At 58.0% G+C, this 57671-nt stretch carries 49 protein-coding genes and 4 pseudogenes (1 of these 53 running past the window's edge); 17 read left to right on the top strand and 36 right to left on the bottom strand.

The window, feature by feature from the left end; translation table 11 throughout:
- Window positions 1–549 precede the first annotated feature (549 nt).
- The 5 genes from ASD00_RS23120 to ASD00_RS23145 all read right to left on the bottom strand — a co-directional run bounded on the left by ASD00_RS23120 (window position 550) and on the right by ASD00_RS23145 (window position 4000).
- Entirely contained in the window at window positions 550–1014 is a 465-nt protein-coding gene (locus ASD00_RS23120; RefSeq protein WP_057209074.1) for an SRPBCC domain-containing protein, read from the bottom strand.
- The gene (locus ASD00_RS23125; protein WP_057209084.1) at window positions 1014–1358 is read right to left on the bottom strand and encodes a metalloregulator ArsR/SmtB family transcription factor; all 345 of its coding nucleotides are present in this window, start codon (window positions 1356–1358) and stop codon (window positions 1014–1016) included. The genes ASD00_RS23120 and ASD00_RS23125 overlap by 1 nt, the downstream gene beginning before the upstream one ends.
- Window positions 1359–1411: 53 nt before the next feature.
- Window positions 1412–2038, bottom strand: coding sequence for a glutathione S-transferase family protein (locus tag ASD00_RS23130; RefSeq protein ID WP_057209087.1), 627 nt, complete (start codon window positions 2036–2038; stop codon window positions 1412–1414).
- A 449-nt stretch (window positions 2039–2487) separates the two neighbouring features.
- Window positions 2488–2877 carry a response regulator gene (locus tag ASD00_RS23140; RefSeq protein WP_057209094.1) on the bottom strand — a complete coding sequence of 130 codons (390 nt, stop codon included), beginning with the start codon at window positions 2875–2877 and terminating at the stop codon, window positions 2488–2490.
- 202 nt (window positions 2878–3079) lie between these two features.
- The gene (locus tag ASD00_RS23145; RefSeq protein ID WP_244496106.1) at window positions 3080–4000 is read right to left on the bottom strand and encodes an AraC family transcriptional regulator; all 921 of its coding nucleotides are present in this window, start codon (window positions 3998–4000) and stop codon (window positions 3080–3082) included.
- Window positions 4001–4081: 81 nt separating this feature from the next.
- Here ASD00_RS23145 and ASD00_RS23150 point away from each other — a divergent pair, with 81 nt between their 5' ends.
- Together ASD00_RS23150 and ASD00_RS23155 are read left to right on the top strand one after the other, a co-directional pair.
- Window positions 4082–5047, top strand: a complete 966-nt coding sequence (locus ASD00_RS23150; protein ID WP_057209098.1) for an SDR family NAD(P)-dependent oxidoreductase — start codon at window positions 4082–4084, stop codon at window positions 5045–5047.
- Window positions 5048–5217: 170 nt separating this feature from the next.
- A complete protein-coding gene (locus ASD00_RS23155) occupies window positions 5218–6834 on the top strand; it encodes an ATP-binding protein (protein ID WP_244494733.1) in 1617 nt (538 codons plus the stop codon).
- Window positions 6835–6868: 34 nt separating this feature from the next.
- Here ASD00_RS23155 and ASD00_RS41870 read toward each other — a convergent pair whose 3' ends face one another.
- Entirely contained in the window at window positions 6869–7057 is a 189-nt protein-coding gene (locus tag ASD00_RS41870; protein ID WP_082523689.1) for a hypothetical protein, read from the bottom strand.
- Window positions 7058–7327: 270 nt separating this feature from the next.
- Window positions 7328–8794 (bottom strand): mechanosensitive ion channel family protein, encoded by a 1467-nt coding sequence (locus ASD00_RS23160; RefSeq protein WP_057209102.1) that lies wholly within the window; start codon window positions 8792–8794, stop codon window positions 7328–7330.
- Window positions 8795–9103: 309 nt separating this feature from the next.
- On the opposite strand from ASD00_RS23160, the gene ASD00_RS23165 reads away from it, so the two are divergent.
- Window positions 9104–9739 carry a response regulator gene (locus ASD00_RS23165; RefSeq protein ID WP_057209105.1) on the top strand — a complete coding sequence of 212 codons (636 nt, stop codon included), beginning with the start codon at window positions 9104–9106 and terminating at the stop codon, window positions 9737–9739.
- Between the two features lie 503 nt (window positions 9740–10242).
- Here ASD00_RS23165 and ASD00_RS23170 read toward each other — a convergent pair.
- Both ASD00_RS23170 and ASD00_RS23175 read right to left on the bottom strand, forming a co-directional pair.
- Window positions 10243–10722 carry a carboxymuconolactone decarboxylase family protein gene (locus ASD00_RS23170; RefSeq protein ID WP_057209107.1) on the bottom strand — a complete coding sequence of 160 codons (480 nt, stop codon included), beginning with the start codon at window positions 10720–10722 and terminating at the stop codon, window positions 10243–10245.
- Between the two features lie 236 nt (window positions 10723–10958).
- Window positions 10959–11927, bottom strand: coding sequence for an alpha/beta hydrolase (locus ASD00_RS23175; RefSeq protein WP_057209110.1), 969 nt, complete (start codon window positions 11925–11927; stop codon window positions 10959–10961).
- Window positions 11928–12317: 390 nt separating this feature from the next.
- On the opposite strand from ASD00_RS23175, the gene ASD00_RS23180 reads away from it, so the two are divergent.
- Window positions 12318–13214: a LysR family transcriptional regulator gene (locus ASD00_RS23180; RefSeq protein ID WP_057209113.1), complete on the top strand. Its 897-nt coding sequence runs from the start codon at window positions 12318–12320 to the stop codon at window positions 13212–13214.
- A gap of 94 nt (window positions 13215–13308) precedes the next feature.
- On the opposite strand, the gene ASD00_RS23185 is transcribed toward ASD00_RS23180, so the two are convergent.
- The 3 genes from ASD00_RS23185 to ASD00_RS23195 form a co-directional block, all read right to left on the bottom strand.
- Window positions 13309–14070: an SDR family oxidoreductase gene (locus ASD00_RS23185; protein WP_057209115.1), complete on the bottom strand. Its 762-nt coding sequence runs from the start codon at window positions 14068–14070 to the stop codon at window positions 13309–13311.
- 67 nt (window positions 14071–14137) lie between these two features.
- Window positions 14138–14617: a carboxymuconolactone decarboxylase family protein gene (locus ASD00_RS23190; RefSeq protein WP_057209118.1), complete on the bottom strand. Its 480-nt coding sequence runs from the start codon at window positions 14615–14617 to the stop codon at window positions 14138–14140.
- Between the two features lie 126 nt (window positions 14618–14743).
- Window positions 14744–15382, bottom strand: a complete 639-nt coding sequence (locus ASD00_RS23195; protein ID WP_057209121.1) for a response regulator — start codon at window positions 15380–15382, stop codon at window positions 14744–14746.
- Window positions 15383–15731: 349 nt separating this feature from the next.
- On the opposite strand from ASD00_RS23195, the gene ASD00_RS23200 reads away from it, so the two are divergent.
- Window positions 15732–16496 carry an NAD(P)H-binding protein gene (locus ASD00_RS23200; RefSeq protein WP_244494734.1) on the top strand — a complete coding sequence of 255 codons (765 nt, stop codon included), beginning with the start codon at window positions 15732–15734 and terminating at the stop codon, window positions 16494–16496.
- Window positions 16497–16580: 84 nt separating this feature from the next.
- On the opposite strand, the gene ASD00_RS23205 is transcribed toward ASD00_RS23200, so the two are convergent.
- From ASD00_RS23205 to ASD00_RS23225, 5 genes are all read right to left on the bottom strand, one after another.
- Complete coding sequence (locus ASD00_RS23205) at window positions 16581–16946, bottom strand: hypothetical protein (protein ID WP_244494735.1); 366 nt, start codon at window positions 16944–16946, stop codon at window positions 16581–16583.
- A 300-nt stretch (window positions 16947–17246) separates the two neighbouring features.
- Complete coding sequence (locus ASD00_RS23210) at window positions 17247–17975, bottom strand: alpha/beta hydrolase (RefSeq protein ID WP_244494742.1); 729 nt, start codon at window positions 17973–17975, stop codon at window positions 17247–17249.
- 523 nt (window positions 17976–18498) lie between these two features.
- Window positions 18499–19245 carry an SDR family oxidoreductase gene (locus ASD00_RS23215; RefSeq protein WP_057209130.1) on the bottom strand — a complete coding sequence of 249 codons (747 nt, stop codon included), beginning with the start codon at window positions 19243–19245 and terminating at the stop codon, window positions 18499–18501.
- Window positions 19246–19921: 676 nt separating this feature from the next.
- Window positions 19922–20839, bottom strand: a complete 918-nt coding sequence (locus tag ASD00_RS23220) for an MBL fold metallo-hydrolase (RefSeq protein WP_057209133.1) — start codon at window positions 20837–20839, stop codon at window positions 19922–19924.
- Between the two features lie 353 nt (window positions 20840–21192).
- Window positions 21193–21642, bottom strand: a complete 450-nt coding sequence (locus ASD00_RS23225) for an Rrf2 family transcriptional regulator (protein ID WP_057209136.1) — start codon at window positions 21640–21642, stop codon at window positions 21193–21195.
- 71 nt (window positions 21643–21713) lie between these two features.
- Between ASD00_RS23225 and ASD00_RS40785 the strand changes: the two genes are divergently transcribed.
- Window positions 21714–22412, top strand: coding sequence for a DUF1971 domain-containing protein (locus ASD00_RS40785; RefSeq protein WP_057218634.1), 699 nt, complete (start codon window positions 21714–21716; stop codon window positions 22410–22412).
- Between the two features lie 24 nt (window positions 22413–22436).
- The gene (hmpA, locus tag ASD00_RS23235) at window positions 22437–23651 is read left to right on the top strand and encodes an NO-inducible flavohemoprotein (RefSeq protein WP_057209141.1); all 1215 of its coding nucleotides are present in this window, start codon (window positions 22437–22439) and stop codon (window positions 23649–23651) included.
- A gap of 31 nt (window positions 23652–23682) precedes the next feature.
- On the opposite strand, the gene ASD00_RS23240 is transcribed toward hmpA, so the two are convergent.
- Window positions 23683–26580: an MASE1 domain-containing protein gene (locus ASD00_RS23240; RefSeq protein WP_082523690.1), complete on the bottom strand. Its 2898-nt coding sequence runs from the start codon at window positions 26578–26580 to the stop codon at window positions 23683–23685.
- A 327-nt stretch (window positions 26581–26907) separates the two neighbouring features.
- Here ASD00_RS23240 and ASD00_RS23245 point away from each other — a divergent pair, with 327 nt between their 5' ends.
- Window positions 26908–27135 (top strand): hypothetical protein, encoded by a 228-nt coding sequence (locus ASD00_RS23245; RefSeq protein WP_057209144.1) that lies wholly within the window; start codon window positions 26908–26910, stop codon window positions 27133–27135.
- Between the two features lie 603 nt (window positions 27136–27738).
- On the opposite strand, the gene ASD00_RS23250 is transcribed toward ASD00_RS23245, so the two are convergent.
- The 4 genes and pseudogenes from ASD00_RS23250 to ASD00_RS23260 form a co-directional block, all read right to left on the bottom strand.
- Entirely contained in the window at window positions 27739–28443 is a 705-nt protein-coding gene (locus ASD00_RS23250) for a response regulator transcription factor (RefSeq protein WP_057209147.1), read from the bottom strand.
- On the bottom strand, window positions 28433–28822 hold the full coding sequence (locus tag ASD00_RS41875; RefSeq protein WP_225906353.1) for a response regulator: 390 nt from the start codon (window positions 28820–28822) through the stop codon (window positions 28433–28435). Before ASD00_RS41875 ends, ASD00_RS23250 begins: the two co-directional genes overlap by 11 nt.
- A gap of 9 nt (window positions 28823–28831) precedes the next feature.
- Window positions 28832–29464, bottom strand: a pseudogene (locus ASD00_RS41880) (response regulator); the annotation flags it as partial.
- Complete coding sequence (locus tag ASD00_RS23260) at window positions 29461–32487, bottom strand: PAS domain-containing protein (RefSeq protein ID WP_057209151.1); 3027 nt, start codon at window positions 32485–32487, stop codon at window positions 29461–29463. The gene ASD00_RS23260 and the pseudogene ASD00_RS41880, both read right to left, overlap by 4 nt.
- Before the next feature lie 619 nt (window positions 32488–33106).
- On the opposite strand from ASD00_RS23260, the gene ASD00_RS23265 reads away from it, so the two are divergent.
- Complete coding sequence (locus ASD00_RS23265; RefSeq protein WP_057209154.1) at window positions 33107–36706, top strand: PAS domain-containing protein; 3600 nt, start codon at window positions 33107–33109, stop codon at window positions 36704–36706.
- A gap of 68 nt (window positions 36707–36774) precedes the next feature.
- Here ASD00_RS23265 and ASD00_RS23270 read toward each other — a convergent pair whose 3' ends face one another.
- The gene (locus tag ASD00_RS23270) at window positions 36775–37182 is read right to left on the bottom strand and encodes a cupin domain-containing protein (RefSeq protein ID WP_057209199.1); all 408 of its coding nucleotides are present in this window, start codon (window positions 37180–37182) and stop codon (window positions 36775–36777) included.
- Window positions 37183–37588: 406 nt separating this feature from the next.
- Between ASD00_RS23270 and ASD00_RS23275 the strand changes: the two genes are divergently transcribed.
- Window positions 37589–39889, top strand: a complete 2301-nt coding sequence (locus tag ASD00_RS23275; protein WP_057216279.1) for a mechanosensitive ion channel family protein — start codon at window positions 37589–37591, stop codon at window positions 39887–39889.
- A 90-nt stretch (window positions 39890–39979) separates the two neighbouring features.
- The gene (locus ASD00_RS23280) at window positions 39980–41365 is read left to right on the top strand and encodes an alpha/beta hydrolase (RefSeq protein ID WP_107027278.1); all 1386 of its coding nucleotides are present in this window, start codon (window positions 39980–39982) and stop codon (window positions 41363–41365) included.
- A 304-nt stretch (window positions 41366–41669) separates the two neighbouring features.
- Here the strand turns inward: ASD00_RS23280 and ASD00_RS23285 are convergent.
- From ASD00_RS23285 to ASD00_RS23300, 4 genes and pseudogenes are all read right to left on the bottom strand, one after another.
- Window positions 41670–41901: pseudogene (locus tag ASD00_RS23285) on the bottom strand (LysR family transcriptional regulator); the annotation flags it as partial.
- A 125-nt stretch (window positions 41902–42026) separates the two neighbouring features.
- Window positions 42027–42485 (bottom strand): hypothetical protein, encoded by a 459-nt coding sequence (locus tag ASD00_RS41220; RefSeq protein WP_063963334.1) that lies wholly within the window; start codon window positions 42483–42485, stop codon window positions 42027–42029.
- Window positions 42486–42629: 144 nt separating this feature from the next.
- Complete coding sequence (locus ASD00_RS23295) at window positions 42630–42917, bottom strand: hypothetical protein (protein ID WP_057223509.1); 288 nt, start codon at window positions 42915–42917, stop codon at window positions 42630–42632.
- 2 nt (window positions 42918–42919) lie between these two features.
- Window positions 42920–44665: a chloride channel protein gene (locus tag ASD00_RS23300; RefSeq protein ID WP_057209166.1), complete on the bottom strand. Its 1746-nt coding sequence runs from the start codon at window positions 44663–44665 to the stop codon at window positions 42920–42922.
- A 155-nt stretch (window positions 44666–44820) separates the two neighbouring features.
- Between ASD00_RS23300 and ASD00_RS23305 the strand changes: the two genes are divergently transcribed.
- Window positions 44821–45240 (top strand): helix-turn-helix domain-containing protein, encoded by a 420-nt coding sequence (locus ASD00_RS23305; RefSeq protein ID WP_244494682.1) that lies wholly within the window; start codon window positions 44821–44823, stop codon window positions 45238–45240.
- Window positions 45241–45473: 233 nt separating this feature from the next.
- Here ASD00_RS23305 and ASD00_RS23310 read toward each other — a convergent pair whose 3' ends face one another.
- The gene (locus ASD00_RS23310) at window positions 45474–46595 is read right to left on the bottom strand and encodes an HPP family protein (RefSeq protein WP_057209169.1); all 1122 of its coding nucleotides are present in this window, start codon (window positions 46593–46595) and stop codon (window positions 45474–45476) included.
- Window positions 46596–46657: 62 nt separating this feature from the next.
- On the bottom strand, window positions 46658–47539 hold the full coding sequence (locus tag ASD00_RS23315; protein WP_057209172.1) for a LysR family transcriptional regulator: 882 nt from the start codon (window positions 47537–47539) through the stop codon (window positions 46658–46660).
- Between the two features lie 48 nt (window positions 47540–47587).
- Here ASD00_RS23315 and ASD00_RS23320 point away from each other — a divergent pair, with 48 nt between their 5' ends.
- Window positions 47588–48328, top strand: a complete 741-nt coding sequence (locus ASD00_RS23320; RefSeq protein WP_347369215.1) for a 5-formyltetrahydrofolate cyclo-ligase — start codon at window positions 47588–47590, stop codon at window positions 48326–48328.
- A gap of 39 nt (window positions 48329–48367) precedes the next feature.
- Here the strand turns inward: ASD00_RS23320 and ASD00_RS23325 are convergent, their stop codons facing one another.
- The gene (locus tag ASD00_RS23325; RefSeq protein ID WP_146160879.1) at window positions 48368–48619 is read right to left on the bottom strand and encodes a hypothetical protein; all 252 of its coding nucleotides are present in this window, start codon (window positions 48617–48619) and stop codon (window positions 48368–48370) included.
- 763 nt (window positions 48620–49382) lie between these two features.
- Window positions 49383–50357, bottom strand: a complete 975-nt coding sequence (locus ASD00_RS23330; RefSeq protein ID WP_057209177.1) for an MBL fold metallo-hydrolase — start codon at window positions 50355–50357, stop codon at window positions 49383–49385.
- Window positions 50358–50458: 101 nt separating this feature from the next.
- Between ASD00_RS23330 and ASD00_RS23335 the strand changes: the two genes are divergently transcribed.
- Window positions 50459–51430: a LysR family transcriptional regulator gene (locus tag ASD00_RS23335; protein WP_057209208.1), complete on the top strand. Its 972-nt coding sequence runs from the start codon at window positions 50459–50461 to the stop codon at window positions 51428–51430.
- A gap of 125 nt (window positions 51431–51555) precedes the next feature.
- Here the strand turns inward: ASD00_RS23335 and ASD00_RS23340 are convergent, their stop codons facing one another.
- Together ASD00_RS23340 and ASD00_RS23345 are read right to left on the bottom strand one after the other, a co-directional pair.
- Entirely contained in the window at window positions 51556–51993 is a 438-nt protein-coding gene (locus ASD00_RS23340) for a VOC family protein (protein ID WP_057209180.1), read from the bottom strand.
- A gap of 451 nt (window positions 51994–52444) precedes the next feature.
- Window positions 52445–53314: a LysR family transcriptional regulator gene (locus tag ASD00_RS23345; RefSeq protein ID WP_057209210.1), complete on the bottom strand. Its 870-nt coding sequence runs from the start codon at window positions 53312–53314 to the stop codon at window positions 52445–52447.
- Between the two features lie 109 nt (window positions 53315–53423).
- On the opposite strand from ASD00_RS23345, the gene ASD00_RS23350 reads away from it, so the two are divergent.
- Window positions 53424–54413: a zinc-dependent alcohol dehydrogenase family protein gene (locus ASD00_RS23350; protein ID WP_199196999.1), complete on the top strand. Its 990-nt coding sequence runs from the start codon at window positions 53424–53426 to the stop codon at window positions 54411–54413.
- Between the two features lie 239 nt (window positions 54414–54652).
- On the opposite strand, the pseudogene ASD00_RS39155 reads toward ASD00_RS23350, so the two are convergent.
- From ASD00_RS39155 to ASD00_RS23360, 3 genes and pseudogenes are all read right to left on the bottom strand, one after another.
- Window positions 54653–55035: pseudogene (locus tag ASD00_RS39155) on the bottom strand (DUF983 domain-containing protein).
- A 48-nt stretch (window positions 55036–55083) separates the two neighbouring features.
- Window positions 55084–55392 (bottom strand): 4-oxalocrotonate tautomerase family protein, encoded by a 309-nt coding sequence (locus tag ASD00_RS23355; RefSeq protein ID WP_025431004.1) that lies wholly within the window; start codon window positions 55390–55392, stop codon window positions 55084–55086.
- A 54-nt stretch (window positions 55393–55446) separates the two neighbouring features.
- Window positions 55447–56436, bottom strand: coding sequence for a zinc-dependent alcohol dehydrogenase family protein (locus ASD00_RS23360; protein WP_057209184.1), 990 nt, complete (start codon window positions 56434–56436; stop codon window positions 55447–55449).
- Between the two features lie 249 nt (window positions 56437–56685).
- On the opposite strand from ASD00_RS23360, the gene ASD00_RS23365 reads away from it, so the two are divergent.
- Together ASD00_RS23365 and ASD00_RS42525 are read left to right on the top strand one after the other, a co-directional pair.
- A complete protein-coding gene (locus ASD00_RS23365) occupies window positions 56686–57402 on the top strand; it encodes a hypothetical protein (protein ID WP_057209216.1) in 717 nt (238 codons plus the stop codon).
- Window positions 57403–57484: 82 nt separating this feature from the next.
- Window positions 57485–57671: pseudogene (locus tag ASD00_RS42525) on the top strand (PLP-dependent transferase) (its annotated part continues 904 nt past the right edge of the window); the annotation flags it as partial.

The raw sequence follows: 57671 nt of genomic DNA on the forward strand, positions 1-57671 counted from the left end.
AACCGGCCGGCTTTTGATCGGAATCGTGGCCGGCTTCAAATCGGAATGGTGGCCGGTCTTTGATTGGAATGGCGGCCGGCTTCACGTCGGAATCCGCAATTTGGACGACAGCGGCCAAACCTCTACGAGTGCAGCAAGGCTGAATCAGCCGCGATCTATGTGACAAGAAAGTCACCGAAGGCAAAATCGAAAAACCGTTGGTGACCGTTTCGGCATCGACACCTTTGGCATCAGCGCGGACACGGTCAGCCCGTCGCACTTGAAGGATGTCCAGATCGAACTGGTGCCGCGCTCGAAGGAAAGTCACGCACGGGCAATATGGCTGGCGCGAGGTGCAACAGCGCCACCCGTAGCGAAGTCTAGGCGGCGTTGGACCATCAAGGCGCGTCACGTAGGTTCTGTTTGAGGCGCCCCCGCCAAGCTGATCCGAGCACGGTCAGAAATGCGCGCTTCGAGGAACGGAATCATGCCACTGCTATGATGCGTAAGTAAAAACAGAAATTGCACGACAAAAGCCCGTATTGCCCCAAAAGCGGGAGTTCAGGCCCATCACCCAACCGAGGCAGCTTCCATAGCCTGGTGCAGCCGATCAAATCCAACGCCTATGCCACTTTCTCTTCTCTCTGCGTGCTTGACATCTGCAAACATGGCTTGCTCGGTGAAGGTCATCTCGGTTCCTGTAGGCGTGCTTTCGAACTCCACGGTTACAAGAGATGAAGAAATGCTTCGGCCATCTGTCCGCATCGTATAGGCATAAACTATGCGTTGCCGCTCGGCGATTTCGAGGAAATGAGCGGTCATCTCCTGAACGATCCCCTGGGGCATGCGCCAGACCAAGCGTTCGCAACCATCGACTCGGAAGTCGAACCGATCTTCCAGCACATGCCAGTCGGGATGACAGGCATTCCATTGTCGCTTCAAGGCACGATCAGACCAAAAGCGAAATGCGTGAGCGGGGCTACCCGGCAGTGCGCGCTTGATGACGAACGTGCGGTGGTCGACATTGACTCCCATCAGTGATCCTTCTTTTCCGGTGTTTGCGCCATCAGAATAGCCAGTCGATCGAAGGCATCGTTCATCTCGCTCTGGCGCTCATCGATCCAGTTGCCCACTGCACGAAAGGCGTCTGGGCGCATCCGGTAGGTCCGCACTCGGCCGACCTTTTCGGAGATGACGATGCCGCCTTCCTCGAGGACACGAAGGTGCTTCAGGACCGCCGGAAGTTGCACGGCCGCTGGTGCAGCGAGTTCCTTCACCGCGGCCGGTCCCTTCGAAAGCTGCTCGATGAAGGCTCTTCGGTAAGGATCCGAGAGAGCATGAAACATCCGATCGAAATTCGTCTGCGGTGTGTTCTTCATTCAGTCTTCTCCCGGAAGCGCTCTGGCAGGGCCTCCTTATAAGGGAAAAACCGTTAGAAGGGACGTGCCTCGTCCAATACACGCGCCACCGACGGGCGTGACAGGAGCCGATCCAGATAGGAGGACAACGCGGGCCTCACGCCTCCAATCGGATGAACGACGGATGCGAAAAACAAAGCTGGGAAGGCGGCGCAATCCGCCAGCGTGAAGTCGTCACCCACCGCCCAGGCCTTTCCCGATAGCTGCGTCTCGATCATTGCATAGGCCGTCTCGAGCGCCTCATGCGCCTCGGCAACTCCGTACGGATCTCCGGCTCCGGCCGGCCTGATCCGGTCCCTGACGATCTTCTGCATGGGCACACTGACATGGAGATCATAGAAGCGATCCCAGAGCCGCGTGTCCAGCCGCAGCCGTGCGTCGTCAGGGAGGAAGCGGAATTGCTCGGGGTATCGCGTCTGCAGATACTCAATGATGATACTCGTCTCGGGCACGACGCGACCCGTTGCGCTATCATGCAACACAGGAATTTTCCCGACAGGCCAACGTTCAAAATGCGCTGCGGCCGATCCCGGATCGGAGAAATCCACCGTCCTTGCCTCAAAGACCAGCTCGCTTTCATAAAGGCTTATGAGAACCTTGTGGCAGAAGGAGGCAAGTGGGTGGATGTAGAGCGTCAGAATGGGGCACTCCTAAGTTTCCAACATTGGAAACTTATAGACCTGCCCTTCCATCGACGCAACAACAGTTTCCTTTCTTGGAAACCTTTTTGCGATTTCGAATGGCGATAGACTGCAGGGAGTAGCACCGGTCCGATCACCCGAAAACGGAAGGCGCGTCCGACAATGTTGCCCATGCCGTTCGGCTCACTTGCCGAATCTGCTGGTGGCGGCTGCCCTCTTGGCATCCAGCCAAGCCGTTGCCGGAGGACTGGAGGAAGCGCACCGGGCGATGCAGCGCCCGCGCACGCCCGGCGCGAACTTGCGCATCTCCAACCTCAAGGACTGGCTTGCGATCCATCGGCAGAAAGATCTTGAACGCTTCGGGTCTGCGCCACGCGCAGGCAAGAGAGATCTTGCCGAGTGGAAAGCGGCTCGCACATTGTCGCCGGCATCCCTTCGCTTTCATCTCGTCAAGCTAATGCGTCTTTGACCGCCGCAAGAAGAACTCGGGTGTCGAACGGTTTGCGGAAAATCCCCAAGTTCGATGTTTCGCTCCGTTTGCCTTCAATGTCGTGGCGGCCGGTCATCAAGAAAACCGGCATTTCCGGCCGAACAGAGTTCACGGCTTCGCAGAGTTCAAAGCCATCCATTCCTGGCATTCCAATATCGGTGATTATGACATCCAACCCGGAGAGACCGTTGGAAAGCAAAGACGCGGCAGACGGGAACCCGCGCGCAGAATAACCGGCCGATTCCAGCAAGTCTTCCAGCGCTTCGAGCACAACCGGATCGTCATCGACGACTGCAACGACGGGTCTCTGTTTACTTGCCTGCTGTTCCTGTTCCCCATCGATTGCCATGGATGAACGGTCCTCCTGGCCATGCACTGTCACTTGAACAGACTGCGGAATGCAGTCTTCTCCACCTGCACCAATGGCTAGCGAAAGCACAACGCATTGTCACGGCACTTCTCGTTAAAACAATCTTAAGGTGAACGAGGCATTTGGCGATTGGTTCCTTCTTCCAGGAGCCCTATCACTCCGGAGAACTATGTCACCTCGATCATGTGTGCAGATCGGCCTGCTTCCGGCGGTATTGTCGGGGAGACATGCCCGTCACCCGGCGAAACATGGCACTAAATCCACTGTCAGTCGCAAATCCAAGTTCCTGACCGATATGTGATATCGGCAAATTGCTTCCGCGGAGCTTGGCGGATGCCAATCTCACCCGCCACCGGGCGATGTAGTCGATTGGCGACAATCCCACATGAGCGCGAAATCTTGCCGCAAACCCAGACCGCGATTGCCCGGCGATGCGCGCCAGTTCGCTGACCGTCCAGGCACGAGTCGGATCTGCGTGAATGGCTCGCATCGCTGGGCCCAAGTTTCGATCAATCAGAGCGTGAAGCCATCCGACGCCCTCGTCGAGCTTCGCCAAATGCGCACGCAATACGTGAATGAAAGCAAGGCGCATGAGGTCGTTACTCGCCAGTCGAGCTCCAGGCCTGCCGCTGTCCCATTCGTGATCCAGATGCTCCAATAGCCACCCTACTGGTGCCATTTCATCCGCCCGTATTACGACAACGGAAGGTAACACGCCCGTTACGAACAGAACGTCGCCAGCGTCGAGTTGAAGCGTCCCACCGAGGACAGTGAAGTCCGTCACAGCGCCGATTTGTGCGGGTCCCGCTGGCGAAAACACCTCCTGTGCAGGAAGGGCCGGCGTATCCGGAGCGTTGGCAAGCTCATAGTGGACGCCGGCTACGATGATACAATCACCAGCGTTGATCCGCACTGGCTCGGCGCCACTGAGGCGTAGCCAGCATTCGCCGCGCCGAACAAAATCGAACTTGAGTACCCGCGGCAAGGGAAAATGGACGGCCCAACTCCCGCCAGCCTCCAATCGCATCGAGCAGAGGGTTCGGGCGCCAAGACATTCCAGAATGGATGAGAGTGCATCTTCGTTGTGCTTTTGGACGATCACGACAGTACTTTGGCGCCTTGATGATGGATCCTCCAGAGGTAGTGCCGATATATCCCTGGCACAAGCATCACGGAGCCATACATGCACAATCCGAATCTCATTAACTCGCGTTTTGGTGTTGCCAGCACAGCACAGCAGGTGGTCGAAGGGCTTGACCTAAATGGCACGACCGCCGTTGTCACTGGCGGCTATTCAGGTCTAGGTCTGGAGGCAACACGCGCGCTTGCCAGCGTCGGCGCTACCGTCATCGTTCCGGCGCGGGACTGCTCAAAGGCCCAACGAAATCTTGCACATCTGCGCAACGTAACGATCGCAGATCTGGACCTCTCGGTTCCCAGCGAGATTGCGGCATTCGGGGCAGAAGTCGTTTCCAGTGGGCGACCCATATCGATGCTGATCAATAGTGCCGGCGTCATGGCAACCCCACTGTGGCGCAACTCGGACGGCCACGAGGGGCAGTTTGCGATCAATCACCTCGGCCATTTCCAACTGACCGCGGCTCTATGGCCGGCGCTCACGCGCGCGAATGGCGCGCGTGTTGTCAGTGTTTCCTCACGCGCACATCAGGCGGGAGGTATCGATTTCGACGATATCCATTTCGTCCGCCGCGCCTATGACAGCGTGCTCGCCTATGGTCAGGCCAAAACAGCAAACGCACTGTTCGCGGTTGAGCTCGACAGGCGCGGACGCGAAGTCGGCGTGCGCGCCTTTTCCTTGCATCCGGGCCAAATCCTGACCGATATCGTCAGGCACCTGACGCCGGAATACTTGGCACGGTTCGACGCATACGATGCAGATGGAAACCTGCGCATCGATCCAGCGAACGGCCGCAAGACCCCGCAACAAGGCGCCGCTTCAATGGTCTGGGCAGGTGCCAGCCCCGAGCTTGATGGGTTTGGAGGCGAATATCTCGAAGACTTCGGCGTCGCCCAACCCTACAACGGCGAATTAGGCAGCAAGGGGGTTGCAAGTTGGGCAATCGATCCTGTTGCGGCACGGCGTCTCTGGGACGCATCGGTTTCGATGACTGGAGCCTTTGCTGGATGAAATATCGGTGAACACCGACCCGGCTGCAGGTGGGCCGACAAAATCACAGCTGCACCTATCCACGAGTATAGTCCTCACCGAAGCCGGCTGCTGATAGCGTCTATCCATCGACACTAGCCATTGATGACATACCGCTTTTGACGCCGCTCCCAGATCATGCCCGTATCGCCTTGGACAATTCCGCCTTTCGGCGTCGCTCGGCGAAAAACGGCAATCAACAGATCCGTAAAGACCCGGTGACCAAAGGTAGCGTTCGAAACGCTACGCCTTTTGATATCGCTAATACAGTTGCGGCCGCAGCTCTTGGTGCTGCGGTCTTCTACATCGATGCGTTTACGACAATCGAGAGCGCGATAGCGGTGCTCTATGTAGTCGTGATGCTACTCTCGGCGGGCTTGCTGAGCCGACAAGGGGTAATTTTCGTAGGCGTGACATGTAATATTCTGACTGTCGTCTCTTACACGATGGGTCACGGTTTCATTTTCGACATCTCCAGTCTGCTTCGCCTGACGGTTTCGCTTTCAGCCATTTCCGTTACCTGTGCACTCATCCTCAGGAACGCTGCAGCTCGCACCGAACTCATCGCATCGAACAAGGCGCTTCGCGACAGCGAGCGCCGTTATCGCTCGATCTTCGAACAAAGCCGGGTCGCCTTATGGGAGCGCGACTATTCTTCAGCAAGAACCTATCTTTTGTCACTCAAGCGTGAAGGCATCCCCGACTTTCGAGCATATGCCCTTGGTAATCCTGACGTCGTGGAAAAATGCGCCCGTTTGGTCAGGACGATTGCTGCAAACGATGCTGCCATCGAACTGCTTGGCCATGCAGCGACAAAAGGAACCGCCGTCGCGATGGCAGGTCACGTCCTGGCCGACCGTGAAACGACCATCAACCTCCTTGATGCGATTTTCAATGAACGAAAAAGCCTCGAGCAGACCGGAACTATCGTCAGGCACGACGCCGAGACCCGGCAGGTGATCATCAGTCTGCGCTTTCCGGAAGACACGGCTGCCTTTGACCGCGTCGTTGTCGGAATGGTCGACATCACACAACGAGAGATGACACAGAAGGCGCTGTTGGAGGCGCAGGCCGAGTTGGCCAAAGCAGCAAGAGCCGCAACCGTGGGCGCCCTATCTGCCTCGCTTGCCCACGAACTCAACCAACCGCTCGCCGCTCTGACTGTCAACACTCAAACCCTGTTGAAGTGGTTGTCCAGGGCCCCGCCCAACCTCGTCGCGGTGCGGCGATCAGCGGAACGACTGGTGCGGGACTGCAAGCGCGCAAGCGACATTATCGAGAATACTCGGCGCCTGCTAAGGCAAGAACGACGCATGCCAGAGGTCTTGGATCTGATGTCGCTGGTCGACGAAACCTGTGCATTGATGACGCCGGATCTGCTTCGCGCCAAGGTCGACATCCGCGTCGAGTCCGAAAGGGATTTGCCTGCGGTGAACGCAGTCAGGATCGAGCTTCAGCAGGTGTTAGTTAACCTGATCGCCAATGCAATCCAGGCAATGGAGAGCATGGACGGCCCCAGGAAAATGATCCGGATCGGTTTGGCGCACGCCGGCACCACTTCGGTTAGGATGTCCGTCATGGATAACGGCCCGGGGATATCGCCTGCTATCATGGGTAAGTTGTTTGCAGCATTCCAGAGCACAAAACCATACGGCTTGGGGATCGGCCTCGCCATCTGCGTCAGCATGGTGGAGGCAAATGGCGGCACTCTCAAGGCTGGGAATGCTGCCGGGGGTGGCACTGTTTTCGAGATAACGCTTCCCGCATGATGTCTTTCGCACAGCGGCTGGCGATAATTGGGTGCTAGCGAACCCGGCGAAGCGAGCGAATGATATTCATCTGTAGCTCGTGGCGGGACGCATATCGACCTAGCAAGGTAATCAGCCGCCGCTCCTCCGCCTCATCTACACCCGCGTGCCGGCAGTACTCCGATACTTCCAGTAAAGGTTGCGCTTCCCGGCGAGAAAACCATCCGGCCTCATTCGACGGCATCGAGCCAATTCCATCTACATCTCACTCAACCACCAGCTCCCTTTGGCAAAGACATGGGAAACATCAGGTGTCGCAATGCTAGACCGAGGGGATAGGAGCCGAAACTATACGGAAGTTAGTCAAGGTGCTGCCGGAGTTGGGACGCGGAGCCCGAAGGCGTGTCCGTGACAGCGTTCTGGGCCAACTCTATACAGAGCCGCCGTAACGGCCACTTTCGCTTGGGTTTTCGCCGCGCCCGAACGGTCGAATCCCAACACGGGATCTAAATCTCTACCCGTTGGTCATAGCCCATAGAACGGGTGTTTTTTCCGTCTGGGAGAGAGGAGTGTCAGTATCTGATTGCTCATCGGATATGGTCCTGGAAAGCCTCGATGCAAGATCTTTCGCCAATTGTGGGTGAGATCCGATAACTTTATCGAGCGCCTCCTTTGCGATGACAGAAATGGAGATTTCGGTCAGCGCCTCGAAACTGCCGCTCTCCGGTGTGTCCGAAAGCAGACTGCGCGCGCCGAAGATTTCTCCAGGATAAAGCCGCTCGATATCCTTTCCGTTCCACCGCTTGCAGACAATACCGGACTGTATGATCATCAAACTCGAAAACGTCTCATTCTCTGTCACGATTGTCGCACCTGCAGGAAACTGCCGGGTCGTCGCTTGACTACCAAGCGCGTTGCGCTCGTCGAGAGGCAATCCAGCAAAAGCAGGCACGGCCCGCAGCAACTCCCTCGCAGAGAGCATCGTCGGCGTCAGGTGGCTCCCGATGGGAGATTGTGTGCCAAACACATAGGAGCCGGCCGGCATCGCGAGCGAGACGCCATTTTCCGCGCAATGGCGGAAGACGGCATCGATGACCTCATTGCATGCAGCCACGCGTTCGCCCGGAGTGGAGACATAGAAGAGCAGTTCCACGTCTATGCCCATACCATCCATCTTCTTGAGCGCCACCGTTGGCGGCGCCTCTCTGGAGATCAACTTGCAGCTATCGAGAGCCAGACTCAAGACTTCCATCGATTCGCTCGGTGGGAGCGTGGGAGAGATTCTTATTGGCAGTTTGATCTGGTGCGTTTCCGTCGGGCGGCTGAAATTCGTCAGGCCGAGCTTGGCAAGCACACTATTTGGAAGCACGATGAGATTGTTTGCCGATGTAAGGATGCAGGTCGCCCGCCAATTGCTAGCGACAACTCTTCCCTCAGTTCCGTCTGCCAGCAGAATCCAGTCGCCCAGAACATAGGGACGCCCAATCGTCAGGGCGATGCCGGAGAAGACGTCCGACAATGTATTCTGCAAGGCAAGGCCTAGAATGATCGCCACGACGCCCGAGGTTGCAAGAAGTGTACCGATCGGCATGCCGAAGACGAATGCCATCATTGAAAGAGTAGTGCCGAGATAGACGACGGCCACCAGGAGATCTTGGATAAGGCGCGCTTCCCTGGGTCGCTTGTCCAGCACTATGTAGATGCGCGTAAAACCGATCACTGCCCAGGCAAGGTGCGTCCACCACAAGACCTTACCGCAGTCGACGAGAAACCGCGCAAACACTTCTTCGTGGATTCTCTCAAACCGGAAAGGTGCAACCTGCGCAGCCAAAAGAGCTGCCGTCATCGCAGCGAAGAAGATGATCTGAACGACAAGTCGTGCATTGGGGCGACCTCGTCCCTGCAGATGCCAGACTATAATTCCCGCCAGCCCAAGCAGGTTCAGCATTACGAGCGGCACTAAAGGAAGGGGCGTCGGCATGGTGTGCTCCGATTAACGGTTCGCCGGCATCGCGCGAAAATATGAGAGACTCGCGTCAGCGCGGCGGCACAGATCGACGGGAGCCACTGTGCAAGGCTGTAGCCTTCGCACGGACACGCAGGAACCCAAACGAAGGTACAGCTTGCTGTAGGAACGAAGGTGTGAGTTCGATTGCCGACGGCGGAGGCAGCTCCGCTGCCGCCGCTCACCCCGCACGCAGCAAACGTTGGTTTTATAGCCAGCTCAGTCCTTTGGAGTAAAATCGCGGTCCACGAAGTGTCGAAGCTTGACAACTGAGGGAGCGATGCCGTGCCTGAACACGCAAACAACGTTGAGACAACCACCGACATTCCGGTAGTGAACATTATCGACGACGACGAGCAACTTCGCTTGTCGCTGCTCGAACTTTTCGAAGCCGTAGGGATGCAGGCCGAGGCCTTCGTCGACACAACCGATTTTAACCACCGAGGCGACCCGCATGCTGTCGGTTGCCTGTTGCTTGATGTCAATTTGCCGGGCGTGAGCGGTATAGAATTTCAGCGAAGGCTGTCGGAAGCCGGCTTCGATGTACCGATTGTCTTCATGACTGGAGACGGAGATGTAACGACGAGCGTCTCCGCCATGAAAGCGGGAGCCATCGACTTTCTCTTGAAGCCATTCCAGCCAGACGAACTCATTAGCGCGGTTACCACCGCGATCGAGGAGGGCAAAAAACAGCGTGAGATCACTTCCAAACTGAGACATGTTCGCGAGTGTGCGGCAAGCCTCACACCGCGCGAAAGGCAAGTGATGAAGCTTGTGACAGATGGTCTGATGAACAAGCAGGTCGCCTATGAATTGGGGATCAGCGAAATTATGGTCAAGCTTCATCGCGGGAGCGCCATGAGAAAGATGCAGGCCCGCTCTCTCAGTGACCTCGTGAGAAAATCCGAACTGCTTCAGTGAACATCGCACGTGTATGCCTCGAGCGACATTTCACAACGAACTCCGGTTGGTGGCAGATGGGCAGCATCACCGCTGTCGAGCCTGGGTAATGACGGACACGTCCGCGTCGAGGAGATACCTGGCTCCGCGCTGCGTCTTGATCAATGGCGGGTTCGAAGGCTTCTCTGCGTCTCAGCCGTAAGATGAGAACGTCGACGCTTCGATCGGACATCCCTTCCATCCCTCCTTGTTTCAGCCATCAGCTGCTCGCGCGTCGGCACTCGACTTGAACGAGCGATCGAGATTGGCCCGAAACGCGTTTACGATCGTCCGAGTGGACGATTTCGACGATCAACCCTGCCAACTGGCTGGCACTTTTGCGTCGCTCCACCCTCCTTATCCTCGATGCCGGCCCATTGAAGCAGCTGGCGATTGAGATAGGAGGTCCATCGCGGTCGCTGACCGAGGTCAGGACCGCAGTAAATTGGAGGGCGGCCGTAAGGTCACCGGCCACCCATTGCTCGTTAGGCCAGTTGCGCCTTATCAAGGCCGAAAACCTTGTCGGCGGAGCCGGGCACAGCTTTGACCGCGATGCTGGCGCGATTCCATGCATTGATCGCCATGATCTGGAAGGTGAGATCGGAAATTTCCTTCTCAGACAATTGCCCCCGGACCTTTTCGTAGAGCTCGTCCGGGACGCCGCTATCAGAGACTTTGGTCAAGGCTTCGGTCCAGGCAAGCGCTGCCCGCTCGCGGGAGGAGAAAAGGGTCGAGTCGCGCCACACGGCAACGTGGTGAAGGCGATGCGGGCGCTCGCCATGCATAGTCGCTTCCTTGGAGTGCATATCGAGGCAGAACGCGCAGCCGTTGATCTGCGATGCGCGAATGTCGACCAAGTCGAGAATAGACTGCTCGATCGTGCCTTTCTTGACTTCGTTGCTAAGCGCCATAAGAGCCTTGAAGAGGTCCGGCGAAAGTTGAGCGTAATTGAGGCGTTGGGTCATTGTCCATCATCCATGGTGTGGAATGAAATTTTCCACGCGCAAACAAGCTTTGCATGCGGCGCAATCATCGTGCCCAAGCGACCCTCGAGCGAACAGCTATACGTCTGTTTGGATTGCCGCCGTTTCGATGTCGCAAAATCCCTCAAAAGTGCCTTGCAGGCGGGAGTAGCCCGCCCGCTGAATAGGTATCGACGCTTTCGAGGAAAAGAGGGCGCCGACGGCACCCTCTCGCATCATCAAGCCACGATAAATTCCAGCAGATCTTCGTTGATAAGACCGGCGTGGGTGGTCGCCATCCCATGGGGAAGCCCCTTGTAAACCTTCAGCGTCGCGTTCTTCAGGAGCTTTGCCGAAAGGAGGGCGGAGTCTGCGATCGGCACGATCTGATCGTCATCTCCGTGGAGGACGAGGGTCGGTACATCGATTGATTTCAGATCGTCAGTAAAGTCCGTTTCAGAGAACGCCTTAATGCCAAGATAGTGGGCGTTTGCGGCACCCGCCATGCCCTGGCGCCACCAGTTTTGGACTATCGCCTCAGAGCGCTTCGCTCCCTCCCGGTTGAAACCATAGAAGGGGCCGCCGGCAAGATCGAGGTAGAATTGAGACCTGTCAGCCGCCAGACCGGAGCGCAAGCCGTCGAAGACCTCGATTGGAAGGCCGCCAGGGTTGGCCGAGGTCTTGACCATGATCGGCGGGACAGCGCCAATAAGGACAAGCTTGGAAACGCGCTCCTTTCCATGACGGGCCGCATAGTGAGCCGCCTCACCGCCCCCGGTGGAATGGCCGATGTGAACTGCGTTGCGAAGATCGAGGTGCTCTATCACAGCAGCAACATCCGCTGCATAGTGATCCATATCGTGTCCATCGCTTACCTGGGCGGAGCGACCGTGGCCGCGCCGGTCATGCGCAACGACGCGGAAGCCCTTGCCGAGGAAGAACAGCATCTGGGCGTCCCAGTCATCGCCGCTAAGGGGCCATCCATGATGGAATACGATCGGCTGCGCGCATTTCGGACCCCAGTCCTTATAGAAAATTGCAGTACCATCTTTCGACGTGACGTATTCGCCATCGGACCGATGTCCGGCACCCTTGGCGGGCTCCTTGGCTCGCGCCGAGCTGGCGGCAATTGCCGTTGTCGCGGCAGCAAGTCCCAGTGTGCCTGTCATCATGTCTCGCCGCGTCGGCGTGGTGGAACCCAGGTTCATGTTCATCTCCTATTCAAAGAAATATTGGAAAATAAACCGTGTAAATCTGAGGATCTAAACTTCATCGATCTACAAATCCGGCGACTAACCGTACCAATCGATGTGATTGGTTGTAGCTATACGTTCGTTTCGTACACCTAAGTTTGGGCGAACGCATCCTTTGACGGCGACAGGCAGGATCATGTATTTGGGAAAAGGTATCGGACGGAGCGGGCCGTTTCACCCGGTCTCCCTGCGCCAAGCGCTTCGACGAAGCTTGATAGGCGCCTCCGGCGCATGCAAAGCAACCCAAACTTCTGTTTGATGTCTCGATCAGGAAGAGAGCGGTAAGACTTGCGCGCCCTGGCAACGATCAGAGCATCACAACAAATTAAAGTCGGAGATCACGACATGCTTAGGCTGCTGAGGGAAGCAACCGGACTGATAGCATTCGTTCGCACGGTTCAGGCAGGCTCCTTCAGTGCGGCTGCCCGCAGCCTCGGAGCGACGCCATCGTCAATTTCAAAAAGCATCTCGCGTTTGGAACGCCTGCTGGGCGTGCATCTGTTCCGCCGCTCGACCCGACTTCTGGCAATGACGCAGGAAGGCGAAGCCTTCTACGACAAGATAATGCCGTTGCTCGAGCAGATCGACAGTTCCGCAGAGACGGTTCAGTCTTATCGGGCGCCCGCAGGTCATCTGCGTGCCAGTCTGCCCAGCGAACTCGGCCGGATGATTCTGGAACCGATATTCACCGAGTTCGTCCCGATGTACCCCGAGATTTCGTTGTCTGTTGGCATGACGGACCGGCACGTCGATCTCCTGAGGGAAAACTATGACGTGGCGTTCAGGGTCGGCCAGGTCGAGCAGACAGGCCTGATGTGCAAGACACTCTCGCACCTCGACATGACGCTCGTCGCATCGCCTTCCTTTCTCCGCAAGCATGGAGATATCGAGAGCCTTGGCCAACTGAAGAACATACCATTCGCCCGATATGTCGCAGATGGCAAACCCTATCCCATCGGCTTCGTTGACGGCGGCAGCATCTTGCCGTCAGGCCGGATCGACCTGGATTCAGCCACGGCCATCCGCGATGCGGCGCTGAGCGGCGTCGGTGCAGCACATCTGATAAAGCGGACGGTCCAGGACGATATTGATCGGGGTCTTCTTATCGAGCTCCTTCCGCACGTGAAATTGCAAACCGTTCCGTTCCAGGCTGTGCATGCATCAGGCAGATTGCCGAGCTTCCGACTGCAGCTGTTTACCGACTTCGTCGCAACGTTGATGCGATCCTCGGCAAGGGAATAGCCTGACCGTGATAGCTGCCAATAGCGAGCAGAACTGTACGAGCGCTCGCGCATGAGAGGGAAAACCGGAGCCTTCATCGGCTCCGACAAAGGCGTTAGCGCGCCGGCGGCGGAGTGGCCGTCTTTACCCACTCCGAAAAGCCAACTGCGCCGAGCCGCACACCGGCGGCAGGCATCAGGGTCGTGTCGTCTAGAAGAGCGCCGAAGTATCGCGTCTTGTTGTCAACGACGATCTCCCGGTTGTCTCCGATCTGCCGGAGGTATTTCGTGACGGCATCTGCGATCTTGATGGGCTCCGGGCCTGCAATTTCAACGATGGCATTGCGAGGTTGGCCAAGCACCAGATCGGCGAGAGCGTCAGCCACGTCATCCGACAAGATCGGCTGCATCATGGCGGGCGAGAGATGAACTTTTTCACCCTCGGTCCCAGATTGGGCGATGCCGAACATGAACTCGAAAAATTGCGTCGAGTGAACCAGCGTGTAAGGAATTTTCGCTTCCTTGATAATCTTTTCCTGGGCCAGTTTCGCCCGAAAATAGCCGCTCGCCTGAAGACGTTCGGTTCCAACGACCGAAAGCGCGACGTGATGCTTCACGCCGGCGACTTCTTCAGCGGCCATCAGGTTGCGGCCGGATGTCTGGAAGAATTCCATGACCGCGTTGTCTTCAAAGGACGGCGAGTTTGCAACGTCCACCACGACTTGCGCTCCGGCCAATGTCTTCTCCAGCCCCTCGCCGGTGATTGTATTCACTCCGGATGCTGGCGATGCGGCAATGACTTCATGCCCCTTCCCCTGAAGGCGCTTGACCAATTTCGAGCCGATGAGGCCGGTTCCACCGATAACGACGATCTTCATAGTTCGCTCCTTGAGTATGAGAATTCCAGCTGGAAAGCGCACCAGTCGATCCGGTGCGCCGCGTTAATTACTTCAGGTCTGCTTTGTCGAGGCCGAGCATGGCATCGGACGAGCCCGGTACTGACTTGAACGCGGCATTTACGCGGGTCCACGCGTTCGCCGACATGACAGCAAAAGTGAGATCGGAGATTTCCTTCTCGCTGAGATGCGAACGAACGCGTTCATAGATTTCGTCGGGAACGCCGAGATCCGGCAGTTTCGTCACGATTTCCGCCCATGCGAGGGCTGCGCGCTCCCGTGGTGCAAAAAGCGTGGATTCACGCCAAGATGCCACGTGGTAGAGGCGCAGTTCACGCTCGCCCTGGATCTTCGCCTGCTTGATGTGCATGTCGAGGCAATAGGTGCAGTTGTTGAGCTGCGCGATGCGAACGTTGACCAGGTTGCGAATGGATTCCTCGACGGAGTTTTCCTTGGTCGCCGTCACGAATTCCATGAACTTCTTCATGAGATTGGGCGATTCCTTCGCGAAATTAATGCGCCGTGTCATTGTGTAGTTCCTATATTTGATCCGTCGGTCCACTGGTGTGACTGTCGGCAGATGCAAATCTAGGGAATTACGATTGGGCTCATAGCTAACCATAGGTTTGGGGGGCGTGTGCGGCTTGTCGGCTTCTCAGTTCCGTCGAACTTGCTCGACCTTCCGAACGAGATCCGCGAGCGAGCGAGCCTGCATCTTGCGCATGAGGCTCATGCGATGGAGCTTCACGGTCATTTCGCTGATACCGAGCTGATACGCGACCTGTTTGTTCATCAGCCCGCTGACGACCGCAAACATCACCTCCAATTCGCGGGGCGTGAGGGTGTCGACCAATGCTTGGATTCGATTCCGTTCCGCGTCCACCTTGCGTCGTTCGGAATCGAGCTTGATGGCTCGATCCACCGCATCAAGGAGATCCTGATCGGCGAAAGGTTTGATGATGAAATCCATCGCCCCCGCCTTCATTGCCTTTACACTCGTCAGGATGTCCGCATGACCTGTCAGAAAGATCACGGGAAGACGACTACCGGCCTTCGACAGACGTTCTTGAAGATCCAGGCCAGTTCCTCCCGGCATTCGGAAATCGAGTACGAGGCAACCTGGCGCACAGATATCAGCCGTTTCCAAAAACTCGGGACCGTTGGAAAATGCCGTCGCCCGCTTGTTGGTCACCATGAACAGATCAAGCAACGCTTCTCGCATCGCCTCGTCGTCGTCAACGACGTACACAATCGGCTCGGCAGCGTCTTCCATCTTGGGTTGAGTGTGTTGCATCAGATTGCCCTCAACTTTTATCGCGCAACGGCCCGTATACACTTGAGATATGCGTTGTCCGACCGACGGTTCAAACCCGCACGCACAGCGAAGGTTATGACGGCTTGTCTTGCCGTTGAAGCAATATTTAACACGGATGAGGGAGCTCGTGACCGTACACCTTGGTCTATGCGGTCCTATACCCTGCGGCATGTTCTTCACTGTCACGTGGGTCGTGGAAACCGGACCTTGAGCTAATGGATAAAGTACAGGGATTGGAGGCTAGATTGCAACAATCGGGGGTCAACCCATAACTTCGTTTAGTCGAACGCCCGGGCCAAAGGCCTATCATCCACTCGTCATGCATCGGATGGAGTTCGAGATGAAAGTAGCGGTAATCGGCGCGAGCGGCGCCATGGGTTCCAGGATCGTCGGCAGACTGCAAGAGGACGGACACGATGTCGTGGCTGCATCGAAGAAAACAGGGGTCGATGCCTTGACCGGTGAGGGTCTGGAAAAGGCACTGGAAGGTGCCGATGTGGTGATCGACGTTACAAATTCCGGCTCGTTCGGAGATGGCGATGCCCTGACGTTCTTCAGGCAATCGGGGAAGAACCTGCTCGCTGCAGCCAAGACGTCCGGGGTCCGGCATTATCTGGCGCTCTCCGTCGTTGGAACGGACCGTATGGTTGAGAATGATTACTTCCGCGCCAAACTCGTCCAGGAAAACCTGATCCGGTCCTCCGGATTGCCTTACACGATCGTCCGTTCCACCCAATTCTTCGAGTTCTTCAGCGGTATCGTGAACGCTGCGGCGGTCAACGGAGATTTACGCCTGCCGGCGATCGCCGTACGTCCGGTCTCAGCAGACGAAGCGGCAAACTGGATCACCAAGCTGGCGGTGGCCGTGCCGCAAAACACCGTCGTCGAACTTGGTGGACCGCAATCCATCGAACTCGCCGATCTGGCCCGCGAATTGCTCACTGCCACCGCGGACAATCGCCCGGTCAGTCTCGACAAGGACGCACTATACTTCGGTGTAGCATTATCTCCTGACGGGCTTTTGCCCATGAAGCAAACCATCTCTGGCAAGTTGTCTTTCCACGAGTGGCTTACCAAGAGCATTGCCGGTTAGAGAGTAACCGCAGCTTCCGTTCGGTTAGATGATGTAAAGGGCGGTGCAAATTGCATCGTCCTTTCCATCATCGATTTCGTGATTTCAGGAGACGATCCCTTTTGCCTTTGGTAGAGGAGCCAATCGTTGACCGCGAGCGCAGGCCCAGCCAGTTGCGGCAATGCCGAAAAGTGCCGGCAAGCTCACGGCAGGAAAATCGCGCAGGATGACAGAGGCCGAACATATCCCGACCGCAACTTCCCAGAGATGAAAGATGGCGTGTGCGATCAGCCAGAGAGTTGCAGCTCCCCAAAGCTCGATTCGACGGCCCGGCTTGAACCAGCCGATTGCGAAGGCCAGAGCGATGAAACCCTGAATGATGCCGATATCTCGAATGAAATGCTGATTGTAGAGGCCCGTATTGGTTACGCCAGGGACGAAATAATACCATCCTTCCGGATCATAGAGCATGTATACCGAGAGCCAGGCGGCGAGCAGTATGTTAAACCATATCATGGCAAGGACGGGGTATCTGAGGGGTTCCATTCTTCTCTCCTGCTTTCGACAGTCATCAGGGTAACACCGAGAGTTAGGCGAGGCTTCCCAAACCAAGGTTTAGGAGATCCGACCCGGATTGGCCGGAGCGTCGCCCGGCCACCTTTAACCAGGGAGAGGCGGCGCGCGCGCCGAAGTCACGCCACGCGATATGGAAGATCGTTTGGGAAACCGCCGGCGTCGGGTGTCCGACACCGGCCCCCCTGCTACAAAGAATTACTTCTCCGAAGCGGCTTGCTCGATGAGCTTTGCGACTTCGCCGGGATGAGAGATCATGACGACATGTGACCCACCTTTAACGACAACTGTTTTCCTGGAGTTTGCGCGATCGGCCATCCACTGCAGCGCATGTGGCGGAATATTCCTATCGGCATCTCCGTGGATGAACCAGGATGGTATTACCTTCCATGCCGCTTTCGGAGCGGGCTCAGCCAATGCCGCATCGGTGATAGGCCGCTGGGTCGCAGCCATGAGCTTCGCCTCCGCCAACGGAACGTCGGCTGCAAATTGCGCCGGGAATTTCCGTTGATCAATATAAAGGTCCTTGCCCTCCCCGTCGGCGAGCGTGACCGCCTCACCCAGAGCCGAGGCGAGTGTGCTGCCCGGGAATTTACCCGAGAGGTCCGCCGCCGATTCCCCGATTTCCGGAGCGAATGCGGCCACGAAAACCAGTGCTTGAACGTTTTCCATGCCGGCGGCGGCATCACTGATTACAGAGCCGCCGTAGGAATGCCCGACAAGGACAATTGGCGCCTTGATGTCCTTCACGGCTCGCCGGACATAATCCCCGTCGCGCTTGACGCCACGGAGCGGGTTGGCCACCGCTAGGACCGGATATCCATGCTTTTCCAAATGCGAAATGACCTGGTTCCAGCTCGACGAATCGGCGAACGCCCCGTGAACCAGGACGATCGTCGGTTTGTTCGATTGTGTGAAGCCCGGCATTGCCGACGTGGTGTAGAGCGCCACCGCCAAAGCCAGTTTTGCGATCTTGTGCATTCCCTTGTCCTTCTAATTTTGCCGGAGGATGTGTTTTCGCCGCTCGAGTTGCCCACATTCTAATGCGGCGGTGGCCATCAGGCGCATTCCCTGAGGCTAGGCGTGATTTGGGTTGGTTTTTCCGGATGCTTCAACCCAAACCTAGGTATGGGCGCCCCCCGCTGACGGCAGGTGTGGACAGAGCAACAGCGCGCGCGGGAGGGGCGAACGCTGTCCAGGGACCGCACATTCATCCGGAAATGACCCGTCCAGTCACCAGCGTTGCTCGACCGGGCTGCTTAGGAAGACGCGCCTTCCACAACCCCTGATTGGCAAGAGGCGCCGACCCGCATTCGATGGAATTCGGCACCACGGCTTCAAACCTGAAGCCTTTGAAGTGAAGCCGAGCGGCACCGATCAATGACTGCTTACCACTTTGTGCGGAGGCGGTCGGTTGCCGAGAAGGGTTCAGCAACCGACCTCGGTGTCATCAGGTGAGCGACATTCCACCATCCACGTGCAGTTCGATGCCGTTCACAAACGTTCCAGTGGCCGCCAGGAATAGGGCTGCACGCGCCAGTTCCTCAGGACGCCCCAGCCTGCCCGCTGGGATAAGCTCCGACATCTGTTGCTCGAACGCGGGACGTTCAGCCTCACCTATGCCAAGTTTGCCAAGAATCTCCGTCTCGACTGGGCCAGGGCTCAGGATGTTCACCCGGATCTTGCGATCCTTGAATTCAAGCGCCCAATTGCGTGCGAAGGCCGCAAGCGCGGCCTTCGATCCCGCGTATACTGTGTGCTGCGGCAGGATTTTCGTCGCTGCGAGCGAGCTCGTGACGATGATGTTTCCGCCTTCGCGGATGAGAGGAGCCAACGTCTGGACTCCAAAGAAGACGCCACGCGTATTGGTGGCGAAATGGCGGTCATATTCTTCTTCCGTCACCATGGAAGAAGGCAGGAGGTTTATCACGCCGGCATTTGCCATATAAATGTCGATTGCGCCGAACTGGTCGCGAACTCTTGCGGCGAGGCGCCGGTGATCGGCGATGTCGGCAGCATCGCCACAAAAACCGGTGGCACCGTTGCCGATCTCATCGACAGCCGCGTCCACAACGTTTTGCCGCCTGCCGGTAATCACGACTTTGGCCCCTTCACTGGCGAACAGCCGAGCGGTTTCCTTGCCGATACCACTGTTACCGCCGGTGATGATGGCTACCTTGTCTTGAAGCATTTTCATTTTTTGATCTCCGTGTTTGCGTGCCAGAGATAGATCTTGTCTGGGCCCGCGATTAGCGGCCCCCTGGGAACAAGATGTGTTCCCGGCAACGGGTAATGCGCATTGTCTGGCAGGTGCGCGCATCCCCGGCGCCTGTCGGCTCGTGGCAACAGCGCCGGTCAAAGCACTGAGCCTCGCCATCTCGGTGTCGACGTTGTCGCCCACAAGCGAGCCGGCGGTCGTCGTTGGTTGCTCTCATCCGCCGCGGCACCGCATTCAGGTCGCGCGGCTGCTGACCCGGAAGAGACGATGCCATGGGCGTTCTGGAGCGCATATTCGTTTGTTCGGGCATTCAGGTTCGCGGAATGGACGCTCTGCTCGCAAAGCTGACCTGGAGTAGCGCTTGCCGCGAACCGATACGAAAGCCCAATGGCTGTCATGAGCGTTGCACGGACGCACTGAAGGGCAATTGCCGCCGAAAAGGAAAGCTTCCTCTAAGCATCGCGTATGACGCTTCCGTTGCAAGGCCGGATTGGGTTGGGTTAGGGCCAACCGTCATATATAGCGCGATTGCGAGCCGATTAGTCTGCTCGCAATCGCAAGGCGCACGCCGGCACATAGGCTGGCGTCGCACCTGGCAGCGTTCGATTGGGTTCAAACGCGGTGGTCATTTCTGTAAGCGTCAGCTCAGCAACTGTCAGTAATCCCAGAAAATCGGCACCCAACGGAAGGCGTCCCCGTCAACCGCCACGCGGCCAACGGACGGGAACGGCAGGTGCGTGGCCACCAGCTGTTCGCCGGTCTCCGCCAACTCCGTCAACAGACGGACCCGGACGCGGGCCGCCTCCTCGGGGTCGTGTTCGAAACCGTTGTGCCAGTCCGGATGGTCGAACCCGACCGCGAACACAGCATCGCCGGCGAACGTCAGTCGGTCGCCGCCAGACGCCAGGCGGACTACGCTGTGCCCGGGGGTGTGGCCACCGGTGCGAATGGCAACCACCCCCGGCGCCACCTCATGTTGCTCGTCGAACAGCCGCAGCTGTTTACGGTACTCATTCGCGAACTTTTTCGCAGCCGCTCGAAGCGCGTCCGGGAACCCCGGCGGCATGGAGACCTGGGTGAAGTCGGGCGATTCCCAGAATTTGACCTCGGCAGCGGCCACGTGGATGCGCAGGTCCGGACGTAGCCGGTCTTTCACCCCGTCGACGAGCAACCCGCCAACGTGGTCCATGTGCATGTGGGTGAGTACCACGTCGGTAACGGATGCAAGATCGATGCCGGCCGCCTCCAACCGTTTGACCAGTTGGCCGGCCCGTGGGAGGTTCAAGTCGGGGTCCAAGCCCAACCCAGCGTCGATGAGTATGGTTTGACTGCCGCTGCGTACTACGACCACATTCAGTGACCAGTCGAAAGCGTCCTGCGGAAGAAACATGTCGTCCAGCCAGGCCGCCCGCACCGCCGGGTCAGCGTTGTGTCCCAACATCTTGGTTGGAAGCGGCAGCACCCCATCGCTGACCACCAGCACTTCAATCTCGCCGATCCGCAGCGCATAGCGCGATGGAACCAGCTCTTCGGGAACCGGCCTGCCGGTATTAACGGTGTTGTCCAAGCTCATTTTTGTCTCCTTTGACCAATCGTACGGAGTGCGGCTTCTGCCTGCGACATGGTGCACTCCTGTTTTGAGTGACCGAGACGGGTCGATCACGAGCCACGACATCGACGCTATGTTGAAGCGTGTTGGCGGTCGAGCCAAACCAATGGATAGGGTAGCCGTGCTCTCAATGGGCGTCGGCGAGGCATGGCTATATCCCCCGCACTCTCAAACATACATGTCAAAACAGCGGGTTAGCACTTGAGTGGCGGCGGTTTGCAGCTGCAGGCGACAAGCCGCAGAAACGACAGTTGCAACGCCATTTCCTGCTTCCATCCCGCGGCAACACATGGCGCGCCAGCGGCACCAGCTCGCTCTTAAGAAACGGAAGCGTTCTGGAGGTCTGCGGGCTTGAAGCCTAGAAGCGTGCCGAGCGCCGAGCGTCTCTCGACGAGATCCGCCAGCGTATACTTGTCGAAAACCGCCACAAAGGCCGCAGTGGCTTCCGAAAGAACGATCGGCAAGGTGCAGGCCGGTGCGATACGACAGCCTTCGCAATCGATTAGGTCCGTCAAGCCCTCGGTGTGGCGAAGCAGAGCTCCCAGATTGATTTCGTTTGCAGGGCGGGCAAGCCTTATGCCCCCGTTGCGGCCGCGCACGGACACCAGGAAGTGTGCGTTTGCAAGGTCCTGAACCACCTTCATCATGTGGTTTTGTGAGACCGAGAATGTATCCGATATTTCGCGGATCGAGCTAAGCCCCGATGACCGTGAGCCCAGATAGATCATCAATCGCATGGCGTAGTCGGTGTATTTCGTGAGCTTCATCGGGGGTCTGCGTCAAAAAGTCCAATCCAAAAACATGCATTTCGTTAGCATCTTTTCTCTCGAGCGAATAGATGCATTTCAGATACATCTTTAAGGCAAAAGCGATGAGTACCGACGCGATAACCGAAGCAGACATCCGGATGGTCGTGGAACGCTTTTACGGAGAAGTTCGGGTTGATCAGCTCCTCAACGAAGCATTCACCGCCATAACCGAATGGGACGATCATCTCGAACGCATGACGGCGTTCTGGAGTTCGATGATGCTGTCGACAGGGCGTTACAAGGGAAGCCCAGTTGCAATGCATCTGATCCACCTGAAACACATTCGGCCGGAAATGTTCGAGCGCTGGTTGGCACTTTGGGAGAAGGTCACGTCAGACGCACTCAAGCCCGAAGTAGCGACAGAGATCCAGCGAAGGGCCGCTAGAATAGCCGCGCGTTTGTCGGCTGCCTTGTTTGGAGCAGAGCGCCCAGATTGTAAGACCTTGGCCCCCCAGATCTCCTGCCGACCGTATAGAAGCACGCCGGTCTTCAACGAGGCCACAATCCCCGGACCACTGCTGAAATGCCATCAGCTTCGATCCGGGACCTGGGTCAAGCTCAGCGTGATCGAGGGCAGTCTGATCTATCACCGTGATACGCAGCCGGCGATCAACGCAGGCGCTGACGCCACAATCATTATCCCGCCGGACGTTGCTCATCATCTGCAGATCGTGGGCCCGGTAAAATGCCAGCTGCACTTCTACGATCACCAGCCCAGCCCCCTGTGACACATCGTACCGAAAGGAAAGACCATGCCGAAACCCCTCTCATCCCAGACAGTCCAAATTGTAAAGGCGAGTGTCCCGGCGCTCGCCGCGCACGGCACGAACATTACAAAAAGCATGTATGCCCGCATGTTCCGAGACGATCATATTCGGGAGCTGTTCAATCACGCCAACCAGGGTGAAGGTGGCTCGCAAGTCAACGCGCTCGCCGCGGCCATTCTGGCCTATGCGCAGAACATCGATAACCTTGGCGTGCTCGGCCCTGTGGTTGAGCGCATTGCTCACAAGCATATTGGCTATCATATCCTGCCGGACCACTACCCCTATGTCGCAAAGGCACTGCTTGCCGCCATCGAGGACGTGCTCGGAAGCGCGGCAACACCTGAACTCCTGGATGCCTGGGGCGAGGCCTACTGGTTCCTGGCGGATGTTCTTCAGGAACGCGAGGCTGAAATACGCGATGAGCTTGTGAAGAAATCCGGCGGCTGGAACGGCTGGAGAGATTTCGTCATCACCTCAAAAGTTCGCGAAAGTGAGGTTGTCACATCATTCGTCTTGGAGCCCAAGGACGGCGGTCGCATCTTGAGGCACAAACCCGGCCAATACCTCACATTGCGCTTCAAGCTTCAGAGTGGCCTGGAGATCAAGCGGAACTATTCAATCTCCAGCGGCCCGAGCGACAGTTCCTACCGGATTTCTGTCAAGCGGGAAGCGGATGGACAAGGTGGATCGCGCCATCTTCACGATACGGCGACGGTCGGTACGGTCTTGAGCGTCACGCCTCCGGCGGGTGACTTCTATCTTCCGGAAATCCCTCGGGCACCGGTCGTCTTGTTGTCGGGCGGCGTCGGGCTGACACCCATGGTCAGCATTCTGGAGACAATCGTCGAAGAGCATCCGAACCTCGAAGCTCACTTCGTCCACGGCGCGTTGAACAGCACTACTCACGCCATGGATCAGCATGTCCGCAAGCTCGCCAACGCTCACGGCAACATCAAAATCAGCAGTTTCTATAGTGATCCCCGCAGCGAAGATGCGGCCGGCTTGTCTCACGACTTTGATGGCTTCATCACGGCGGAATGGCTTCGGGAGAACACACCTGTTCACGAGGCCGAATACTACCTCTGTGGACCCAAACCGTTCCTTCGTGCCCTCGTCCCGGCTCTTGTCAGGGAAGGCGTTTCAAGCGAGCGGGTGCACTACGAGTTCTTCGGGCCATCGGACGAACTTCTTGCCGCCTGAGCGGCCGAAGGTAATCTCTCAGAAAAGTGCCTCATGGTACTCCTTCTGATAGCTTTTCCACGATGGAGTGGCTCTCGTTAGAGCCGGCGCCAGAGCCTGCTGCGGCCATTGCCGCGGCTGGCAGCGTGAAAATGAACCTCGCGCCGCGGGGTTCATTTTGCTCCGCCCATAGCTTTCCGCCATGGGCTTCCACGATGGAGCGACAGATAGCCAAACCCATGCCCATCCCTCTTTCCTTTGTCGTGAAAAACGGGTCGAATATCCGCTCCGGAAACTCAATACCTCCACCTCGATCAATAACCTCGGTGAAGACCTCATCGTCCTTGCGATAGACCCGAATTTCAAGCAGCCTGTCATCCGGCGCCGACACCATTGCATCCAAGCCGTTTTGAACAAGGTTCATCAGGACCTGCTGGATCTGCACGCGATCGAATGCCACCAGTTGCTGGCTGCTCTCGATCTCAACCTGAACGCGGATACGCTGCCTGGAGGCTTCAGCCGCCACAAGATCGGCCACCTCGTCAATGATGCCCTCCAGCGAGGTAGCGTCGCGAACATCCATGGAATGCTGGAAAAGGGCGCGGATCCGTCGCACGACCTCCGCGGCTGAATTCGCGCTGCGAATGATGCGCTCGGCCGATTTTCTTGCTCGCGCCACGTTTGGTGGGTCCGCGTCAAGCCAGCGCACGCAAGCATCCGTCGAGTTGACGATGGCCGAGAGCGGCTGGCTGACTTCGTGTGCGATGGACGCTGACAACTCGGCCAGACTGGCCGCCTGGGCCGCGCGTGCCAGTCCCTCTTGTGCCATGCGCAGATTCTCTTGGGCCTTAACCTCCCCGTCTATATCCAGGTAGATGACATTCCATTGGATGATCGCGCCCGAGGCATCGCGCATTGGAGCTGCTCGGGTCTCTACCCAACGGTATTCACCGTCGAACCGGCGAAGACGATGTCGGCGCGCGTAAGGTTCGCCCGATGCGAGGCAACGCGCATATTGCTGCTTGACGCCCTCGACGTCATCGGGATGAACCCCGGCATCCAGTGTCCCCTCAAGCCGGGATTTTCCGGAACCATCAAGCGCCTGCAATTCGTAGCCGAGGAACTCTCTCAGGCCTTGCCCGCGGAATATTGGCTCCCCATCGGGGGCGGCGCAGTCGATCATGAGCGGCAGGGTTTCTACCAATTGCCAGAGAAAGCGCTCCCTCTCCCTCAAGGCTGCCTCGGCCTGCACCTGGTCGTCGATATCCAGAAGCACACCGTACCATTGCAGAATGGAGCCGTCCTCATCGCGGAAAGGCTCCGAACGGCCCTCCACCCATCGGTACGTCCCGTCAGCGCGTCGCATTCGGTACCGCATAACGAACGCCTGACCGGTGCGCCGACACTTGGCCAAATGATCACGGACAGCCACCAGATCGTCGGGATGGACCTGTTGCCGACGCGCGACCTCCCCTCTTGGCTCATCCGGGGAATCGAAGTCCTCGAGATCAAAGCCAATGAAATCCCTTAGCCTCTTGTTGACGTAGGTTGGATCTCCCTCGGTGTTCGAACACCAGATCTGCGCAGGTACCGCATCGACCAGGCGCCGAAGCTGCCGCTCACTGTCGCGCATTGCCTCCTGTGCGCGCACCTCGTCGTCGATATCGAGCGAGATGACGAGCCATTGCACGATCTTTCCGTCGTCATCGCGCAACGCCTCCGCACGCCCATCAACCCAACGATAAGCTCCATCCGCCCGCCGCATGCGATACTTCATGGAATATGGCTCGCCGGTCACCAGCGAGTTTCTGACGGCATCAAACAGGCGCGTTGCGTCCTCGGGATGCACGAGAGAGTGAATCGCCGCGCTCAGACGACTTATGCCCGGCCGGTCCAGTTGATTTACGTCACTCAAACCAAAGAAATCGAGTAGTCGGCGGTTAAAGAAAATCGGCTGACCCTCTGGGGTCAGTCGCCTGATCTGCACGGGCACAAGGTCGACCAACTGCGAAAGTTCACGTTCGCGTTCCCGCAAAGTCTCAACACTCCGACGCAATGTGACAAGTGCCAGTTGGTGCTGCCTAGAGATCGCTGCCACGACCAACGCAGAAAACGCAGAGATGCCCAGAAACAGCTGCAGCATGATTTGTTTGTGTTGTTGAGATTCGGCGTCGCCCGCAAACTGGCTTGTGCCGGAAATCGTGAAGGCCGCAGTGATGAGCGCGAGGAAAGACAGGGCGAGAACTGTACCCTTGAATTCGAAACGGACCGCGACCCAGAGAAGCGGCGGCATGATGATGTATGCGTAGGGCAGAAAGCCGCTCAAGGAAAGAGCGGCGATTCCAAGAAACACCAGCGCCAGAGCGCAGACCTCGGTCCAGCGCGCCGCGAGAAATTCACTCTTTCCACGCCAATTCTGGAACACCACAAGAGCCAGGGGTGCGATGATGGCAACCCCGGTGGCATCGCCGATCCACCATAGCGGCCAAGCTGTGGCAAAGGCTTGGATGTCAAACCAAGCAAGCGTCGCGCTACCTACCGTTGCACTCAAGATTGGTGCGACACTGGCACCCAGTACAAGCAGCGCCAGTACCTCGCGCAAAGTCTCTAGCCGAACCGGTTCGCCGCAAAATCGCTTTAAAAGCCATGCGCCGAACGCAGCTTCGCAAGCGTTTCCAACGTAGATCAGGGTCGCGACGGTAATGGAATTGTGAAACCAGGCGAGATTTCCAAGAAGTTCGCCTGCGAGCCCCACCAGTATCCACCAGGGCCAACTGCGTTGCGAGGCAAGGACAAGGGTCGCAAGGAACAAGCCGCTCGGCGGCCAGATTGATATTCCTGTCCCAGGAATGATTGCAAGAAGGTGGGCAAACCCGCTGCCCGCAACGTAGGCCGCGACAAACAGCCCCGCGTGGAGCGCTTGGGGGCGATGTGATCGGACGCTCATCAAGACCTGTTCCTGTCGAAGTCGAACCGGATTATGCATTCAACGGCATCAACGCTGCGGTGCGAGCGCGTTTTGGCATACCCCGGCGATCCCCTGCTTGGCCGCGGCATCGGTCTTCTTTCCCGAGCCGGTCCGCTCAACACCTATCGGGCATATCTACACGGAAGCCAATGATAAAAAGCCGGCTGCAGGCACGACAGGTCTTCTTCGCCTGGGCCCAGGCGCGTTTCTTCCGGAAGACTTGCTCCGCATCGGCGCAGACTGGACGACACCGCAAAGCCTCCGGCGGGCTATGAGAAAGCGGCGATCGCTGCGGATATCGAGAAGCTCGTGAAAGTGCTCAAACTCGGCCCGCCCATCAATCTGGCCGGCCACGGCATGGGCGCATACGCCTACGCGGCTCAGTATCGCGAGGAAGTGACGACGCTGACGATCCTCGACGTACCTCTGCCCGGCATAGAGCGATGGAGCGCGCTGTTAGAGAGGACTCGCTGCCCTCTAGCTTTCGAACGCGTTGATCTCGCGATGACGAGCAAATTCGCAATCGACGCGTTTTGACAGGTCGCCCTTTGTAATCGGAGCGACGCCGCCGGCACGCAGAATGGGGGAGAAGGCCGTCCGCAAGGGGCGGCTGGGACGGCCTTCTGGCGGACAACGTCCGCTTTGCGGCGCGGAGGGGAACGCCGCCGCAGGCCTCGTCCGGCAACACGCTTGAGATGTTGCCGAAGCCGAGTGCACCTTGATTATGCTGGCGGTCGTCCAGGAATGAAACCTATACCGACGTTTCACGCTTGACGATGCTGACTACTTCTCCTTGATCGTGGCTCCGGGGAAGTGTCCCTGTAGACGCAGGTATAGTTACCTTATTTCCAAAGATTGGATACGCAGAGTGACCGGACAGCCGACTGCCAAGCGGCCCGATCATTTCCAGATCACTGATCGGTCACGCCTTGTTGTGGCATGACGCAAAGCCAATTTGAGACATGCATGCACTGCCAAGACACCATCGCCTCGAACGGGAGGCCCGTTGAATGCGCGAAGAGGACAAAGCGCTTTCACCGGAGCAGCATTGCTATGAGGACGGTGACCGCCACTCTCGTATTCAACCAGACGGAACGTTCGCAGGCTTGGCTCCGGCTGCCGGCGTCGGACGAGAACGTTTCAAAATGCTTCAGTCGCTCTCTTGGATAGCCCTGCATCGCGCATCGATCCAGGAAGGCTATCCCAGGCGCGGATAAGTTCACTCAGGGACGCGACTTCCATCTTGCGCATGACGTTGCCCCGATGAAGCTTCACCGTCACTTCGCTGATGCCGAGGTCAAAAGCGATCTGCTTGTTAAGCCGTCCATGCGCCACCTCCTGCAAGACTTCGCGCTCTCGTGGCGTCAGTGTCTCGTGCCGCTCCATGTTGCGTTTGACGAGCATCGTCTCCATCCGCCGCGCCGAATCCAAGTCGATCGCGGTCGTGATTGCATCCAGCAGTGTCTGGTCTCGTACCGGCTTTATCAGGAAATCGACGGCGCCAGCCTTCATCGCCTGCACGGTCATCGGAATATCCCCGTGTCCCGTGAGGAAAATCACCGGTTTCGGGTTTCCAGTTTGCGTCAGGTGACGCTGCAAATCGAGACCGCTCGCTCCCGGCATGCGAACATCCAGGATCAGGCAGCCGGGGCTATGCAGCGTGTCGGAAGCGAGCAATTCTCGGGTCGAGGCGAAGCAGGCTGATTGGAACCCCGCTGATGCAATCAACTCGGACAGTGCCTCACGGACAGAGGCGTCATCATCGACAATGATGACGAGCGGCTGTTCGCCGTCACTCCGGTGCCACGAACCTGCCTTTCGCTGTAGTGACTGGTCAGATTTCATCATTACCCTCCATTTCTGGATCACGCAGGGCGTTGGCGAGCGTAGCAAGCAGAACCTGCGCGTCGAACGGTTTTCGGAAGCAACCACCAATGTCCTGGCCGCTATGCTGTTCGGCAAGCTCGTGACGTCCGGTTATCAGGAAGACGGGCAGATCGGGACGCACTTTCCTCACGAAATCTCGTAGTTCAAACCCGTCCATACCGGGCATGCCAATATCCGTGATAACTGCATCCACGCCAGACAGACCGCTGGCAAGAAACGAGCCTGCCGATGAGAAGCTGCGAGCCAGATAGCCAGCGGACTCCAAAAGATCCTCCAGCGACTCCAGTAGTCTCAGATCATCATCGACAATTGCCACCACCCGCCGATGCTTGGTCATTCTAGGCTTCCCCACCCTGCGAGAGTGCGTGATCGGTATTTCCAGGCGTTCTGCGATACGCACGAGGTCGGCAAGCGAGGCCGCCTCCATCTTCTGCATCACATTGCGTCGGTGAATCTGCAGCGTCACTTCACTGATGCCGAGCGCGGCGGCCGCCTGCTTGTTGAGAAGACCGCTCACCACCAGAGGCAGAACCTCGCGTTCGCGCGGCGTCAGGTCAAGATAGCGACGCTTCAATTTCCCTGACTCGGCACGCTCTGCCCTCTTTTCCTTATCCAGTGCAATTGCCGCGTTTATGGCGTTCATCAGATCCGCGTCGGTAAACGGCTTGGTCAGGAAGTCTACCGCGCCGTCCTTTATCGCGCGCACGGAGGATCGGATATCACCGTGGCCGGTTATGAACACAATCGGTGGATGCTCCCCTTCAGCAATCTCACTTTGGAGGTCGAGACCGTTGATGTCGGGCAGTTCGATATCGAGGATCAGACAAGCGGGTGCATCCGGCTTTTCAAAGTTGACATAGTCCCCGGCGGATCCGAACGCCATCGCGCGAATGCCGTGCGAGGCCAGGAGCTCGCAGAGCGCCTCACGAATTCGGCTGTCGTCATCGACAATGAACACAATATGCTCGTCTCTCATCATACCGAAGCATCCACTTTGATCGGCAGCGTAAACGCAAACGTGGCACCCTCAGACTCGTTGTTCTGCGCCCACAACCGCCCTCCGTGCGACTCGATGATCGAACGACAAATTGCCAGGCCCATGCCCATTCCGTTCACTTTCGTGGTAAAGAAGGCTTCAAAGATCCGTTCCGGATACTCGACGCCCGTGCCGTGGTCGCTGACTTCGGTTTGAATCATCCCCGCGACGCGACGTGTGCGCACCTTCACCACCCGATCGGTCGCAACTTCGTCCATCGCGTCCATTCCGTTGCGGATAAGGTTCACCAGAACCTGCTGAATATGCACCCGATCCAGAGCGATCTGTGGAAGGTCGAGCGCGATATCAACGTCGACGCGAACACGACGTCGTAATGCCTCCTCTGCAATGAGATTGATTGCTTCACCAATTACGCTTGCCAGGTTGGTATTGCTCCTCGCTTCGACGGGATGTTTGAACAGTGCGCGGATCCGACTGACGACGTCCGCGGCGGAGTTTGCGTCACGGATGATGCGCTCGGCGGTGATCTTGGCCCGCTCCAGATTCGCAGGCTTGGCCGATAACCAGCGATGGCAAGCGTTGGAATTGGCAACGATTGCGGCCAGCGGCTGATTGACCTCATGCGCGATCGACGCCGACAGTTCGGCAAGGCTTGCCGCCTGGGCAGCGCGAGAGAGCCGTTCTTGCGCTAGCCGCAACTCTTCCTGCACCTGAACCTCGCCATGAATGTCCAGGCAAATGACGTTCCACTGAATGATCCTGTCCTCCGAGTCCCGCATCGCGGCGGCTCTTGTTTCAACCCATCGGTATTCACCATCATAGCGCCGCAGGCGATGCTTGCGCGCGTAGGGCTCGCCGGTTGCAAGAGAATGCGCATATTTCTCCTTCACGCCGGCAACGTCATCGGGGTGCACTCCGGCATCAAGCGTACCGTTCAATCGGGACTTTCCAACGCCGTCCAATTCCTCCAGGTTGTATCCGAGAAACTCTCGGAGCTGCTGGCTGCGATAGACTGGTTCACCATTCGGCATGGCGCAGTCGATCATCGCCGGAAGGGTTTCCACCAGCTGCCACAGCGACCGCTCCCGTTCACGTAGCGCCTCCTCGATCCGCAACTGATCGTCGATGTCATGCGACAGGCCGTACCATTGCAGGATATCTCCATTCTCATCGCGCAGCGGTTCAGCGTTGCTCTCGACCCAACGGTAGACGCCGTCCGCCCGGCGCAGGCGAAACCTCTTGGTGAAGTTCCCGCCGGTTGCGACAGATAATTTAAGCGCTTCCTCGAGGCCGGTCGCATCGTCGGGGTGGACCGCTGCCTTCAGAGTTGTTGCCAGCCGGTCAATGTCTGGCTGCCGTGTATCCGCGGCATTCAAACCAAGAAAAGCCATCATGCGTTTGTTGAAAAAGGTCGGTTCGCCTTGTCGGTTCAATCGCCAAAGCAGGCTTGGGACCATATCGACCAGTTGCGAAAGTTCTCGCTCCCGATCGCGAAGGGCCTCCTGCGCTCGCATCTCGTCATCGATGTCGATCGAGATCGCGTACCAATGCGCGATCGCTCCATTTGGATCGACCAGGGGCTCTGCGCGGCCGTCGACCCAACGATAGGCGCCATCGGCTCGGCGCAAGCGATACTTCATGGAATAAGGCTCACCTGTTACCACTGAATGGCGGACGGCTTTCAGAAGGCGCACGGCATCGTCAGGGTGAACGAGCTTTTCCATCGCGCGGGCCAATCGGCTCTCGCCTTGCCTTTCCAGCTGCGCAAGATCGGTCCAGCCAAAGAAATCGAGCAGGCGCTTGTTGAAGAAGGTCGGTTCGCCCTCGGGTGTAAGACGCCTGATCTGCACCGGTACCATGTCAACAAGCTGCGAAAGCTCGCGCTCCCGGCCGCGCAACGCCTCAACGGTTTTCTTGTAGACATCGATGTCGAGCGCTATGCCGAACCACCCGACGACACGGCCCTGTTTGTCGCGCGCGGGCCGTGCGGCGGTTCTGGCCCAGACATAGCTTCCACTGACACGACGAAAGCGAAACTCGACATTGAAGTCGTCGCCAGTTTCCAGACAACGACGCCATCTCGCCGCGACGTGATCATAGTCATCGGGATGTAACAGTTGCTTCCAGGCGGTATCGCCCTGATCCAGCGAGGTGTTCAGCTGCTCCGGCGTCACACCCAGCGAGCTTTGGGCGAAAGGATGCAGGTAGATCCAACGTCCGGCGGCATCGAATGCCCACCCGTTGCCGAATATGCTCTCGACGGCCCTGGCCGACCGCATCGGCTCGATATCATCCACCGCCGACAGGTCGGAAACCGCCGCTATATGCGGCTCTCTTTCCGTTACCAGATCGTCGATGTCGATGCTGACACTGTATCCTGGCTCTGCGCGGGTCTCCGTCCATCGATACTTGCCGTTTGTCTGGAGTTGGCGGTGCCTGGTGACCTGGGGAACGCCCGTCCAGAAGGCGCGGGCGGCCGCATGAGCGGCCGTCGTCCGGTCGGCTGGATGAATACGGCTCAACGAATGCGGCTGTTCTTGCGTGACCTTCCTCTCCAAAGCCGCGGTTGCGACATCGCCAAACCGCTCGCTGGCAACGGAGGTATCTCCATCAATGAACGTGCCGTACCAACCGAGCACACGGCCTTGACCATCGCGCAAGGGCTGGGCCGAACTCCTGCTCCATCCGTAAGCACCACTTTCACGCAACAAGCGATGCTCGACGTTGAAATGCTCACCCGTTTCAAGGCACCTGCTCCATTGAGAAGTAACGAGCCCGTAATCGTCCGGGTGAATCATGCGCCTCCAACCAAGCAAGCCACCATCTGCCGGCGAACTGAACTCTTCGAGCGTAATCGCCAGGTGCGACAGAACCGCAGCGCTCACGTAAATGATCTTGCCGGACGCATCGGCGGCCCAAGCGTTGCCGACCACGCTCTCGATGAACCGCACAGCTTGCAATACATCGGGCGCGATTTTGCCAGGTTGGTTGAACGCCTTCGTCATTGCCTTCTCCTGCCGGACGAGGAAAGCCTTTGTCAGCGCTCTGCATAGCACTTGTCTTGAGATCAGGACCGGGTGAACTCGTCACTTATCCTATTCCCGCTGCGCCTCGTGTGCACCCTATGGAAATCTATGACAACCGGGTGGTGCAATCTAACCTGTACTTCAGGATAGCTTGGTCTGGATCGTTGCGACGGGGTGGGAGCCGCCGGACAACGAGTTGACCTCCGTTACGTGTCGGCGTCCAGGGTGGCTTCGCGCTCTACCTCACGTTGATCATCGTTCTGGACTCACAAGCGATACCGAGCCAAGGCGCCGTTTATCGCCCACAAATATCGACGGCCGACCAAGCTAGGCTAGTGGTTTTTGCTGCCTCTGAGCGTAGATTTCGATAGATTGAAACTTTGGCATGAGGGGTAGAGCGGTGGCTAATAAAGCCCAGGCTTTCTCTGTCCGGTTGGAGAAGCCAATGAAATCAACGTTTCGCCCAGTTAGCAAAACCAATTCAGAAGCAGCGCGTACACAAACGCAACACCGAGATGGATCCGAACCAGGATCAAGTGGGGAAGCAGTCGTTGTGCCGCCAGTTGAAAGAGAATCGGCCCGGCGCGATTTTCCAGCAATGCGCCGATGGCGTGGGGTCGGGCTGCACCGCCCGCGGTTCGCGTATCTCGCGCTATTTTTCGCAGCCTATGTGTTGGGATGCGGATTCGCAAATGTGCTGGCGATCGTGCCTGGCATAACTGTTTCGATTTGGCCTCCTGGCGGGGTCTTCGTCGCTACCCTGATCCTAACATCTCCATACAGTTGGCCCTGGTGGATATTGGGGGGCTGCCTGGCTGAGATGTTCGCGCAGATCGTGTGGTTTCACAGTCCGCTGCCTGCCGGCTTTTTGATCTACGTGGGCAATGCCCTGTGTGCTATTGCCGGCGCTGCTCTCGTCAGCCGGGCGACCGGCAAGCCGGTCAAGTTGGAGACCTTGCAGCAGGTCCTTGCATTCGTCGTTTTTGGAGCGGGAATTGCGCCGCTCATAAGTGCGACGGTGGGAAGTGCGACGCTTGCTTGGTTCGGTGTAAAAGCGCAGACTTTCACAGGCGTGTGGCCGCTATTTTGGATTGGAGATGCTACCGGCATCCTGCTCGTTGCGCCACTTGTATTGGTTTTGGTCCAATACTGGCGCAGCAAGTCCAAACTATCTGCCGCGCAGTTGGCAGAAGCCGGAGTGCTCGGTCTGATTTTTTTGGGAGTCGCCGCTCTCTCCCTGAGTGATAACTATCTTCCGTCTCCCTACATCATCCTGCCATTGCTTCTTTGGGCCTCAGCGCGTTTCGAGTTCCGGGGAGCCGCAGTCGCGCTGACACTCCTCGGCTTAATGACGTTGGCACTTACAATATCTGGTGACAGTCAGTTTGTCGGCGAGTCCCAAAGGCAAAGGCAGGTAATGCTGCAGCTTTTCCTGGCGATATCAGCGTTTTCAGCGCTGATTGTCGCCGCCATCTCGCGACAATATCAACTGGCGTTGCTGACTGTGCGCGAAAGCGAGCGCCGCCTTCAGCAATTGATCGATGCAGTCCCAGCGCTCATATGGTGCACAACTCCAGAAGGTATACCCAGCTACCTCAACAAACAGGCCACGGACATCACAGGCATGACTCTCAAGCAGGTGATCGCGCCCGACGGGTCAAGGTCTCTGACAGACATTCATCCAGACGACCGGCAATCAACAGATGAGGCACTTAAGCGCTCGTTCGAGACGGGCGCGTCATTTGTGGGTAGGTATCGCCAATGCCGAGCGGACGGACCCCACAGATGGGTTGAGGCGCGCGCCGAACCATTGCGCGACGAATCCGGCACGATCATTCAGTGGTATGGCGTGTCTGTTGACATTGAAGACATGGTGAGGGCGCAGGAGGCCCTGAGTGAACGAGAGGAGGAGCTCTCCCAGCTTGTCAATATGGTTCCAAGCCACGTTTGGCGTCTGACCCCTTCGGGCGAACCAGCATTCTTCAACAAACGCATGATCGACTTCCTTGGCTTGAATGTTTCAGATACGCTCAAACCGGGTATGACGCGGTTAGCCGCCTTGGTGGAGGCATCCGTTCATCCGGAAGACGCGGTTCCGTTCAACGATTTGCTTTCCCGCGCGCTCGCCACCGGGGAAGTCTTTGCCATGCGATACCGTCTGCGCCGGGCGGACGGCGTTTACCGCTGGATGTCCAGCCGCGCCGAACCGCGTCGGGATCAGTCCGGGCTTATCGTCCAATGGTACGGCATTTGTCATGACATTGACGATCAAATGCGTGCCCAAGACGCGTTGCGCGAACGGGAACGCGAGCTATCGCTGCTTGTGGACATGGTGCCGGCTTTCATCGCACGTCAGGCTTCAGACGGAGCGTTGACGTTCTTTAACAAGCGGTTGGTAGACTTCCTCGGGCTAGACGTTGCGCATGCGGACAAGTTGGGGATGAGGCGCGTGACCGCCATGATCCAAGCTGTCGTCCATCCCGACGATGTTTCCCTGGTGAGGGAGAACGCCACACGCGGCTTCTCGACAGGCGAACCCTTCTCGAATCGATATCGTATGCTTCGCGCCGACGGTGAGTATCGCTGGATGGACGGGCGCGCCGAGCCGTTGCGTGATGAGCGCGGGACGATAATGCAGTGGTATGCGGTCGCCATCGACGTCGATGATGAAGTGCGCGCGCAGCAAAGGTTGTACGATCGGGAGCGAGAGCTTTCGCAACTGGTGGATATGGTACCCAGCCCGCTCTGGCGGTTGACCCCAGAAGGGGAGCCGGTCTTCTTCAACAAAAGCTTGATTGAATTCCTGGGCCATGATGTTGGAGATGGGCGGCGCAAAGCATTGGCCGCTGCTCTTGTGTCTGCGATCCACCCAGATGACATGACAGCGCTTGAAGCATCACTGAACAAGGCACTTGCCACTGGCGAGAGCTTCTCCGTGAACTATCGCATGCGCCGCGCCGACGGCCTGTATCGCTGGATGTCTGGCCGCGGAGCGCCTCTGCGGGACACCGGCGGGCGCATCCTGCAATGGTTCGGCATTTGTCACGACATCGACGATCAACTTCGCGTCGAACAGGTCCTGCGCGAGAGGGAGCGCTCGCTGCGCCAACTTATTGAAACCTTGCCCGCAATGGTCGAATGCACGGGGCCAGACGGCCATCCGGTCTATCGAAGTGAGCAGCTTTGCGATTTCCTAGGATACAAACTTGAAGCGCCGGTCGGATCGGGAGAGCCGCGGCCGTCCGCAACGCTCAGTGCCGCTGTCCATCGTGAGGATATGCCCCTCGTCCGCGAGAACCATGAGCGCGCATTGGAAAACGGCACCCCTTATGCGCAGAAGCATCGTCTGCGGCGTTCGGATGGTGAGTACCGCTGGGTGGAAACCCGAGCTGCACCCATGCGAGACACCGACTCTTCGATTATTCAATGGAATGTTATCTGCCTGGACATCGATAGCGAGGTCAGGACGCAAGAGGAATTGCGTTTGACGCGAGAGGGCCTGGCGCGAGCATTTCAGGCGGCAAGCCTTGCCGAACTTTCCGCTTCGATCGCCCATGAGGTGAACCAGCCGCTGGCAGCGATCGTGGCAAACTCGCACGCATGTCAACGCTGGCTCACAGCCGACCCTCCAAATCTTGAGCGAGCGCAAAAGACGATCGGACGCATTACGCGCGATGCAAACGCTGCGGCTGATGTTGTGAGCCGTATCCGCGCATTGTTCAAGCGATCCCTGGAGACCGAAGCGAGCGCCACCCCCCACGAGGTCATCGCGGAGGCCCAGAGCCTGATGGCCGACGAGGCTGCACGACGTCGTGTCCGGATCGAGGTGAACATTGCGAACGAACTTCCGTTTGTTCCTATGGATCGCGTTCAGGTCCAGCAGGTGCTGGTCAATCTGATGAGAAATGGCATCGAAGCCATGACATCCTCGGATGCGCCCAGGGTTCTAGGTCTAAGCGTGTATCCGATGGACAACGCGGTACAGATCGCGGTGAGCGATCTGGGCACAGGCGTGGAGTTCCCGGACAGGATCTTCGAGCCATTCTTTACAACGAAGCACGACGGCATGGGCATGGGGCTGGCGATCTGCCGTTCGATAGTCGAATCACACGGTGGGCGGCTTTGGGCGGAGAAAAACGAGCCGCAGGGCACCATCTTTTTCTTCACATTGCCGACTGAGCCAATAACAGTCGCTTGAGGCGCGACTTACATGGAGTTATATCGCCGGTCTAGAGGAGCCGCACCTCGGCCCCGGCCGTTAGCGGCCTACTTTGCCGGTGTTACGAGCTCCGTTTCGGCAGTATCAAGAACGAAGACAGCCAGGATCTTTGCTGGCTCGCTATCGCTGGCGTTCGCGCTTACGCGGTGATGGTCGCCGGGAACTTCGACCCAGTTTTCGCCAGTCTTGTATACCTTGATTTCGCCGTCGTTGATCTGGCTCTTGATGCTGCCTTCGATTACCGTGGCATAGATAAAGGCGCTCCTGGGATGCGTGTGTGAAGGGTTGTGACCACCAGGGCCATATTCGACCAGAACACCGCGCATGCTCTTTCCTGGCACGTTGGGAAGCGCTTGGTCGAACACCACTGAGACCTTGGCATTATAGGGCTGGTCCGAGGCTGCTGCAGGTGTAATCAGCGCCGCAAACATCAAGCCAGTCGCCAACTTTCGCATGAATATCTCCTCCTGCTTCATATTCGATTAATCTCGGGTGCGATCGTATGCCCGGCGCTCCGAAAGGAGGAGCTATACGTAGGTTGGTGGTGTTATGCATACGTGCCCGCCCCTGCGGCCGGGCGTAATCAAACATTGCACGTTGTTGCTCGACCAGCCGGGATTGGGCAGCATCAATGGTTTCGGCAGCTGGCATGAGCCTTTGTTGCCGGCGCGACAATGCCAGACCTCAAACTCGACGCCACGCACGCCGCGTCGCCCTATACCAACAGACAATTGGAATTTTAACACGTTGTGTCAGCTTACGTCAGACTGGCGCAGCGCGGCTCGAGACAATTCGGAAAAAGCGCGCGGCGCCTCTTCCGAAACTGCGTCCGTTCAGTTGGCTTTCGAGGGTTAGATTTTCATGTCAGATAGCCCGCTCAGCCGCTGTTGGTTGCTGGCAAGCCTCGCGCTCCTCTTCGCCCTTGGCAGTGCCCATTTGACGCTGGCCCAGATGCCACCGTCCTCGATCACCGTCATTCTCACACCTGATCAGAGTGCCATCGAGATCGAACAAACGCTGGGCGCCGCCTTAAAAGTCGGCGGGTCGGTGACTGTCGAATGGCGCGACGAGTCAAATGAAAATGCAGGCTCCGGCAATGCGACAATACCCGGCACTGGAACGAGCGAGACAACGCCCCACATTGCACCTTCCGCCGACACGGACGAAAATGAGATATCGGCCAGGACGCTGCCAGCTTTTCAAGCCGCGGATTCAGTGGAATCCTTCGACAGCGTTTCCGGCCACCTTCTCAATGGGCTGCAAATCGGTTTTGCCGGCATCTACGGTATCGGTGGGGCGATGGCAGACGTCGTGGCGGGGATCCATGCCGAGGGATGGTCGGTGATTTCTGTTGCCACAACTGCCCTCTGCGCCATCACGGCTGGCCTCGCCGCAGCACTGGCCAGCCGCCTCCTCATGAACCGGCTTTTCGGTGCATCGGTTGAGGTTGTCGACGGGCTGCACCGTGTGCGGGCCTCGATGATCAGACTCTGCTTCGATATCGCCTATCTCGCGCTCCTTGCAACCGTCGCACACGGCGTCATCAGGGTCTTCCTAGGGCGGGGGACCGCTTCGGCTGAATTGGCTCACGCTGTCGTCACCATCGCGCTGATATCGGCGGCCTATATTGCGGGCGCCCATTTCCTCTTCGCCCCGACACGCCCTGCAATCCGTCTGCTCGATATCGCCCATCCCCGCTTTCACGCCAACATGCTGTCAGCTTATGGCGCGATGGTCGCCGTCGTCAGCGCCAGCGTGCGCTTTGCCCACCAGCGCGCACTAGACCCGGTCGCCATCGACGGCTGCTTGCTGACCGGCGTCACGGCGCTGACATTCGTGAAGCTCTACTGGTTCATCGCCGGCGCCCGCGATATCCGCACGCTGTTTGCCGGCTCGAATCCCGGACATTTGCGCCGCGCCATCGCCTTCGGTGTGCCGGAATTCTATGCGCTGAGCGCAATGGTACTGTGGCTAATGACCGCCATCGTCGCCGGCAGTCCGCACAGCGCCGCCTGGAGCTTTGCCGGCGGCGCCACACAGATCATCCTGCTCGCCCTACCGATCCTGGCCTTCGGGATCCATTCGTTAGCCGGAGCCGCCGCCGCGCGCCGCCGCACGCTGACCTCCTCGCCGCTTCATGCGGCGATCTCGGGCAGCGTGCAGACGGCGCTTGCCGGCGCTATCTGGCTGATCGGCCTGCATGCCATCATCGGCCTGTGGCGGCCGGTAATGGACGGGCACGAGACCTCTGGCGCCGTCGGCTGGATCGCCGTCCTCGAGCGCATCAGTCTTGCGATCGTGGCTGCCTGGGTCATCTGCAGCTTCCTGTGGAAGAGTTTCGAGGCTTTCTCACCCTCCGTCCGCGTCGCGATACCCGGCGACCAGGAGGACGACACGGATGCCCACCAGCGAAGCCGGCTCGCGACGATCCTGCCGCTCATCCGCAACCTCATTTTCGGTGGCATCTTGGCCGTCACCAGCCTCGTCATTCTCTCCGCCCTCGGCATAAACATCGCGCCGCTGCTCGCAGGCTTCGGCGTGCTCGGTCTAGCCCTTTCCTTCGGTTCACAAACGCTGGTAAAGGATGTCGTCTCCGGCATTTTCTTCATCGCCGACGACGCCTTCCGCGTCGGCGAATATGTCGAAAGCGGCAAGCTCAAGGGGACGGTCGAGCGGATCTCGCTCCGTTCCCTGAGGCTCCGCCACCAGAACGGTCAAGTGCACACCGTCCCCTATGGCCAGCTTCAAGCGGTGACCAACTACAGCCGCGACTGGAGTACGGTGAAGTTCGAACTCAAATTCGAGCACGACGCCGATCCCGAAAAGATCCGCAAGACCATCAAGAAGGTCGGACTGGCCATGCTCGAAGACCCGGAAACCGGCGGCGAGTTCCTCGTGCCCTTGAAGATGCAGGGTATCCAGGACGTGACCGAAAACTCTCTCGTCGTCCGCCTCAAGTTCACCGCGCGGCCCGGCAACCCAAGCATACTCCAGCGTGAGGCGATGAAACGCCTTCTTCCTGCATTGCGCGAAGCCGGCCTCGACCTTGCCTCGAACGCTGTCACCGTTCGCTCTCGTGCCGCCGGTATTGTTGAAGCGGAGGCTGCGGCGGCAAACATGACGCTGGCCAGGAAGCCGGTAGAAATCGAGGCGGCTGTGTGAGGCATGTGTCGCCGTGCCGACCTGGTCGCCGCAGTTCACGAAGCTACGATCACCTAAGCGCGCCGGAGCGGATTTACGCAGACACCGTAAATGAATCGAAGGGGAAAACATTTGGCAAACTGCTATCGCGTTGCTGAACGTGGGCTTGGCCGCAAGTTGACCAGCTCTTCCGAACAGCTCGGGTTGATTTTTTGGCGGGCCATGGCAGTGTTCGTCTTCCTTTTCTGCCTCGCTGGTTGTTTAACGCAGCGCGTGGAGCTTGCAACGCTGCCCAAAACTGTGTCTCCCACCTCGCAAAGCCCTCAGACCGTTCACGCAAGTTCCGAAACCTTCGACCTCCTCTACGTTACCGATCGCGCACGTGTAGCCGCTTCGGAAAGTGCACTGGCTTATGGTGCCGAAAGGGCCAGTTTCTTGAGCTTTGGCTCGGTGTCGATCACCCCGACACGTAGCTCTCTCAGCAGCAAAAAGCGGTTACGTGCCAGCGCGTTTTCCGAGACCGGACGGTTTCCGGCGACACCCTACGGCGTCGAGGCGACCGCAAACGGGCTACGCCGCCCTCCGGCGGCACTAGCGGCCCACGACCAGGCCGCCGCATCCCTACAGGCTGAAGTCGCTCGTCGTCTCGCAACAGCCGATCGTAAAGAAGTCGTGGTCTTTATTCACGGATACGGTAACAGTTTCGACGACGCCGCGCTCGCGACTGGCGAGATTTGCAGGTCGCTGCAGAACCAGTTTGTTTGCGTTGTCCTGACGTGGCCCGCGGGAGGCTCCGGCGGCTTATTTTTCGGTTACAATATCGACCGCGAGTCGAGCGAATTTTCAGTCGCGGACCTCAAGAAAGCCATCCGGATCATCGCAGAAACACAGGGTGTCGAGCGACTTCACCTCATGGCCCATAGCCGCGGAACCGATGTCCTCGCCAGCGTGATCCAGCAACTCGGCATTGAGGCTTATGTTGGCCGATCCTCGATATGGCAGCGTTTCAAAATCGCGAATGTGGTATTTTTCGCTCCCGATATCGATCTCGACGTGGCTTCCTCCAAGATGTTCGCGTGGGTATCGGATCCAGACCTGGCCTTCGGCAGCATATCAAGGCCAAGCGAGATCCCGCCTCAGGGCCCTCTGCATCTTACGGTCTATTCGTCTCCAGGTGACAAAGCGTTGGGGGCATCAACACTACTCTTTGGCAGCGCCTTGCGGCTGGGGCAGCTGGCTGTTGATAGGCTGCCCAAGGACAGGAGCGAGGCGGCGAACAGGTGGGCGGGGTCGCAGATGGGCGGTTTGGTCGATTTCATCGAGTTTTCGGGCGGCGGGTTGATTGGCCATAGTTATTTCTTGTCTGATCCGGCTGTTAAGGCGGACTTCGTTGCGCTCATCCGCGATAGAGTGAAGGCTGGCGATCCAGGTCGGCAAATCGTCGAGATCAAACGCCCTTTCTGGCGAGTAACTGATGTCCAGCAGGCCTTGCGATGATCGCTTTTCCGAACTTCGAAGCGATCTGCGGTAGGGCAGCGTCGTGCGGGGCGCCGGCTAACGAATCTCTTCTTTTGAGCGGAGTAGAACGACGGGCCATCGCTGACAGCCCAGGCCGGAAATGAGCGGATCGAGCGGCGGCAGCAGCGTAAGCCAGAGCCCGTTCGCGCGCGATTTGACCGGATAAAAGCCTCGTCTCGGAGGATCAGCATTGCAACGGCGGGGATCCGGGAAGCCCGGTCAAGCCGATCCGTTTGATTGAGGGACCCGAGACAACGAGGTTTTCGCCACCTCGCCTATCACTTCCCGCTCTGTCCAGAGCTCGTGCTATATCGATAATGTCGTCTCTGGCGGCAGTCGGTTCATTATTGGACCAGGCGACCCAAGCCCGATCCTGAATTCGCCCCCCTCACCTTTCTCAGTTCGAAATTGCCGTTGGGAAGATCAAGCGTCCATTCCGGGGCAAAGCCGATACCAAGAACGGCCGAGACGAGTGACACCAGCGAGAAGGTGTTGCACCAGGTATGGACGACGCTCTCGACCGCCGTTTCCATCGGTCGGTAGAACCGCGTCAACTTCGCGGTGGGCCGCTACAAGGTCGGCCAGCGTCTCGTCCGCGTCACGGATGATGACACACCCTGTCTTTGTACAAAGTTCGAAGTCAGGGATTTCGCGTTTGATTATCTCTATTTGGTCGTATGCCTGTCGCCTTTTCGCTTGCCTTCATCATTCGCGCTAACCGGTCCTGCACCGCTTGCGGCTCGTTGAAAATGTAAAGTCCCTCAAGGGCCTGGCGGAGTGTATCGTTAAAGGGCATGTAGGCTTCAAGGTGATCGAGCAACCAGTGGCTCATCATATCTTCGAAAGGGCCGACACCGAGTTGGCGAATGGCTTTATCATGTTCCGGTAGGCGGGCTTGCTCCAGGATGGCCATCACACGTCTGAGTTTGATCTCCGGCGGGCCATCATAGGTAGACCAGTGCCACTCCGTAGGGTCTGCGAGATAGCCTTCTGTATAAACTTGGGGATCCAACGCCTCGCCGCTACGCGCATCGCTCCTATAATCGACAGGTACCCAAGATAGGTCATTGGTAAGGTCAAAGCGGGTCGAGCGATTCATGAGACCTCCAAGGGATTGCGTGTTGATTGCAATGTCGAATCAGGCGTTATTCCGAACGGTTTCTAGTTAATCGCTCAACCAGCGTCACCCAGATCCGGTGAGAGGCTGAATCCGATTAACTGGCGTGTCAATGATGATCCGCCATCACATCCCGCTCGTTCGGACGCCAATCCTCAACAGATCTCGCGCTTCGATCATCTTACCCTTCAGATCCTCGATGCCGATCTCGTCCCAGGTAAAAGCAGTCCCGCTGTTCGCGTGATCGAGACCTGAGCGAGCCGATGTTTCCGCCCCGACGGAGAAGCCAAGATTGGCGTTCTCCAGGTCGCGGAAGATGTCGAGGTCGAACTGCTCATGATAAGCAGCTCGGTCCGGGCCACGGTGTCTGGCGAGAATGCGTCTGCACAACGCGATTGCTGGCTGTCTCCGCACAATCACGTCCTTCCGATGTATGGTCGTCGCTCCAGTTCAGCAGATTTCTGGGTCTGCCTCAGCCGGAGAAGATCTTTTCGCGCGATGAGACCGACCAGGCTTCTGGAAGTCGGATCGATAACGGGTATTCGGGCGACGTCGCTCGCAATCATGATATCCGCGATGTGGCCAACGGTATCATCGGGGTGCCCGATCGGAATCGATGTGTCCGATATCTTGTCTTTCAACAGTTCGACGCCGACGTCAGGCTCCCGCTGCCACCGCAGCGCGTCGGACCGGGACACGACGCCGATGAGCGCGCCATCGCCATCCACGACCGGATAGGTCCGGTGCGCTTCGTCCGTTAAGGCGAAATGCATGCAGACGTCCTCTATGGACATGGTTGCTGCTAAGGTGTCGACGGTGTTGACCATGATGTCGCGGGCGCGCGTGGACTCGAAGGGATCAACACCAATGGAACGCCGCAACAAGAGCACGGTGACTGCATAAGCAGCGATCGTCGCGGACAACAAAGGAATAAGCGATTCAAGGTCGCCCGTAATCTCGATCGCGAAAAACGTTCCGGTGAGTGGGGCACGCATTGTCCCACCCATCATCGCTGCCATACCTAGGAGCGCCCAGAACCCCGGATCTCCTGGCAGTGCCAGGCCGAGCAGCCATCCCAGCGCGCCTCCCAGGATCAAAAGCGGTGCAAGCACGCCACCTGACGTACCGGATGAGAGCGCGATCAGCCAGATAAAAGCCTTGACTAGGAGAATGGCGACCACCGTCGAGGTCGGGATGTTGTTATGCAGCAATCCTTCGATGACATCGTAGCCGACGCCCAGCGCACGAGGTTCCACCAGTCCGCCAAGTCCAACGGCAAGACCGCCAAGCGCCGGCCACCACATCCAGTGGATCGGTAGCCGTTCGAAAAGATCCTCGACCTTGTAAAGCAAGGTCGTGAGGAGACCCGATTGAAGACCGGAGGCAACACCCACCCCCGCACAAACGAGAATACCCCACCAGGGAAGGCTCGTCTGGAAATGCGTTGGAAACAGCGGACCGTTGCCGAACAACAGCGGACGCCAGGTTATGGCGACACAGACCGAAACTACGACGGGAATGAAGCTACGGGGTTTCCATTCAAACAAAAGCAGCTCTACCGCAAGCATGACGGCGGCAACCGGTGAGCCGAAAATCGCCGTCATACCCGCTGCCGCGCCAGCAACCAGTAACGTTTTGCGCTCCGCTGCACTCAAGTGGAAAAACTGCGCAAACAGCGAACCGATCGCGCCACCGGTCATGATGATCGGCCCTTCGGCCCCGAACGGCCCTCCCGTGCCAATCGAAAGTGCCGACGACAGTGGCTTCAAGACGGCAACCTTCGCCGACATGCGGCTGCCGCCAATAAGGATCGCCTCTATCGCTTCGGGTATGCCGTGTCCTCGGATCTTCTCCGAGCCGAAGCGTGCCATCAGGCCGATGACAAGCCCGCCGATGACAGGGATCAAAACCATCCAGGGCGAGAAGACGACCTCGGCAATGCGAACCTCCTCGGTGCTCACCCGCCCGAACCAGATGATATTGGTCACTAGGGCTATCAGGTTGACGAGGAGCCAGGCCGCAAGGGCGCCCCCAGTACCGATAATCAGGGCCAGGCCGATCAGCAGAAGCACGCGCCGGTCCGTTGTGAAATCGCCAGCTTCGCGGCGAGCAATGCCACCCATAAAATCGTGTCCGTGCGGGTGGGAGAGTTTTGATGGCATCGAGAGACCTGTTGAGACGCAGAATGGAGGGCGACAGCGCTATTATATCGCACTACGATATAAATCAAGTCGAAGTTGGCAGGCTGTTCCTGGGCGTGTATGGACGAGGCCAGCGGAACACTTTGGTGCGAACGGTGAAAAAAAAGAGAGATGAAATCACTGACGCCGACTACGAGGCCCTTGCCAATCTGCGCTACATCTTGCGCCGGTTTTCGGAGTTTTCGACGTCAGCTGCTCACCAGGAAGGGCTTCCCAGTCAGCAGCATCAGGCCCTGTTGGCCATAAAAGGCGATCGTGGGGACACACCCATGACCGTCGGGCTCCTGGCGGAGCGCCTCCTTATCGCACCGCACACCGCATCCGAACTTGTCGAGCGACTGGTCTTAGCCGGCTATGTCACGCGTGCGCCCGATCCTGCCGACAAACGCCGGCAGACACTCGCGCTTACCACCCGGGCTGCGGACGTCTTGAAGCGACTGAGTACCGTTCACCTGATAGAGATCCGTGATATGGCGCCGCGCCTGATAGAGCTGCTCAGCGATCTCCAGGCCGAAGATCCTTTTCCCGAATCCTGACCATGGCGTGACTGGTGCCTCGCATGCAGAACGCTTGGGAAGAAATGATTCAAGGACAGGCGTCTCCGCCGGCCGGCAGGCAGCCATGTTTTCTTGATTTGCTCGGATCCGCACTTCCGCTCACCAATGTGCTTCGAATTTAATGAAACCTGCGGGCTGGGTCCACGGCTGGTTTGCCGTATAACTGCATGACCTGAAAAATAGAGGAGAGAGACTTGCCGTCGGCAATGGCGTTACACTGCCACTCGGCCCGCAATTTCGCGGTCGGGGATTGCCTTCGCTGCGGCTGCAAGCAGGTCGGTTTGCGAAATCAGCCCCAGAACACGACTATGATTGTCAACGATGATGACGGCGTGAATTGTGCCACTGGTCAAGGCGGGCAGCAGGCTCATCGCCCGATCATCGGGGCCGGCGATTACGGGAACAGCGAGATGGTCCGACAGCAGGACGTCAGGGTCTGAAAGCTCCCTGAGCCCAACGGTGCCGACGAGCCGGTTGTCGATGTCCTTGACTGGCAGGACGCGAACATTGTGCTTGAGCAAGAGCGAGCGCGCCAACGCGCTGTCGTCACTGTCCCGGACGCTGATGACGTCGCGCGACATGATATCCCTGCACAGAATATTCGACGTCGCGCGGATCGCAGCCTGCAATTCGACCTGCCTCAACAACCGTTCGAGATCGTCCCGGGTGATATCGAATGTTTCCCCCAGCGCTTCGAGTGCAGCGTCGACGTCTGCGCCCGTGAAACCACCGCGCCGATCCGAAGGCGGATCAACCGTCTGATGCGCGTTTGCAACGGGCACCGGAACATGTGGATAGTTGCGTCTCGCCACTTTGTGGAACAGCACGCCAAGCCCGACCAGCAGGCAGGAGTTCAGCGCGACGGGCACCAGCGGGAACAAAAGCCCCCAACTTGCAACGACCGGCCCACCAAGCACCGCGGTCAGGGCCGCTGCACCGCCTGGCGGATGGAGGCAGCGGGCAAACGACATCACAGCGATCGCGAGCGCGACGCCGATACCCGTCGCGATCAGCGGATCGGGCACCAGCATCGCCGACAGGACGCCGATAAAGGCCGAGATCGTATTGCCCCCGATAATCGACCAGGGTTGAGCAAGCGGGCTGGCCGGCACGGCGAACAGGAGAACGGCGGATGCACCCATGGGCGCCACGATCAGAGGAAGACTGGCACCGCCACCAAAGACGCTGCCGCTGTTCATGCCGGTCAGCAGAATACCAACGAGCGCCCCGAGGCAGCCAACAAGGCGCTCGCGCAGTGTCGCCCCGGCGAGAATTGGCACAAAGAAACGGCGGGGCGGCTTTGAAGGAGGCACGATGTTGGGTGAAGCGTCCATGGAAGTTTCCGTTTTTGGCAGTGCATGTAAGAATCGGTCCAGCCGGCTGCCAGCCGAGAAGGTCAGTGTGCGTATGAGCCGAGATTGGCCAGCATCGCTTGATGCAGGATCTCGACCGCCGGAGAGCGTCTGTCCTTGCGGCTCACAAGCAACGTCTCAACATCGCGCAACGGGTATATCCTGACCGCCCCCCAGTCCATGAGATCAAATACGGATCTCGGCACCACGCCGATCGCGTCGCCGGACGCGACGCTCGCCAAAATCGCATGATATGAAGAGACTTCCGTGGTTGTAATCGATCCGGCTGACCTGGTCCATTTCTCCGCCATGCGCCGGTAGGTGCAGCCGGGCTCAAGCGCCGCAAGGGAAGCAACGCGCACGTCCGCAACCGTCGCGATCGGCGGGTGGGACGCCGGCAGCACGATGAGAACTTCTTCCCGGTATATCGGCTCAGCGTCAAGATCACCGGGCAGGTCTGACGGCGCATCGACAATGTCGATCGGCATCCGTGCGATCAACGCGCAGTCGATTTCCTCGGCGAGGACGGCCCGGGTCAATTCCTCTGACGATCCCATTGTCAACCGCACGGAGATATCCGGGTGAGCCAGGTTGAACGCCTGCAGCACCAGGGGCAGGCGCGCGGCAGCCGTGCTTTCCATAGTGCCTAGACGGAGCGTATTTGGCATGCGCGTCGGGTTCAACGCACTGCGTGCCTCCTTCCCAAGCGCAATCAGACGGCAGGCATATGAGCGAAACAGGCGGCCATCCCGCGTGAGGGTCATCTTCTTGCCTTCGCGACTGAAGAGTTCAACGCCCAGCTCTTCCTCAAGTGCGCGAATGCGGTTCGTCACGTTGGAAGGCGCGCGTTCGGCCGCGACGGCAGCGCGCGTCACGCTGGCATGCTCGGCGACAGCGAGAAAGATTTCAAGGCTCGTGAAGTCCATTTTAGCCTGCAAGAAGAATGAAACTGCCCTATTGTTCTTGAAATCGGAATGATAATCAAGGCGACCGCAGGAACTGAATTTCGAAACTTCGCGAGATCAGGAGAAAGGCAGACGATCATGAACCGGAACAATGAGGACGACATTCCGCCGACCTATTCGTCTCCCCCATGTCTCATGAGCGAGGTAGATGCTGCATATATGGGACTCGAGCAGGCAAACCCAGCTTCGACCTATGTTTGGCGCCACCAACAGCGTCAAGTGCTCATCAATGCAAGACAAACACGATCTGCCGCGGAACGCGCCACGTGGACGCAGGCTATCCAAGCAACGATTGATGCACTCTTGCCCGACGTTGAAGGCAAGGCGATCGCTCTTTACTGGCCGTTTCGGGGCGAACCGGATCTACGTCCCTGGATGAACGCGCTTGTTGCCCGTGGCGCCAACTGCCTGTTGCCGGTGGTTGCCGCAAAAGCGCAGCCATTAAGCTTTCGATCGTGGCGACAGGGTGAACCGCTGGAAAGGGGCGTGTGGGGCATACCGATACCGGCCGCCGGGCAGGATATCAAACCCTCGATCGTGATCGCACCTGTGGTGGGTTTCGACGAAGGCGGTTTCCGTCTGGGCTATGGCGGCGGTTATTATGACCGTACACTCGCCGGTCTCACACCAAAGCCCCTTGTGATCGGGGTGGGGTTCGAATTGCAGAAGATGGAGAGTATCCGTCCGCAATGGCACGACATTGCCATGAACGCGGTCGTGACCGAGGTGAGGACGCGGTTGCGAACATGAGGTCAGTGCTCGAAGTCGCGCCGGTTCTCCGGCCGGCGGTCAAACGGTTAAAACTAACGGGCCCGCCAGGTGAAGGTAGGAGCAGAGAGCCACAGTCGAGATGACGAGCGAGACCGTCTGCGAAACCAGTCGGGCGGCCACGAGCGAAAGCCCGATCCCAAACAACACCGCCGCGACGCCAAGCCAGAGGCCTTGATAGCTGAACACCAGGCCGAGCGCAGTCAGGCCGACGGATGTGTGGACCGTTGTCCGCACCGCGTTACCGCGCGCCTCCTCAACCTGTTCGTTCAATCCGGAAGTCGCTCCCTTGACACTGAACCCTATCGAAACGCTCAGCAACAGCGATAGCAACAATCCATTCCACATCGTCTGCCCAATCCTTGAGTTCGTGCTTCAGAAGGAGGAAAGCAAAAGCCGGGCCAGGCGGCAACATCCTGGCTGCGGCGCGCTCGAACCCTATGCCAGGAGACCGGATTGCCGGAAAATCCGGCACGTGAGCAGAGAGCTTGTCCATTCGATGTGCAGATTAAGTAATCGCATACAAGGCTTCGGCGTGATCGCCTCGATGAGTTCAAAGGCGGCAGAGCATGGGGTAGCCTGGCACGCTGGTCCAGAAACCTGGGGCGGTTCAAAACCGCCGAGGCTCTAGTCGCAGCTGGATGAAGATTCAGCGGCAGGTCCTTGACGAGCGAGCATTCTTGGATTGCCCCTCGTTTCACTAGTCCGCCCATGACATTCTCAATGCTGACATGAAGTATTTGGTTTCATGAGCCGGGAAAGAAATTCACCCCTCAGGGATCACAAGGCAGGTCATGTGCCGATAACTGCGGGAACTCCGGGGTAAGCGGTAGAACGTTGCTCTCGAACCATTGCCCATTTCTCCAACGATCCACCCGTCACAATTAGACTTCGAACCGAATGATGCCGACAAAAGCCCAAACAGACCACTGTGGGACTGGGCTCTGCAGCTAACGAAACACCATCCACAACTTTCGTTGTGAATGGCGGTCTGTTTTTCGATAAAGCCGTGCCCACCTGGCAGGGTCTGACAGCGTTAGTACTGGGCACGATAGACCAGCGGTACCCAGTCATAATTGCTCTCATCCCGACGAACGTGGCCGATCCCAGGAAACGCATGATGGGCACCGGCGACCAAATACCGCTGATCAGCGGCTTCGGCGAACGCGGCTGCCCGGGTCGATGCTGCTGCGCTCTGATCCACGTCGAATTCGACAGTCACTTCCGGATGATCATACTGGAGAACATCGCCATGGGCGATATCACCCCAGAACACGATCTTTTCGCTATTGCTCTCCACGACGATACCGCTGTGACCAGGTGTATGACCGGCCAGCAGGATTGTTCCAAAACCGGCAACAGGCGTACCATTGTCATCGAAGGTTTCAAATTTGCCGGCGTCGACATAGGGGCCGACACATTTCTCAGCCTGAGCGATCTGCGGGCCGAGCACCTTGTCTGTTTTAGCCTTGGGATCTGCGTTTAGCCAAAACTTGGCCTCTCGCTGGTTGACATGTAGGACGGCGTTTTCATACACGCGGCTGCCGTTGGCAACGAGCCCGCCTGAGTGGTCGGCGTGGATGTGGGTCAGAATGACGTCGTCGATGTCGGAAACGTTGTAACCCGCTGCACGGATATTGGTCGCAAGCTTGCCCAACGCCGGGCCCATCAGGTCGCCCGTGCCGGTATCGATGAGAACCAGGCGCCCGCCCATGTTGACAAGGTAGGCATTGACAGAAGTTTCGCTAGAGCTCGATTGAAACCGGTCAGTCAGGTAAGTGCCGATCTCCTTTTCATCCATGTTTCTGTAGATTTTGGACATCGGCAGCTTCACCGTGCCGTCGGAGAGGGCGGTAATCTCGTAGTCGCCGAGCTTTATCCGATAAAAGCCAGCGGCTTGCGTGCCGACGATGGGCGCCTTGGCAAAGACGCCAGCCGGAAACGCTGCCACGGTCCCGGCGGCGACCGCAAATCCAGCTGTGTTGATGAGAAGCGAACGGCGTGTGTGCATTAAAAAACTCCAGATGCTGTCAGGTTTCCAGAACTCAGGCCTTGAACTGACCTGGAGAGCAAATATGTTCCGGGGCATCAGCACGCAAATCGATGCAGGTCATGACAACTATCGATCATTTCAATCTTCGCTCCTTCGATCTCAATCTCCTCGTCGCTTTCGATGCGTTGATGGCTGAAGGAAATGTTACGAAAGCCGCGCGACGCTTGAAAATCCAACAGCCAGCGATGAGCCATTCGCTTTCGACGTTGCGCGTGCTGTTACAGGACGAGTTATTCATACGCGTCGGACAGGTTATGCAACCTACCGCGCGAGCCCGGAGCCTCGCCGTGCCCGTGCGCAAGGCGTTGCGGCAAGCCCAATTGGCGCTGACAGGCGGCGAGGAGTTCGATCCGGCTACAGAGGAACGAATTTTTCGCATTGCAATGTCTCCGGAAATCGAACTCTTGCTTATTCCGGATTTGACGGCGCGTTTGCGACGGCTCGCTCCCGGCATCAAGATACTCGCGCGCGTCTTCCCGTACGAGGCGATGGAGCCTTCCCTTGAGGACGGGTCGATAGATCTTGCCGTTGGCTGCACCTATACCCTGACAAGCCGCCGATCGTTTGAGAAGCTTTACGAGACGGGAGTGGCTTGTTGCTTCAATCCAGACCTTATCGCACTGTCTAATCCCGTCGGACTTGACGAATATCTGTCCGCTGAACATTCGACTATATCCCAGAATGAAACCTTGCATGGGTGCATCAAAGATGCGCTGGAGATTGCGGGGGTGGATCTCAACGTTGTTGCAGCGGCACCAGGCTACATGTCCGTTCTGTCCGCGGCGCAGCTCAGCCCCGTCATAGCCACAGTGCCTGCGCGGATTGCCGAACGATACGGGCCGCTATTGGGATTGGAGGTCAGCCCGTTGCCAGTATCATTGACCTTCCCGCCCGTGAACATGGTTTGGGCAAAACACTCCGACAGCGACGCCGCAAATTACTGGGTTCGACAGCAGATCCGCGACAGTCTCGCGAGCAACGGCGTTGCCGATAGGTTTGAACGGCCTGTTGCCCCGATCTCCAACCCTTGAGCCGGCGGGAGCGCTGGGCGCGAGGCAGTTGACGGTGACCTTGGTGGGCGAGCCGGCCCGAACAGGCCCGCCTCGGACGCACTCGCAGACATTGGTGACTTCTGGCTGTTCGTCGTCTCTTGCGCTCAGTTGAGCTCTTGGGCGAGCCCGATGAGAAGTCCTTCAGGCCCACGGACGTAGCAGAGGCGGTAAGCGTCTCTATACTGGACTACTTCGCCTACGAGCTGCGCGCCGCGGGTGCGGAGCCTTTCAAGCGTCTCGTCAATGTCGTCCACGGTGAACATGACGCGCAGGTAGCCTAGGGCGTTAACCGGAGCGTTCCGGTGATCTGCAATCACAGGCGGGGAGAGGAAGCGGGAGAGCTCTAGCCGACTATGGCCGTCTGGCGTGCGCATCATGGCAATCTCGACATGCTGATCGCCCAGCCCAGTGACACGTCCAGCCCATTCCCCTTCGATCGTGGTCCGCCCTTCGAGCTCGAGGCCGAGTTCGCGAAAGAAATCAATCGACCCTGCCAGATCTTCGACGACGATTCCTACGTTGTCCATCCGCCTGAGCGCCATGTGTCCAATCTCCAATGTGTTGCTCCAGACTACAAGGTGTCGCTCGGTCCAACAACGGACGCTTGAATTGCCTCGTTTCCGGCGGCCATCGGACCTGTTTTCGCTGCTGCCCAGATCAGAAGCTCGGATCACGGGCCGTCCGCCGAATTGTCTTTTAGAAGCGAGCTCGAATCCACCGCGCGCAGATGTCCGACGTCGAGCGCATCCTGTTTTCGCAGCAGTCCTCATAAGCCACGAGCGGGCGATTCGCGGGCTCGTCATGAACACTGGCTTCAAAGTCTGTCGCCGGAGAGGCGCGCAGCATGACCTACGACGCGCAATTTCTTCCGCCCGGACTACGAGAGTCGACCTGCTGGACGAGGCCAGTCAGATCTAGCCTTGGACGCCTTGGATGCGGGTAGGCCGCGGTCTGACAAGCGTTCAAATACGCCCGCTGCGCGCAGAGGCGGCATTAGCGATATAGGCGCTGTATTATTTGCGCTTGCTCACCAACAAACTGAATAAGCGCTCGAAGCCGTGGAAGTCGTCGAAGATCCTGATGATACCCGAACCAAGTATCCCTTCCAGGGGGAGCCTCCGACACGTCGACACGCTTCAACCCCTCCATCGAGTCCCCCAGCGGCCTCGGAAGAACGGCCATACCTGCACCATCTGCGCATAACCGTGCCTGAACATCGCGATTATTGCTTCGCATGGAAACGTCCGCATTCGGGAATCGACTCTTAATCCAACCGACGTCGGGCATGCTTCCAAATGCCTCGTCCATAATGATCACACTAAATCCTGCTCCGGAGCCGGGCGAAGGGTCGTCCGATCCTTTGGCGACATACAGGCCATAGGGAATATGCAGTAGCTTGCGTGAAATGACTTCCGGCTCGGTGAAGGACCGTATCCGGAAAACCAGATCGGCTTCGCGACGCGCCAGGTTCAAAAGCCTGGCGTCAGTGAGAATCTCGATGATTACATTGGGATGCACACGTCTGAAGTCGGCAAGGATGGGGGCGAGAACATGGACGCCGAACCAGTCAGAGCAGGATATCCGCAAGGTGCCGGACAACGTGTTCTCGGTACCCGCAAGTTGGCGCTGGAGTGCGATCGCCTCCTCCTCCATCCGTTCGGCGTGCCCCATTACGACGGTGCCCTCATCTGTCAGGACAAACCCGTCCGGTGTGCGCTGGAACAGCGAGTGGCCGACCGCGGCCTCAAGGGTTTTTAGCCGTCTTCCCATAGTCGGCTGCGTCAGGCCCAACTTTCTCGCGGCCGCACCCAGCGTTCCTTCCCTCGCGATCGCAAGGAAAAGACGAATGTCGCTCCATTCCATCATCACTTACGACCCATTCAAAAATGCATGATCAACATACAATCTATATGATGTCCATTCGGAAGCTTCCAGAGCAAAGTGCTGACATCAAGTGAAAGGGATCAATCCTATGGGCACGATGAAAGCATTAGTTCTTGAAAATCACGGTACCGAATTCCGCGTCGCGCAGATTGCACCACCGGTTTCGGACGAAGGTCAGGTGCTCGTCCGCGTAAAGGCGAGTGGCGTAAATCCATTGGACACGAAAATCCGCGCTGGTGCAGCCGCTCACGCCCGTCATCCGCTTCCCGCAATCCTGGGTATCGACCTTGCTGGGATTGTTGAAGAAGTCGGTGTAGGCGTGACTGGGTTTCGCCGCGGAGATGAAGTCTACGGCATGACAGGCGGTGTAGCCGGCGTTCAAGGTTCGCTGGCAGAATTTGCGGCCGTCGATGCGCGGCTGCTGGCCATTAAGCCATCTCACCTTTCCATGCGTGAAGCGGCTGCGCTACCGCTCATCTTCATCACGGCGTGGGAAGGCCTCGTGGACCGTGTGGGCGTCCGGGCTGGCCAGAAGGTGCTCGTCCTCGGTGGCGGTGGCGGGGTCGGACACGTAGCAGTTCAGATTGCCAAATCGTTTGGCGCGGATGTCTATGCAGTCGATGTAGCGCGCAAGGCTGACTACATCAAGAGCCTCGATGCGACGCCGATCGACTATGCCACAGAAACAGTGGAAGAATACTCAGTCAAGTATACGCAAGGACAAGGATTCGATGTCGTCTACGACACCCTTGGCGGCGCTGGCCTGGACACTGCGTTCAAGGCAGTCGCCCGCTTTGGGCATGTGGTTAGCTGCCTCGGCTGGGGCTCGCACGCCCTCGCCCCGCTTTCATTCAAGGCGGCGACATACTCCGGCGTGTTCACACTGCTTCCGCTACTCACTGGCGAAGGTCGTGAGCATCACGGGGACATCATGCGGGAAGCAACGCGCCTTGCAGAAAGTGGTCAGTTGATGCCGCGTCTCGACGATCGGTCCTTCACACTTGAGAATGTGATGGCGGCCCACGAGCTGATTGAAGCCGGCAAGGTTGACGGAAAGCTCGTCATAGACATCGCTTAAAGGCCAGGGTCCCGCGTCATCATGGCCGGGACCCGTTTGCCTTGCAATCCCATCGAGTTCTGCATACACCCAGACGCGAGGATGTCCTTCTCTTTGTCTCGCTCGCAAAAGATCATGCGGGACGGCTTGGTGGAACAGATCTGGTGTGTCTGGTTTAGCAGCAAAGGACCTTTCGTTCGAACGGACCGTGATCCCGACGGCGAACAAGACTGCCTCCGCGCCGACGCGAGGTCTTCCATTCAACTTCGCCAGTCCCGATCGATGTGGCCTTCTTCGGCTTTATGAAAGTATTGGGAGCATACCAGCCAGCCTTTCAAAGGCCTCAACAGCACGACACATGCTGCCGTGGTTAAAGGTAGAGTTGAAAGATGTACCCAGAGCGAGGGCTCGAATGTCAGTTGGAGCCACAGAGCGAAAGCAAGCGCGGGAACGGCCACGATACTCATGGCGAAAAATGCGGGCCGTCCGCAGGGTCAGCGAACGCATAGTCCAGACCACTGACCTCACAAGACGGCGCCAATGACAGGAGCCCGTTAAACAGGTGTCCCCGTTGACAACGCGGACAACGCCCCTTGAATCCGGTGAGCTCAGGATTGGTAGTCTCGTTGTAGTCGATGGTCATGTATCCGTTCCCTCACCATCGAAATCGAGATGGATGTGCTGTTGACGGCTAGCTGGCCTCGGCCTTGGGTGGCAACGCCGCTGCAAACTCGTCACGAGACGTCGGGTTCCCGTCAATCATCTCGTAGACGGCCTTAGAGCGGCCAAGGGTTTCCATTAGCGAGGATGGCCCGGCGAAGGGTTGCCCGCCAATGTGCCAGCCATCGGTGTGAAGCTCCTCTATCAGAACCCAGGTAACGGAACGGAACGCCTCGGAGCCTTCGAACTTGACCATCACATCGGTGATCGCCTTCGCCAGCGCGTGTTTTTGGGTGCTTGTAAACACACCATCCACGAGTTTGATGTTCACAAAGGGCATCGTATTCTCCTCAAGGTTCTTTGGTTGGGGGAAAGGCGACAGGGCCGACCCCCATTAATCGAGGTCAACAACAAGTTTGCCATTGGCCTTTCGGGTCTCGATTAGCTCGTGGGCGCTGGCAGCGGTCTCGAGCGTAAATGTCCTCGGGTCGAGGCGTGGCGACACCTTCCCTGCCTCCACCAGTTTCGTAGCCTCCCGCATGATATCGCCATGGTGCTCACGCCCATCACCGGTCAGCAGTGGGATCAGAGTGAAGACACCAGAGTAGGTAGCAGACTTGAATGAGAGGGGAGCCAGGGCATGAGTTCCCCAACCAAGGCAACTCACCACATGTCCGAATCGGGCGACGGCCTTGAATGCGACGTCCAATCCCGCGCCGCCGACGGTGTCGTAAACGACATCGAATCCTTTGCCGCCTGAGTGCTTTGCAACGTAGGTCTCAACGTCATCGGAGGAATAGTCGATCGGCGTTGCTCCCAGGCTGCGGAGGTAGTCTCCCTTGCTCCCCGAATCGACGGCACACACGTTAGCTCCCAACGCCACTGCGATCTGGACAGCGATATGCCCGACGCCCCCGCCAGCACCAATTACGAGAACTGATTGTCCAGCCTGAACGTTCACTCGGTCGACGAGCCCCTCCCATGCAGTGATGAAGATCAGTGGCAGTGCCGCCGCTTCGCGCATTGAGATGTTCGATGGCTTGATTGCCAGAAGGCGCTCGTCAACCGCCGCGTACTGCGCAAGTGATCCTTGATTACCACCCACACCTCCGGCCATCCCGTAGACCTCGTCACCGGGAGAAAGCCTCGTCACACCCTCACCAACCTCCTTCACGACCCCGGCAAGATCGATTCCAAGTATCGCAGGCAATTCATGTCGGGCATGCGCCGCGGCTCCGGCACGGATTTTAGTATCCAGGGGATTCACACCGCTAGCCCAGATGCGAACCAACACCTCGCCAGACTTGGGTACCGGATGCTCCAATTCAGAAATCCGGAAAGGACCATTCGCGGCTTCGACCACCGCTGCTCGCATCGTCGGCATCTCGCGTCTCCTTGTAGCGTTCGTCGGGGGAGACTGTGCGCCAACTTCCTGGTGGCCGAAATCATATATACCTTTAGATGCGCGCTTTCGGCGAAGTGGCAACCGAGCCCGGCGGTTGCAATTTCAGGTTAGAGCTCTCGCCCTAATGGAAGATATGATTTCGGATTTTCAGCAGAGGTGTACCTTATAGGAAGAGCTGATCAGACATGATCGAGCGGGTCGTTGTCACTTGGTATCGGGAGCGAAAGTTTGAACAAGCTGCTCGACAAAGCCATCGTTGCTCATGGGGGGCTGACAAACTGGGGCGCACATAATGTTGCGAAGGCAACGGCTTTACTGGGTGGCGATTTATGTGTGAATTTTGGCAACCTGGCGCCTCGACAGATAACTGTCTTCCCGCAGCTGCAACGAGCGGTCATTGAACCCCTTGGATGCGTCAATTGCCGAAGCGACCTCGAACGCAACCGCTTGTCCATCCTGGGTGACGACGGCTCCCTTGTTACCGGAGTCGAGGACGTGCGTTCCGCGCAATTGCAATACGACTTCAAACTGCCAGTCGATGCATTGGTCGGAGTTTTGCTGGCATGCTCCACTGTTAGATCGTTTTTGACCGCTCCATTCCATTTAATGCTGGAAGGTGTCGAGGTATGTGAGCTTGTTCCCTGGAACGAAGGTGGAAACCAATGGCGGGTTCTCAGGGCCCAGTTGCCGCCGGACCTTGCAACCGCTGCCCGCGTACACGACTACTTCTTTGACGGCAACTTCCTCTTGCGCAGGCATGACTACCATGTCGATGGCGACGCGGGCATAACCATCACGGAATTGCTTTCTCACTACGAAGAGTGTCATGGGGTCAACATACCAACGAAGCTACGTGGGTACCCTCGCCTAGCAGACCTCACGCCCGATTTGTCTCGCTTGATGATATCCATCGATGTAAGCGGTCTGGAATTTTCGGTCGCCTAGAGTTCGCACCCACCCACGCAGTTGCAGGGGGCGGATATGGTGGACACTGGTGATTTCCGCCTCGGTCAAAAGGAAGAATGCGATGAAGGACCTCACGCGCTGTGTCGTGACACCCCACGTAAATGCCGAAGGCTTCGCAACGTTCGGGGTTGGAGTGCATCGTGCTTCAACGATCGTCTTCGACACCGCCGAGGATTACGCAAACCGCGGACAACGCGGACCTGACGGCTACAGTTACGGTCTTTACGGGACACCGACCACCAGAACGC

The organism is Ensifer sp. Root31, assembly GCF_001424825.1.
Lineage (GTDB): Bacteria > Pseudomonadota > Alphaproteobacteria > Rhizobiales > Rhizobiaceae > Ensifer > Ensifer canadensis.

Excerpts from the sequence above, each read along its gene's own strand:
- ASD00_RS23120 (WP_057209074.1), bottom strand. The coding sequence starts at position 1,014 with ATGGGAGTCAATGTCGACCACCGCACGTTCGTCATCAAGCGCGCACTG.
- ASD00_RS23125 (WP_057209084.1), bottom strand. The coding sequence starts at position 1,358 with ATGAAGAACACACCGCAGACGAATTTCGATCGGATGTTTCATGCTCTC.
- ASD00_RS23140 (WP_057209094.1), bottom strand. The coding sequence starts at position 2,877 with ATGGCAATCGATGGGGAACAGGAACAGCAGGCAAGTAAACAGAGACCC.
- ASD00_RS23150 (WP_057209098.1), top strand. The coding sequence starts at position 4,082 with ATGCACAATCCGAATCTCATTAACTCGCGTTTTGGTGTTGCCAGCACA.
- ASD00_RS41870 (WP_082523689.1), bottom strand. The coding sequence starts at position 7,057 with ATGCCGTCGAATGAGGCCGGATGGTTTTCTCGCCGGGAAGCGCAACCT.
- ASD00_RS23160 (WP_057209102.1), bottom strand. The coding sequence starts at position 8,794 with ATGCCGACGCCCCTTCCTTTAGTGCCGCTCGTAATGCTGAACCTGCTT.
- ASD00_RS23170 (WP_057209107.1), bottom strand. The coding sequence starts at position 10,722 with ATGACCCAACGCCTCAATTACGCTCAACTTTCGCCGGACCTCTTCAAG.
- ASD00_RS23175 (WP_057209110.1), bottom strand. The coding sequence starts at position 11,927 with ATGAACCTGGGTTCCACCACGCCGACGCGGCGAGACATGATGACAGGC.
- ASD00_RS23180 (WP_057209113.1), top strand. The coding sequence starts at position 12,318 with ATGCTTAGGCTGCTGAGGGAAGCAACCGGACTGATAGCATTCGTTCGC.
- ASD00_RS23185 (WP_057209115.1), bottom strand. The coding sequence starts at position 14,070 with ATGAAGATCGTCGTTATCGGTGGAACCGGCCTCATCGGCTCGAAATTG.
- ASD00_RS23190 (WP_057209118.1), bottom strand. The coding sequence starts at position 14,617 with ATGACACGGCGCATTAATTTCGCGAAGGAATCGCCCAATCTCATGAAG.
- ASD00_RS23195 (WP_057209121.1), bottom strand. The coding sequence starts at position 15,382 with ATGCAACACACTCAACCCAAGATGGAAGACGCTGCCGAGCCGATTGTG.
- ASD00_RS23200 (WP_244494734.1), top strand. The coding sequence starts at position 15,732 with ATGGAGTTCGAGATGAAAGTAGCGGTAATCGGCGCGAGCGGCGCCATG.
- ASD00_RS23205 (WP_244494735.1), bottom strand. The coding sequence starts at position 16,946 with ATGCTCTATGATCCGGAAGGATGGTATTATTTCGTCCCTGGCGTAACC.
- ASD00_RS23210 (WP_244494742.1), bottom strand. The coding sequence starts at position 17,975 with ATGCCGGGCTTCACACAATCGAACAAACCGACGATCGTCCTGGTTCAC.
- ASD00_RS23215 (WP_057209130.1), bottom strand. The coding sequence starts at position 19,245 with ATGAAAATGCTTCAAGACAAGGTAGCCATCATCACCGGCGGTAACAGT.
- ASD00_RS23220 (WP_057209133.1), bottom strand. The coding sequence starts at position 20,839 with ATGAGCTTGGACAACACCGTTAATACCGGCAGGCCGGTTCCCGAAGAG.
- ASD00_RS23225 (WP_057209136.1), bottom strand. The coding sequence starts at position 21,642 with ATGAAGCTCACGAAATACACCGACTACGCCATGCGATTGATGATCTAT.
- ASD00_RS40785 (WP_057218634.1), top strand. The coding sequence starts at position 21,714 with ATGCATTTCAGATACATCTTTAAGGCAAAAGCGATGAGTACCGACGCG.
- hmpA (WP_057209141.1), top strand. The coding sequence starts at position 22,437 with ATGCCGAAACCCCTCTCATCCCAGACAGTCCAAATTGTAAAGGCGAGT.
- ASD00_RS23250 (WP_057209147.1), bottom strand. The coding sequence starts at position 28,443 with ATGAAATCTGACCAGTCACTACAGCGAAAGGCAGGTTCGTGGCACCGG.
- ASD00_RS41875 (WP_225906353.1), bottom strand. The coding sequence starts at position 28,822 with ATGACCAAGCATCGGCGGGTGGTGGCAATTGTCGATGATGATCTGAGA.
- ASD00_RS23260 (WP_057209151.1), bottom strand. The coding sequence starts at position 32,487 with ATGACGAAGGCGTTCAACCAACCTGGCAAAATCGCGCCCGATGTATTG.
- ASD00_RS23265 (WP_057209154.1), top strand. The coding sequence starts at position 33,107 with ATGCGCCGATGGCGTGGGGTCGGGCTGCACCGCCCGCGGTTCGCGTAT.
- ASD00_RS23270 (WP_057209199.1), bottom strand. The coding sequence starts at position 37,182 with ATGCGAAAGTTGGCGACTGGCTTGATGTTTGCGGCGCTGATTACACCT.
- ASD00_RS23275 (WP_057216279.1), top strand. The coding sequence starts at position 37,589 with ATGTCAGATAGCCCGCTCAGCCGCTGTTGGTTGCTGGCAAGCCTCGCG.
- ASD00_RS23280 (WP_107027278.1), top strand. The coding sequence starts at position 39,980 with ATGAATCGAAGGGGAAAACATTTGGCAAACTGCTATCGCGTTGCTGAA.
- ASD00_RS41220 (WP_063963334.1), bottom strand. The coding sequence starts at position 42,485 with ATGAATCGCTCGACCCGCTTTGACCTTACCAATGACCTATCTTGGGTA.
- ASD00_RS23300 (WP_057209166.1), bottom strand. The coding sequence starts at position 44,665 with ATGCCATCAAAACTCTCCCACCCGCACGGACACGATTTTATGGGTGGC.
- ASD00_RS23310 (WP_057209169.1), bottom strand. The coding sequence starts at position 46,595 with ATGGACGCTTCACCCAACATCGTGCCTCCTTCAAAGCCGCCCCGCCGT.
- ASD00_RS23315 (WP_057209172.1), bottom strand. The coding sequence starts at position 47,539 with ATGGACTTCACGAGCCTTGAAATCTTTCTCGCTGTCGCCGAGCATGCC.
- ASD00_RS23320 (WP_347369215.1), top strand. The coding sequence starts at position 47,588 with ATGATAATCAAGGCGACCGCAGGAACTGAATTTCGAAACTTCGCGAGA.
- ASD00_RS23330 (WP_057209177.1), bottom strand. The coding sequence starts at position 50,357 with ATGCACACACGCCGTTCGCTTCTCATCAACACAGCTGGATTTGCGGTC.
- ASD00_RS23335 (WP_057209208.1), top strand. The coding sequence starts at position 50,459 with ATGACAACTATCGATCATTTCAATCTTCGCTCCTTCGATCTCAATCTC.
- ASD00_RS23340 (WP_057209180.1), bottom strand. The coding sequence starts at position 51,993 with ATGGCGCTCAGGCGGATGGACAACGTAGGAATCGTCGTCGAAGATCTG.
- ASD00_RS23345 (WP_057209210.1), bottom strand. The coding sequence starts at position 53,314 with ATGGAATGGAGCGACATTCGTCTTTTCCTTGCGATCGCGAGGGAAGGA.
- ASD00_RS23350 (WP_199196999.1), top strand. The coding sequence starts at position 53,424 with ATGGGCACGATGAAAGCATTAGTTCTTGAAAATCACGGTACCGAATTC.
- ASD00_RS23355 (WP_025431004.1), bottom strand. The coding sequence starts at position 55,392 with ATGCCCTTTGTGAACATCAAACTCGTGGATGGTGTGTTTACAAGCACC.
- ASD00_RS23360 (WP_057209184.1), bottom strand. The coding sequence starts at position 56,436 with ATGCCGACGATGCGAGCAGCGGTGGTCGAAGCCGCGAATGGTCCTTTC.